The organism is Lysinibacillus sp. NPDC058147, from assembly GCF_042884205.1.
In the GTDB taxonomy this organism is placed as follows: Bacteria; Bacillota; Bacilli; order Bacillales_A; family Planococcaceae; genus Lysinibacillus.
Map to the genome: position 1 here is coordinate 15,656 of NZ_JBHVUJ010000013.1, position 57,671 is coordinate 73,326.

50 protein-coding genes and 3 riboswitches (1 of these 53 cut by a window edge) are annotated in these 57,671 nt (G+C 37.3%); of the genes, 35 read left to right on the forward strand and 15 right to left on the reverse strand.

What is annotated here, in order from left to right; genetic code table 11:
* From ACFVT8_RS22795 to ACFVT8_RS22805, 3 genes are all read right to left on the reverse strand, one after another.
* A partial coding sequence (locus tag ACFVT8_RS22795) for a hypothetical protein (protein ID WP_387224329.1) occupies window positions 1-305 on the reverse strand: 305 nt, incomplete at its 3' end.
* Between the two features lie 290 nt (window positions 306-595).
* Window positions 596-5,689, reverse strand: coding sequence for a DUF4132 domain-containing protein (locus ACFVT8_RS22800; protein WP_387085802.1), 5,094 nt, complete (start codon window positions 5,687-5,689; stop codon window positions 596-598).
* A 10-nt stretch (window positions 5,690-5,699) separates the two neighbouring features.
* Window positions 5,700-6,119, reverse strand: a complete 420-nt coding sequence (locus ACFVT8_RS22805) for a hypothetical protein (RefSeq protein WP_387085805.1) — start codon at window positions 6,117-6,119, stop codon at window positions 5,700-5,702.
* Between the two features lie 634 nt (window positions 6,120-6,753).
* Between ACFVT8_RS22805 and ACFVT8_RS22810 the strand changes: the two genes are divergently transcribed.
* The 6 genes from ACFVT8_RS22810 to ACFVT8_RS22835 all read left to right on the forward strand — a co-directional run bounded on the left by ACFVT8_RS22810 (window position 6,754) and on the right by ACFVT8_RS22835 (window position 13,230).
* Window positions 6,754-7,926: a glycosyl hydrolase family 18 protein gene (locus ACFVT8_RS22810; protein WP_483869510.1), complete on the forward strand. Its 1,173-nt coding sequence runs from the start codon at window positions 6,754-6,756 to the stop codon at window positions 7,924-7,926.
* 133 nt (window positions 7,927-8,059) lie between these two features.
* Window positions 8,060-10,288 carry an S-layer homology domain-containing protein gene (locus ACFVT8_RS22815; RefSeq protein ID WP_387085808.1) on the forward strand — a complete coding sequence of 743 codons (2,229 nt, stop codon included), beginning with the start codon at window positions 8,060-8,062 and terminating at the stop codon, window positions 10,286-10,288.
* Between the two features lie 159 nt (window positions 10,289-10,447).
* Window positions 10,448-10,882, forward strand: coding sequence for a MarR family winged helix-turn-helix transcriptional regulator (locus tag ACFVT8_RS22820; RefSeq protein WP_387085811.1), 435 nt, complete (start codon window positions 10,448-10,450; stop codon window positions 10,880-10,882).
* 50 nt (window positions 10,883-10,932) lie between these two features.
* Window positions 10,933-11,916, forward strand: a complete 984-nt coding sequence (locus ACFVT8_RS22825) for a ring-cleaving dioxygenase (RefSeq protein ID WP_387085814.1) — start codon at window positions 10,933-10,935, stop codon at window positions 11,914-11,916.
* A gap of 91 nt (window positions 11,917-12,007) precedes the next feature.
* Complete coding sequence (locus ACFVT8_RS22830) at window positions 12,008-12,625, forward strand: nitroreductase family protein (RefSeq protein WP_387085817.1); 618 nt, start codon at window positions 12,008-12,010, stop codon at window positions 12,623-12,625.
* A gap of 62 nt (window positions 12,626-12,687) precedes the next feature.
* On the forward strand, window positions 12,688-13,230 hold the full coding sequence (locus ACFVT8_RS22835; RefSeq protein ID WP_387085820.1) for an NADPH-dependent FMN reductase: 543 nt from the start codon (window positions 12,688-12,690) through the stop codon (window positions 13,228-13,230).
* Here the strand turns inward: ACFVT8_RS22835 and ACFVT8_RS22840 are convergent.
* Complete coding sequence (locus ACFVT8_RS22840) at window positions 13,227-13,400, reverse strand: hypothetical protein (RefSeq protein WP_387085823.1); 174 nt, start codon at window positions 13,398-13,400, stop codon at window positions 13,227-13,229. The two genes, ACFVT8_RS22835 and ACFVT8_RS22840, sit on opposite strands and share 4 nt — an antisense overlap.
* Before the next feature lie 284 nt (window positions 13,401-13,684).
* On the reverse strand, window positions 13,685-14,281 hold the full coding sequence (locus tag ACFVT8_RS22845; RefSeq protein WP_387085826.1) for a biotin transporter BioY: 597 nt from the start codon (window positions 14,279-14,281) through the stop codon (window positions 13,685-13,687).
* A gap of 172 nt (window positions 14,282-14,453) precedes the next feature.
* A riboswitch (cobalamin riboswitch) is annotated at window positions 14,454-14,646 on the forward strand.
* A 217-nt stretch (window positions 14,647-14,863) separates the two neighbouring features.
* Here ACFVT8_RS22845 and ACFVT8_RS22850 point away from each other — a divergent pair.
* A complete protein-coding gene (locus ACFVT8_RS22850; protein WP_387085829.1) occupies window positions 14,864-15,910 on the forward strand; it encodes a FecCD family ABC transporter permease in 1,047 nt (348 codons plus the stop codon).
* 5 nt (window positions 15,911-15,915) lie between these two features.
* Window positions 15,916-16,710: a heme ABC transporter ATP-binding protein gene (locus tag ACFVT8_RS22855; protein WP_387085832.1), complete on the forward strand. Its 795-nt coding sequence runs from the start codon at window positions 15,916-15,918 to the stop codon at window positions 16,708-16,710.
* A 422-nt stretch (window positions 16,711-17,132) separates the two neighbouring features.
* Here ACFVT8_RS22855 and ACFVT8_RS22860 read toward each other — a convergent pair whose 3' ends face one another.
* From ACFVT8_RS22860 to ACFVT8_RS22870, 3 genes are all read right to left on the reverse strand, one after another.
* Window positions 17,133-17,447 (reverse strand): DMT family transporter, encoded by a 315-nt coding sequence (locus ACFVT8_RS22860; protein ID WP_387085835.1) that lies wholly within the window; start codon window positions 17,445-17,447, stop codon window positions 17,133-17,135.
* Window positions 17,447-17,800, reverse strand: coding sequence for a DMT family transporter (locus tag ACFVT8_RS22865; protein WP_387085838.1), 354 nt, complete (start codon window positions 17,798-17,800; stop codon window positions 17,447-17,449). The genes ACFVT8_RS22860 and ACFVT8_RS22865 overlap by 1 nt, the downstream gene beginning before the upstream one ends.
* Before the next feature lie 62 nt (window positions 17,801-17,862).
* Complete coding sequence (locus ACFVT8_RS22870; RefSeq protein WP_387085841.1) at window positions 17,863-18,441, reverse strand: TetR/AcrR family transcriptional regulator; 579 nt, start codon at window positions 18,439-18,441, stop codon at window positions 17,863-17,865.
* A 145-nt stretch (window positions 18,442-18,586) separates the two neighbouring features.
* Between ACFVT8_RS22870 and ACFVT8_RS22875 the strand changes: the two genes are divergently transcribed.
* The 4 genes from ACFVT8_RS22875 to ACFVT8_RS22890 all read left to right on the forward strand — a co-directional run bounded on the left by ACFVT8_RS22875 (window position 18,587) and on the right by ACFVT8_RS22890 (window position 22,536).
* A complete protein-coding gene (locus tag ACFVT8_RS22875; protein ID WP_387085844.1) occupies window positions 18,587-18,757 on the forward strand; it encodes a hypothetical protein in 171 nt (56 codons plus the stop codon).
* Between the two features lie 72 nt (window positions 18,758-18,829).
* The gene (locus tag ACFVT8_RS22880; protein ID WP_387085954.1) at window positions 18,830-19,996 is read left to right on the forward strand and encodes an endonuclease Q family protein; all 1,167 of its coding nucleotides are present in this window, start codon (window positions 18,830-18,832) and stop codon (window positions 19,994-19,996) included.
* Between the two features lie 323 nt (window positions 19,997-20,319).
* Window positions 20,320-21,942 (forward strand): S-layer homology domain-containing protein, encoded by a 1,623-nt coding sequence (locus ACFVT8_RS22885; RefSeq protein ID WP_387085847.1) that lies wholly within the window; start codon window positions 20,320-20,322, stop codon window positions 21,940-21,942.
* A gap of 210 nt (window positions 21,943-22,152) precedes the next feature.
* Complete coding sequence (locus tag ACFVT8_RS22890; protein WP_387085849.1) at window positions 22,153-22,536, forward strand: ion channel; 384 nt, start codon at window positions 22,153-22,155, stop codon at window positions 22,534-22,536.
* 29 nt (window positions 22,537-22,565) lie between these two features.
* Here the strand turns inward: ACFVT8_RS22890 and ACFVT8_RS22895 are convergent, their stop codons facing one another.
* Both ACFVT8_RS22895 and ACFVT8_RS22900 read right to left on the reverse strand, forming a co-directional pair.
* Window positions 22,566-22,853, reverse strand: coding sequence for a DUF2653 family protein (locus ACFVT8_RS22895; RefSeq protein ID WP_387085851.1), 288 nt, complete (start codon window positions 22,851-22,853; stop codon window positions 22,566-22,568).
* A complete protein-coding gene (locus ACFVT8_RS22900) occupies window positions 22,841-23,317 on the reverse strand; it encodes a hypothetical protein (protein WP_387085854.1) in 477 nt (158 codons plus the stop codon). The genes ACFVT8_RS22895 and ACFVT8_RS22900 overlap by 13 nt, the downstream gene beginning before the upstream one ends.
* A 283-nt stretch (window positions 23,318-23,600) precedes the next feature.
* On the opposite strand from ACFVT8_RS22900, the gene ACFVT8_RS22905 reads away from it, so the two are divergent.
* From ACFVT8_RS22905 to ACFVT8_RS22950, 10 genes are all read left to right on the forward strand, one after another.
* On the forward strand, window positions 23,601-24,614 hold the full coding sequence (locus ACFVT8_RS22905) for a YdcF family protein (protein WP_387085857.1): 1,014 nt from the start codon (window positions 23,601-23,603) through the stop codon (window positions 24,612-24,614).
* A gap of 68 nt (window positions 24,615-24,682) precedes the next feature.
* On the forward strand, window positions 24,683-25,969 hold the full coding sequence (locus ACFVT8_RS22910; RefSeq protein WP_387085860.1) for an SEL1-like repeat protein: 1,287 nt from the start codon (window positions 24,683-24,685) through the stop codon (window positions 25,967-25,969).
* Between the two features lie 622 nt (window positions 25,970-26,591).
* Window positions 26,592-27,881 carry a protoglobin domain-containing protein gene (locus tag ACFVT8_RS22915; protein WP_387085863.1) on the forward strand — a complete coding sequence of 430 codons (1,290 nt, stop codon included), beginning with the start codon at window positions 26,592-26,594 and terminating at the stop codon, window positions 27,879-27,881.
* 256 nt (window positions 27,882-28,137) lie between these two features.
* Window positions 28,138-29,526 (forward strand): protoporphyrinogen oxidase, encoded by a 1,389-nt coding sequence (locus ACFVT8_RS22920; RefSeq protein ID WP_387085866.1) that lies wholly within the window; start codon window positions 28,138-28,140, stop codon window positions 29,524-29,526.
* A gap of 469 nt (window positions 29,527-29,995) precedes the next feature.
* Window positions 29,996-30,095: riboswitch (SAM riboswitch) on the forward strand.
* Between the two features lie 443 nt (window positions 30,096-30,538).
* Window positions 30,539-32,386 (forward strand): bifunctional homocysteine S-methyltransferase/methylenetetrahydrofolate reductase, encoded by a 1,848-nt coding sequence (locus ACFVT8_RS22925; protein WP_387085869.1) that lies wholly within the window; start codon window positions 30,539-30,541, stop codon window positions 32,384-32,386.
* Window positions 32,379-35,810, forward strand: coding sequence for a methionine synthase (gene metH, locus ACFVT8_RS22930; protein ID WP_387085872.1), 3,432 nt, complete (start codon window positions 32,379-32,381; stop codon window positions 35,808-35,810). The genes ACFVT8_RS22925 and metH overlap by 8 nt, the downstream gene beginning before the upstream one ends.
* A 62-nt stretch (window positions 35,811-35,872) precedes the next feature.
* Window positions 35,873-36,373 (forward strand): GNAT family N-acetyltransferase, encoded by a 501-nt coding sequence (locus tag ACFVT8_RS22935; RefSeq protein WP_387085957.1) that lies wholly within the window; start codon window positions 35,873-35,875, stop codon window positions 36,371-36,373.
* Window positions 36,374-36,892: 519 nt separating this feature from the next.
* Window positions 36,893-37,927, forward strand: a complete 1,035-nt coding sequence (gene desA / locus ACFVT8_RS22940) for a Delta(5) desaturase DesA (RefSeq protein WP_387085875.1) — start codon at window positions 36,893-36,895, stop codon at window positions 37,925-37,927.
* A 162-nt stretch (window positions 37,928-38,089) separates the two neighbouring features.
* Window positions 38,090-39,238: a sensor histidine kinase gene (locus tag ACFVT8_RS22945; protein ID WP_483869509.1), complete on the forward strand. Its 1,149-nt coding sequence runs from the start codon at window positions 38,090-38,092 to the stop codon at window positions 39,236-39,238.
* Between the two features lie 16 nt (window positions 39,239-39,254).
* A complete protein-coding gene (locus ACFVT8_RS22950; RefSeq protein ID WP_387085878.1) occupies window positions 39,255-39,866 on the forward strand; it encodes a response regulator in 612 nt (203 codons plus the stop codon).
* A gap of 110 nt (window positions 39,867-39,976) precedes the next feature.
* On the opposite strand, the gene ACFVT8_RS22955 is transcribed toward ACFVT8_RS22950, so the two are convergent.
* From ACFVT8_RS22955 to ACFVT8_RS22965, 3 genes are all read right to left on the reverse strand, one after another.
* Window positions 39,977-40,951 carry a proline dehydrogenase family protein gene (locus ACFVT8_RS22955; RefSeq protein WP_387085881.1) on the reverse strand — a complete coding sequence of 325 codons (975 nt, stop codon included), beginning with the start codon at window positions 40,949-40,951 and terminating at the stop codon, window positions 39,977-39,979.
* A 78-nt stretch (window positions 40,952-41,029) separates the two neighbouring features.
* Window positions 41,030-41,782, reverse strand: a complete 753-nt coding sequence (locus tag ACFVT8_RS22960) for an ABC transporter permease (RefSeq protein WP_387085883.1) — start codon at window positions 41,780-41,782, stop codon at window positions 41,030-41,032.
* A complete protein-coding gene (locus ACFVT8_RS22965) occupies window positions 41,779-42,510 on the reverse strand; it encodes an ABC transporter ATP-binding protein (RefSeq protein WP_387085886.1) in 732 nt (243 codons plus the stop codon). Before ACFVT8_RS22965 ends, ACFVT8_RS22960 begins: the two co-directional genes overlap by 4 nt.
* A gap of 110 nt (window positions 42,511-42,620) precedes the next feature.
* Between ACFVT8_RS22965 and ACFVT8_RS22970 the strand changes: the two genes are divergently transcribed.
* Window positions 42,621-43,121: a methylated-DNA--[protein]-cysteine S-methyltransferase gene (locus ACFVT8_RS22970; protein WP_387085889.1), complete on the forward strand. Its 501-nt coding sequence runs from the start codon at window positions 42,621-42,623 to the stop codon at window positions 43,119-43,121.
* 92 nt (window positions 43,122-43,213) lie between these two features.
* On the opposite strand, the gene ACFVT8_RS22975 is transcribed toward ACFVT8_RS22970, so the two are convergent.
* Complete coding sequence (locus ACFVT8_RS22975; protein WP_387085892.1) at window positions 43,214-44,509, reverse strand: ammonium transporter; 1,296 nt, start codon at window positions 44,507-44,509, stop codon at window positions 43,214-43,216.
* Window positions 44,510-44,522: 13 nt separating this feature from the next.
* Window positions 44,523-44,864, reverse strand: a complete 342-nt coding sequence (locus ACFVT8_RS22980; protein WP_387085895.1) for a P-II family nitrogen regulator — start codon at window positions 44,862-44,864, stop codon at window positions 44,523-44,525.
* 312 nt (window positions 44,865-45,176) lie between these two features.
* On the opposite strand from ACFVT8_RS22980, the gene ACFVT8_RS22985 reads away from it, so the two are divergent.
* The 12 genes from ACFVT8_RS22985 to guaA all read left to right on the forward strand — a co-directional run.
* Complete coding sequence (locus ACFVT8_RS22985) at window positions 45,177-46,637, forward strand: nicotinate phosphoribosyltransferase (RefSeq protein ID WP_387085897.1); 1,461 nt, start codon at window positions 45,177-45,179, stop codon at window positions 46,635-46,637.
* Window positions 46,638-46,659: 22 nt separating this feature from the next.
* The gene (gene nadE / locus ACFVT8_RS22990) at window positions 46,660-47,484 is read left to right on the forward strand and encodes an ammonia-dependent NAD(+) synthetase (protein WP_387085900.1); all 825 of its coding nucleotides are present in this window, start codon (window positions 46,660-46,662) and stop codon (window positions 47,482-47,484) included.
* 234 nt (window positions 47,485-47,718) lie between these two features.
* On the forward strand, window positions 47,719-48,039 hold the full coding sequence (locus ACFVT8_RS22995) for an NAD synthetase (protein WP_387085903.1): 321 nt from the start codon (window positions 47,719-47,721) through the stop codon (window positions 48,037-48,039).
* A gap of 468 nt (window positions 48,040-48,507) precedes the next feature.
* Window positions 48,508-49,146 carry a nitrous oxide reductase accessory protein NosL gene (locus tag ACFVT8_RS23000; RefSeq protein WP_387085906.1) on the forward strand — a complete coding sequence of 213 codons (639 nt, stop codon included), beginning with the start codon at window positions 48,508-48,510 and terminating at the stop codon, window positions 49,144-49,146.
* A 59-nt stretch (window positions 49,147-49,205) separates the two neighbouring features.
* Complete coding sequence (locus ACFVT8_RS23005) at window positions 49,206-50,477, forward strand: right-handed parallel beta-helix repeat-containing protein (protein WP_387085909.1); 1,272 nt, start codon at window positions 49,206-49,208, stop codon at window positions 50,475-50,477.
* Window positions 50,474-50,926 (forward strand): nitrous oxide reductase accessory protein NosL, encoded by a 453-nt coding sequence (locus ACFVT8_RS23010; protein ID WP_387085912.1) that lies wholly within the window; start codon window positions 50,474-50,476, stop codon window positions 50,924-50,926. The genes ACFVT8_RS23005 and ACFVT8_RS23010 overlap by 4 nt, the downstream gene beginning before the upstream one ends.
* Window positions 50,926-51,738, forward strand: a complete 813-nt coding sequence (locus ACFVT8_RS23015) for an ABC transporter permease (protein ID WP_387085963.1) — start codon at window positions 50,926-50,928, stop codon at window positions 51,736-51,738. The genes ACFVT8_RS23010 and ACFVT8_RS23015 overlap by 1 nt, the downstream gene beginning before the upstream one ends.
* Window positions 51,739-51,910: 172 nt before the next feature.
* The gene (locus tag ACFVT8_RS23020) at window positions 51,911-52,588 is read left to right on the forward strand and encodes an ABC transporter ATP-binding protein (RefSeq protein WP_387085915.1); all 678 of its coding nucleotides are present in this window, start codon (window positions 51,911-51,913) and stop codon (window positions 52,586-52,588) included.
* A gap of 230 nt (window positions 52,589-52,818) precedes the next feature.
* Window positions 52,819-53,763 (forward strand): AAA family ATPase, encoded by a 945-nt coding sequence (locus tag ACFVT8_RS23025; RefSeq protein WP_387085918.1) that lies wholly within the window; start codon window positions 52,819-52,821, stop codon window positions 53,761-53,763.
* Window positions 53,760-54,941: a DUF58 domain-containing protein gene (locus tag ACFVT8_RS23030; RefSeq protein WP_387085921.1), complete on the forward strand. Its 1,182-nt coding sequence runs from the start codon at window positions 53,760-53,762 to the stop codon at window positions 54,939-54,941. Before ACFVT8_RS23025 ends, ACFVT8_RS23030 begins: the two co-directional genes overlap by 4 nt.
* Window positions 54,938-57,124 (forward strand): transglutaminase TgpA family protein, encoded by a 2,187-nt coding sequence (locus tag ACFVT8_RS23035; protein ID WP_387085924.1) that lies wholly within the window; start codon window positions 54,938-54,940, stop codon window positions 57,122-57,124. The genes ACFVT8_RS23030 and ACFVT8_RS23035 overlap by 4 nt, the downstream gene beginning before the upstream one ends.
* Before the next feature lie 35 nt (window positions 57,125-57,159).
* Window positions 57,160-57,261: riboswitch (purine riboswitch) on the forward strand.
* 151 nt (window positions 57,262-57,412) lie between these two features.
* On the forward strand, window positions 57,413-57,671 hold the start of the coding sequence (guaA, locus tag ACFVT8_RS23040; protein WP_387085927.1) for a glutamine-hydrolyzing GMP synthase. 1,295 nt of this gene lie beyond the right edge of the window; the window shows 259 of its 1,554 coding nt (coding positions 1-259); it begins with the start codon at window positions 57,413-57,415; its stop codon lies beyond the right edge, outside the window.

A 57,671-nucleotide genomic window follows, 5' to 3' on the forward strand; every position in this document is an offset into this window, starting at 1 on the left:
CGCTTTCGCGCAGATAAAACAATTGCCGCTGACGCTTCGCTTTCGCGCAGATAAAACAATTGCCGCTGACGCTTCGCTTTCGCGCAGATAAAACAATTGCCGCTGACGCTTCGCTTTCGCGCAGATAAAACAATTGCCGCTGACGCTTCGCTTTCGCGCAGATAAAACAATTGCCGCTGACGCTTCGCTTTCGCACAGAGCAAAGCTTTCTGGGCGCGTCCGATGAGCCGCTTGGGCCAACACGAAGGCGTTATCACAGGACGTGATGCTTTTAGCCTTCGTTCCTCTAAATCGCTGATCCCCAAGGAGTCGCCCAGTCTCCACCGCAATCAACCACTTCACTTAGCATGTCACTCTAATTTATAGGGAACTTCAGCAACAATCTGTGTGAAAGCGTAGTGCTAATAACAACAAATGTGCGAGTAGCCTGGGACGGAAATCACCTTTATTTAAAGAACCACAACATTCACAAAGAATTCTCTGACCATTTTGTTTTCAACACTATTAATGGCCCTCCAAAACGGAGGGCATTGGAAATTTAACAACTGGGGAGGAAAATCAACTAGCCGCTGCTTTCGTTTATGCACAAATGTCTTTAGCGCGTTTGTTCATAGCTGCGAATATGTCCTAAAATAGCAGGATCTTTTATTTTTGTATCTTCGCTTAACAGTAAAAGCTTTGACATGATTTCGGCTGTACGTGGGTCGTCATCTACCATAGGTAAGAAAATACGTCCGCGGTGCTGAGATTGTACGGCGATTATTGGAATCATTGATCCGCCCACTTGATGAACAACACCACTACCTAAGTGTAATGAGTAGCTTGCGAGTTTGCCTTCAATTAGTACATGGTGTTTTTTCACTTCAACATTCGTTAGCTTTAATAACTTCGCTAACTCCTCCACAATGATACTACGCATATCAATTGTAGAATGGCTTGCCTCAGGATCGACACCACCAACATGTGCAACACTTACAACGAGGTCAATATCCCGCATTACTTCAGAGAATATCGTTGCAGGAATATCATCTAATGTTATGTCTTTACCTGTTAAACGATTGTAGAAATAGACGCCCTCAATTGTTGGTGCTTCAATATCTGCTGGCGTAAACCAATCTGCTTGCGTATACAAGGAGGCAACGATGTTTTCCTTGTAATACACTTTTCGTGGCCCTTCATCATGACTAATTTGCCATCCTCGTGTTTTTAGAAGTGCAACCGTTTGAGACGGGTTGACTTGATGTCCCGCATAGCGCAATGATCTTTTTTGTCCTTTTTCATCCGCATTCATAACATACAGCTCGCGGAAAATTTGCTTAAATGGCTGTTTTATTTTCTGTTCAAACATAGAAGCTTGCCATTGACGCCATTGACCGCTTTCGAGTAGATGATATGGATGGGCAATCGTTAATGTTGCTGTCGGAGCAAGTGAAACTATTTCATCTGATAGTAGCTTAAGGCCATCCTCAGTTAGCAATCCGAAATGCCCTTCATTTTTAAAGACGAGCTTTTGAAGAAGCGGAGCCAAAATAGGATGCCCTAATAAATTAATCAGCTCTTCAGCAGAGTATTTAGTTTCAAGCTCCATCGCCTGTTCAAGTGCTGGGCGTGCTCGTTTATATTGCTCCAGCAATTCTTTTCGCGCCTGTTGTAATGCTAAAACTTGCTCCTGCTTTTTCAGAGCAGCAGGGATATTTTTAAGTCGTTTCCCATCTTTTTCAACGATAATCGTAACATTTGCATCTTCTTCAATTTGTAAATGTGCAGTAATATGTTCTATCTGTTGTGCATGGAATAAATGTTTTATATCGGTAAAAGCTGATAGCTCCATACGCCATGTGAAGCGTGTTGTTTCGCCATCTCCTGCATTTCTCGCTAAATTTTCAAGCGCAATGTTAGCTGCACGTGCTTCGCTCGCACGACGCTGTGCTCCAAATTGTTTACTATCCTTTACAAATTGCTGGATAAATTGATAACGAGTTAGTGCATCCTTTTGATCCGAATTTTTCAATGGAATAAGACCGAGCGCACGTAATTTATCTTTATTACGTTTATCACGAATTTCTTCCATTAACGGTTTTGGGCTAAGCTTACCTATAGCTGTATCTGCATAAAGCTGTGCCCGACGGTGGTTAGCTCCCTCCGATGCGTATTTTGCTGCATCATAGACGATTTTGAATTGTTTAGCACCTAGTGTTTGATGGGCACTTTGGAACCAAGCTAAATCAAAGGCACCATCACGGAAATCATCAGCAGTAATACTTGAGAAAAGGGCAACCTGATCTTTAGCAAAATCCGATAAATGGTCGGTCGTATGAGCGATAAAATACCAAGCTGATTCTTTTAATCCTTCCCAGCCAATTACTTCACTAACAAGGTCTATCCAATGCTGGTTATACATCATTGCTTCAATTAGGCGCTCTTTTGAAATATCTGTTTTTTCCCATGCATTTTTTAATTGCTGTGCCGTTTCATCTTTTTTAGGATAGCAGCTTGCAAGGAGACGAGAAAAAACATCCTTCTTCGTTTCAGCCTGCCAAATATAGCCACGAGCAAGCTTTTCACCGTCAAGTGCTTGTAAAATTTTTAAGAAATAATCAATACCCTCGAAATAGGAAATGCTTCTAGTGAGCTCCGTTACTGCTGTGGGAATATCACCGCGCATAAGCTCTATTTCTAAAATTCGATCGATGGCCTGCTCACGAATAGCAAAGAAATTCGATAAGTCTTCAAATGACTCTTTATAATGTTCTATTAATTTGTTTGGAGCAACCAACATCTCAGACGCTAGCGTATCCGTAAAGATGGCTTCAAATAAATGATCCTGAGTGAATAAACCTACATTAAAAGCATCTAGATATTGGGCTAACTTTAGAGAGTAAATACTCGGGCTATATTGTTCTTTCGGCATCCTCTTTGATAACTCTTCATTGATGGCCAGCATTTTGACAAATTCACCGTAAGTCCTATAGGTTAAGAAACATCGATCAACAAAGGTATCAATAACATCTAAATCTACTAATGATGAAGTAGAGCGATAAAAATAGTCCTTATCTTTTACTTCTAGCTTCCACTGCTCAGCAGGTATTTGTGTTAAAAGCTGAAGCATAATACCGATTGCTTGCTCAAAAGCGTTAAATTCTGGCGAATGCTCTTCAAGTAATGCGATAGCCTTTTTATGAAGCGCCTGCTCTCCAACAGTATCATTTAAATCAAGTGAGAGGACAGTGAAAATTTGTTTCATTGTTCGCTGATATTTTAATGCTTGGAACTTAGTAACGAGATTTTTTATTTCTACATAATTAAAGAATGGAGTGATTAAGGTTTGTGCTGCTTCGCTCAGTTCGTGCGCCGCAGGATATTCAGAGAGATTGTTGTAAAAGTTAAAATAAGCTAAATCCTCTGCACTCAATTTTGATGTCTTAATCCACTGAAGAATTTCATCTGGTATCGGATATACATCAAGACTTGCTTTTCGATTATTTTTTGCTTTTGACGCAATGACATTAAATGTTTGTCCTAATGTTGTTGTGATTGGCGTATCATCCCATTGATATTGATATGTCTCATACCCATATTGGGCATTGGCATCTAATAGTTGAATGAGCTGCTCGAGCTTTAATAAAAGCTTCTCTATATCATAATCAAAGAATTTTTTTAGTGGCATTGTTTCTTGTAAATATAAAGGAACTAGTTGCTGCCATGCTCCCATGCCATTCATCTTTATATCTGTTTTTGAAATGCTGTCATATTGAATAGGAGGGTGTGGCGTATATAAACCAAAGCCATTGTCCTCGTTATATTCTGGTACATCACTAGTTAACAATTGATCTAACAACACTTGCTCAGTCTTTGTTATTTTTGGAAGCTGGTCGCATAATGCTGTTATTTGCTCGCTAGTTAGGTGATATTCTTTAGAGGCCTCTAACAACAATTCTAGCCCTCCAAGTCGCTTCAACTGCTTCTTGTCTTTAATAAGGCGCTCAGCACTTTGCAATATTTTCTCTTGCGACTGTAGCTTTAAGAGGGAAATAGCTTCCTTACGAAGAGAACCTGATTTATTCGCTAAAAGGTCCTCAATTTTTAAAATTTCATCGTCTGTAAGTGTTAGTGATTGTATCTTTTTCAATGCCAGGGAACGATTAATGGAGCTTCGATCTCGTAAAGCGCTAAATAGAAAATCACGTTTTCCTTGCGTATTAATTTCAAGACAATAAATATTTAGAAGGCCGATTCTACTTGTAGGAGAGTAAGAATCTGCATTCGCAATAATACGTTGAAATAGCTCTTCATCTTGTAAATGATAGGCCAAAATTATTTGTGTGGAAATTAAATCTTCTAATGACAAGTGTGCATAGACGAATGATAAAGGTTTTCCTGTAATCGTTAAACCATCTTTCGTAAGTTCACCCTTTGCCCATTCAAGTTGTTCAAATAGAAGGTATTCAATGCCTTGCAGCTGGGTATTTTCCTGCAAGAACTTTTGTATATCCGTAGTCCAATCGTTAGCCCAAGCATATTCACTATTAATATAGTTATTTGCGTTTAGGAAATTCCCCCAAGCAAATGTAAATAGCTCAATATCCTTTGTTGTTAAAATGAGACCCTTAACAAACGGAGCAGTGAAGGAAACTTTCCCTAGATTTTTCAAAAATGCGAGTGTTGTCAGCTGGATATGTTTTTCGCGTTGCAACAACTCTGGCAAAATAGTATCGAGTTTCGTATAATCCTTCGTTGAAATTGTCCATAGTGCTACGTAAATATCAATCGTTCGTTCACTTTTTAATAGCTCAAGGGTGAAATGATCATCTTCAATTGCTCGAATTGCTAATGACAATACTTCCTCTGTTACTTTTTGATTATCAAAGCTATTATAGCCAAGCCCCATCCAAGTATCGACTGCGCGAATAACTGAGGAGAAACGAGTTAGCTGATGTTCCTGAATAAGCTTCATAATGGTAAGCTGTGCTTCTAATGTGCCATGATCAATATTTTCAACAATGGCTTGGCGTAGTCCCTCTTGACGTGCAGCAGCAACTAATAGTTTACCGAGTGCCTCGTGTAGACGAGCATTTGTCGATTTGAAAATACCCCTTATTAGTGGATATCCAAAAAAGCTGCCTTGATGCTCGTCAAATAATATATGTTCAACGGCTTCTTCCATAGCAGGGTTTTCTAATGACAGTTCTTCAGCAAGCATTTGTTCAAAAACATTAAAAGGCATTACCTTCATATTCTCATTTTTAACCACAAAGCAGCTGTAGTTAGGGTATGAACCATGCTCATATTGATTGTGATTCATCAATAATTCCTGTAGATTCATTTCTTCAAATGTCAGCATTTCTACAATTAATTGTAAGCATTGAGAAAGGTGGTCCTGTACGGAGTGTGTAGATCGAAATGACCTACGCATAATGTCAGTCTGAAACATTGTTGTATCGTAACGTAATACCAATTTCTTAATAGTTAGTGCTCGTTCTGGAGATGAAAATAGTGTTAGTACATCGAAAAGGGGTCTGGTAAATAGCTCCTCAAGTGTCGTGATCTTCAAATCAGCAATTTGCTGTCTAAAGGAAAAATCGCGATTATCCATATATTGAAGTAATGCTGTAGCCATTGGTTGAATGGCTTTTGGTGCAGTATCTATTTTACTTTGGAATTGGTTTATTTGATCGTTTGATAGTGTCATGGATTCCTCCTTACCAAATTCGTCCTGCTAGCATTGTCAGTTTAATAAATGTAAAAACATCATCTTCTCGTATTGCTAAAGGTTCATTAAGTGAATTTAATTGTTCTTCGTTTTGTAATACTAAAAAAAGTTCGTCTTCAAAGGCTTGAAGAACTGTGGATATTGCTTGATCTACAGACTGCGTAGAGGCGTTTTTTTTCTCACCAAAATGTACTTTGCCATGCAGCGCTGCATCCTCTAACTGCTGAGCAGTTATATAAATATGGAGCGGAGTATCCACCGCCTTTTCGTTATAATTATGAACCTCTTGTGTGACGAGTTGCTTAAGTAAATCTTTTAAAGTATGAACAGGCTCTTCAATAATGAATGGAATCTTTTGAAGCTTACGTGATTTTTTGCCGATCATTTTTTGTTGGTAAAATAAACGCAACCTAACACCTCCTTACAGTAAGTTCATTATACAAGAGAGTAAACGGTGAAAAGAATGAGGCATTTTACGCTAGTTGTGTATAAGAAAAATAGGGAAAAGTGTACAAAAAAATTTGTTTCGACGACTTATTAGGGAGTGTAGAAAGTGGGGTGAAGTTTGCATCATGATATATCAAAAATAGAACATTTGTACGATTGTTATCATCGTGATGTGTATCATTTTGCGCTCTATTAATCAAATAGCTGTTTTAAAGCGTTGAAGAAGTTAGACAATTAAAGGATAAAGATAGAGTAAAAACTTGGATCTTATCATTTGCACGAAATACAGCAGTGGATATACGTAGAAGGCAGAAAATAAAGCGTCTATTTTATAAGAAAATATGGTTCATTCGCTAGCATAAGCGGTGGATCCTTTTTTGTTTTAGGGAATCTGTTCTTACTGAACAATGACATCTTTTCATTTAATAATTCATAAGCTTTATAGGTGTGATTTTATCAAGCTAGAAGGAGGCACTGACATTCAAATACATGTTGTACGGGCAGGGGAGTCCTTATGGAGTATTGCGCAGGCATATGGGACAACAGTTCAAAGTATTGTAGATGCCAATCAAATTCCTGAACCAAACCGATTAGTTATAGGGCAAGCGCTTGTGATACCGATTGTCGGAAATTTCTATTATGTGCAGTCAGGAGATAGTCTATATTCAATTGGCCAACGTTTTGGCATTAATTATTTAACACTTGCTCAGGTGAACAATATTAGTCCGAGTCAACCTTTATCGATTGGTATGCGACTTTATATTCCACCTCAACCAAAAACAAGGGCTGAAACATTGGCATATTTAGAGCCAAAAGGGACATTCGTTAGTGAGGCATTACTGAGTCAAGCAAGAGAAGCAGGCCCATTTTTAACTTATCTTGCTCTATTTAGCTATGAGGCAAAGCGAGATGGGACGCTTAAGGTACCACCGAGTCAAGGTGTGACTCAAATTGCAAACGATACAGGTGCTTCTCTAGCTATGGTTGTCTCAAATTTAGAGAATTTTAGTTTTAGCGGTGATTTGGCGAGAGATATTTTTCAAAGTACAGCAGTACAAGATTTGCTCTTTAATAATATTCTTAAAGAGGCAAAGCGTTTAGGAACCATAAAAGATATTCATTTTGATTTTGAGAATTTACCGGGCGATCAACGAGAAGCGTATAACAACTTTTTAAGAAGAGCTGTGAGTCGATTCCATCCACAGGGATATACCGTATCGACAGCGCTAGCTCCCAAAACAAGTGCTAGTGAGCGAGGTCCGTGGACAGAGGGGCATGATTATAAAGCACATGGGGAAATAGTGGATTTTGTTATGTTAATGACTTATGAATGGGGATATTCTGCAGGTCCACCTATGGCAGTATCGCCACTTCCGGAAGTAGAAGCGGTTGTTAAATATGCAGTAAGTGAGATACCTCGGAACAAAATTATACTTGGTCAGAATTTATATGGGTATAACTGGACACTGCCTTTTGTACAGGGGGGGCCAAATGCAGAAGCAGTTAGTCCACAAAGAGCAATAGAGATTGCTAAGAAATATAATGCTGCTATACAGTTTGATTTGAGATCTCAAGCACCGTTCTTCGAATACTATGATGAGCAAGGAAAAGCACATGTGGTGTGGTTCGAGGATGCAAGATCCATCCAAGCGAAGTTCAATTTAATCAAACGATACAAACTACGAGGGGTGGGCTATTGGAAGTTGGGTCTACCATTCCCTCAAAATTGGTTATTAATCGGGTCAAATTTTGATGTAGTAAAGAAATAAGAATTTTCAGGAGCAACAAAGAAGCTCTATGTCTATTCTATTTTTTCAAAAACATAAATAATCTGAAAACATCATTTCCATTTTTGGTAATCTATATTATAATTATGGCAAATGATATTCTAGGAGGGATATTTTGGTAAATTTTAAAAAATTAGGAGTCATACTAACATCTACTGCATTTTCTGTTAGTGTACTTTCGCCAATGGCACAAGCTTCAGCAAATGTAAAAGAGCCACAAGAGAGAATTGCAATTCAAGTTGCTTCAACAGAAACAAAAGTAACAAAAAGTATGCTTATTAAGCAATTGAATACATTATTCCCAGATAAGTTCAATTTTGTAACAGAGAAAGATTTCTCAATTGGGGAAGCGCATTACTTTAATGACGACAAAACGATACGCTATGATTTAAGTTTCCATAAGGTAATTAATAGCAAAGAAGTTTATGGTAGTTTCACTTTTAAAGGTGATGGTTTAGAATTAGAAAATTTCTACTACCAACCTGCTAATATGGCGGATGCATTGTACCCAATAAAGTATTCAGAGGGGGAGGCAAAGAAAATTGCCCAAGACTTCCTAAAGAAATTGCCGAATACTGCGAATTACAAGCTTCGTGAAGACGGTATTTATGGTGATTTTGGTTCAAGTTTTAGTAGACCTTTATCTGAGCCAATTACGTATTCATTCACTTATTCACCAACACATAATGGTGTACCACTTAGTAATGAGTCTCTCAATATTACAGTTCTAGCGAATGGTGAAGTTACAAGTATGTATCGTTATACTGAGTCAACTAGTAAGGCAACATTTGATAACCTAGAACAGAAAAAGAATGAGTCAGATATACTTGCACAAGTTCGCGAAAATCTGTCATTAGATCTACGATATATGGTTGACTATAACTACCAAACAGGTGAAGCTAATGCTAAGCTTGTGTATATGCCGTCAACAAGCTTCAGTGGTGTACATGCAATAAACGGGCAGTGGCAATCAATGAATGGTTTCACTTCTCAAGTACCAAAGGTAAAAGGTATAGAAAAACTCGCATCGCAACCACTTGCGCCTAGAAAGAAGGATATTACAGTATCAGAAGTAGAAGAGTTAGCTAAATCATTCTTAAAAGTTGATTCAGACAAAGTAAAGTTACAAATTGAATCAGTTAATGAAAGAGAAAATGATAATGGCGAGACAATTTACGAAGTTAATTATATGTATGACTTTGGTAGCCATGGCTCGGGCACATCATTTGAAGTAAACAAGGCAACAGGTGAGATTACAAACTACTGGGATATACGTAGAGATTTCGAGGAGACAGATGATAAAGTAGAACCAATTTCAAAAGATGCTGCATTAACAAAAGCGATAGACTACTTAAAAGAGTGGGCTCCGTCATATATTCATAACTATTCAAAACCAATAGAAGATACACCATTTGATAAATACAGCAAACAGTATTATTTCTCCTTCCCACGTATTGTCAATGGCATTGCCGTAGCAGGGGATGAACTTTCTGTTGGTATTAGTGCAGATGGGAAATTAAGTTTTTTAAATGTTATTAATCATAAGATTGATAATTGGCCGTCTGTAAACAAAGCTATTCCTGCTGATAAAGCAAAAGCAACGTTCAGTGAAGGGTTGAAATTGGAGCTCCAGTATGCAAAACAGGATGGTGAGGATAATCACCACTATAATTTAGTATACTCTCCAGTATATAATGGAAGCTTGTTCAATAGTATTGATGCGACTACTGGTGAATGGCTTCAAAAAATAGATAATGTCAAAGATAAACCAGCCATTTCACATCCAACAGCTGGAGGAGAATTAACTTATTTACTGCGCCAAAACGTGTTAGAGGTTAAAGATCCAGCAAACTTTAATGCTGATACAGGTGTAACAAAGGGAGAAGCTTTGAAAATTTTAGTTAAATCATTATCATACGGATATGAATTCAGCCCGTATGGGAGAGACGACGAGAAGCAATCCTTTAATAATATTGACAAAAAGCATCCATTATACAAAGTCGTTGAACAAGCTGTAAGCATGGGTATTTTACAACCGGCAGATCAATTTGCAGTAGATACAACATTAACTCGTCAAGAGCTTGCAGAATGGTTAGTACGCATACTGAATTTAGAGAGTGCTGCAAAGCATAGTGACATTTACAAATTAAACTTTACTGATGCAAGCTCTATTGATCCAGCGTACGCAGGTTATGTTGCTTTAGCGAGCGCAATGGGACTAATTGATGGACAGCAAAATAAATTCAATGCTACTGAGAAAGTGACGTATGCAGATTTGGCTATATCTACAGTTCGTCTAGCAAAGGCTGTTTATGAGGATAACAACGGCCGCAATTACTATTAGTAATCGATAATTTATAAATGAAAGGGTATCTCCTATTTTAGGGGATACCTTTTTTATGATTTAAGTAAAACAAAAGGATTGCTGTTTAGAAGCTTATATGTTATTATTATCTCGAATTAAAGATAATTGAATTCGAAGTAATTGGAAAGAGGGAGTCGTATGAAGGAAGACAATCGTAATTTAAAAGCTTTTACGGTAATGTTCCGGGCGTATCAAACGATTCAGGATGCAACAAAGAGAGATTTACTTCAATACGAATTAAATCAAACCGAATTTTCGGTACTTGAGTTTTTATATCACCATGGTGAGCAGCCAATTCAAGTGATTGGAAAGAAAATTTTAATCGCAAGTAGTAGCATCACGTATGTTATTGATAAGCTCGAACAAAAAAGTTTTGTGTATCGACGTGCTTGCCCTAAGGATCGTCGTGTCACATATGTTTTATTAACATATGAAGGACAAACATTGATGGAAGAAATATTTCCAAAGCATGAACAAAAAATTAACGAGATTTTTGAAGTATTAGATCAACAGGAGAAGGACACAATGATTTTGTCTCTGAAAAAGGTTGGTTTGAATGCAGTTAATAAATAAAAAATTTTACGTAAATATCTCGAAATCGAGATAAGTAGGAGGAACAGAAAATGAATCATTTAAAAGGAATTCACCACGTTACTGCCATTACAAGTAGTGCTGAAGAGAATTATAAATTTTTTACTTATGTGTTAGGGATGCGATTAGTGAAAAAAACGGTTAATCAGGATGATATCCAAACATACCATCTATTCTTTGCAGATGATAAAGGTAGCGCTGGTACTGATATGACATTTTTCGATTTCCCAAACATTCCAAAAGGTGTGCATGGAACAAATGAAATTTCAAAAACTTCATTCCGCGTGCCAACAGATGTGGCATTGGACTATTGGGTAAAACGTTTCGATAAATTAAATGTAAAACATACAGGTATTAAAGAGCAGTTCGGCAAAAAAACTTTATCTTTCGTCGATTTTGACGATCAGCAATATCAACTTATTTCTGATGAAAACAATACAGGTGTGGCATCAGGCACTCCGTGGCAAGATGGACCGATTCCTCTTGAACATGCAATTACAGGCTTAGGTCCGGTTTTTGTCAGAGTTGCTGATTTTAAATATTTCAAAGAGATGCTAGAAAAAGTGATGCTCTTTACTGAAATTGCGGAAGAAGGGGATTTCCACCTATTTGAGGTTGGCGAAGGTGGAAACGGTGCACAAATCGTTGTAGAACTTAACACAGTGTTACCAGTAGCTCGTCAAGGCTTTGGTACAGTACATCATGCTGCATTCCGCGTAGAGGATCGAGCTGTACTAAATGAATGGACTGAACGATTTGAAAGCTTTGGCTTCCATACTTCTGGTTATGTAAATCGTCATTTCTTCGAATCACTTTATGCACGAGTAGCACCACAAATTTTATTTGAGCTAGCTACTGATGGCCCAGGATTTATGGGAGATGAGCCTTATGAAACTTTAGGTGAAAAATTATCGTTACCACCATTTTTAGAGCCAAAGCGTGCACAAATTGAAAAGCTTGTTCGTCCTATTGACACTGTAAGAAGTACGATTACGTTCGATAAAGAATATGAGTAATACTTTTTATTCCATTCAGCAGAGATACAAAAGCCTCTGCTCGAATGGAAGTTACATACTCTTAACAGAAAAATGATTGGAGGTCAATTAGATGGAATTTTCAAAACTAATAGATAAGCGACGTTCTGCGAATAATTTTATTGAGGGCATCAAGATGAGCGAAGAAGATATACGTCCCATTTTAGAGGATGTTAAGCTTGCTCCATCAGCCTTTAACTTACAACATGCCAATTACATCGTAGTATTAGATGAAGAAAAAAAAGAACAAGTAAGAGAAGCGGCATACGGACAGTATAAAGTGCACTCTGCCTCAGCAGTTATACTTGTTTTAGGAGATAAAGAAGCCTATAAAAACACTGCTAACCTTAATCAAGGGATGGTAGACTTAGGCATTATTAATGCTTGTGAGTTAGAAAATCTTGTCGATGAAAATACTAAATTTTATGAAGAACGTGGCGAGGAATTTAAGAAAGAGGAAGCTGTTCGTAACGCTTCACTTTCAGCTATGTTATTTATGTTGGCAGCCAAAAATCGTGGATGGGATACATGTCCAATGATCGGTTTTGATCAACAACAAATGAGAGCACTTTTTAACGTGCCAGAAACACATGAAATTGCACTAATGCTTACTATAGGTAAAGAAAAAGAAACTAGTCGCCGCTTACGTGGTTACCGTAAACCAGTTGAGGAATTTGCAACCTACTATTAGGGCGGTATAAAATAAAACTGTTTACAAATAATAAAATTAATGCACATTTAGGAGGAAATATTGTGAAAGTAGTAGCGATCGTAGGTAGTATCCGTAAAGAATCTTACAATATGCAATTAGCGAAATTTATTCAAAAGCGTTATACAGAGAAAATTGATCTTGAAATATTAAGCTTAAATGATTTACCAATGTATAATCAAGATATCGAAAATGAAGCACCACAACCTGTACTTGATTTTAAAGCAAAAGTAAAAGCGGCAGATGCAGTTCTTTGGTTGACACCAGAATATAATGGTACAGTACCAGGTGTTATGGTAAACGCCATCGATTGGTTATCTCGCGTGGATAAAGTAATGATTGGCAAACCATCATTCATGATGGGGGCATCAATGGGTAACTTAGGTACTGTTAAAGCACAATTACATTTACGAGATATTTTATTCTCACCTGGAGTAAACTCACCATTACTTAGTGGTAATGACGTTTATATTGGAGCAGTACACACTAAATTTGATACAGAAGGCAATTTAACAGATGAAGGTACTATCAAATTCTTAGATGTAGTTATTGATAACTTCTTAAACTGGATGAAAAAATACGTTTAAAAATAAAAAACTGGGATCATCACACCAAAACGTGTGGTTGATTTCCGTTCCGACTGGGCGCTTTGTAGCTGTCGCTTTGCTTTCGCTACAGAAAACATTTGTAGCTGTCGCTTTGCTTTCGCTACAGAAAACATTTGTAGCTGTCGCTTTGCTTTTGCTACAGAAAACATTTGTTGCTGACGCTACGCTTTCGCACAGAGCAAAGCTTCCTGGGGGCGTTCGATGAGCCGCTTCGCTGCAGGGTCTCGGGCCAACACGATGTTGGTCACGAAGGCGTTATCACAGGACGTGATGGTTTTAGCTTTCGTTCCTCTATTGCTAATCCCCGAGAAGTCGCCCAGTCTCCACTACAATCAACTATTTGCATAGCAAAAGTTATCAACAAATTTTGGTGATGAATCAAAAACTGTCCAATTAAGTATGCTATATACTTTTGGACAGTTTTTGTATCTCTTTATTTAATTGGAATTATTTTTAACACTTTTTGAAGGCGGTATGCAAAAATACCTGCAAATACAGCTAAAATAATATCTTTTGGTAAAGGGGGCATCATCCAAAGCCATGCTACCTTATAAGTGAAAGCATCAGTAGCACTAGCCCATAGCTTATAGGCAAAGTACATCCAATTTGTTCCTAGTAAATAATTAATAGCTGTAGCAACTAATGCTGCAACTACATAGCTTTTCTTCGTCCCACTGCGTTCTACAATAAGCCCCGCGACAAATGCAGCTACTATAAAAGAGACAATAAAACCAAATGTAGGACTTATTATTTGTCCAAAGCCTCCGTTGAATCGAGCAAATACAGGTGCACCTGCTAAACCGATACACATATAAACAGTACAAGCGAGTGCCCCTTTTCTACTACCAAGAATAAGCCCTGCTAAAATAGCAAAAAATGTTTGCAATGTGATAGGTACTCCACCAACCATCATGAAAGGTACAATGGACGTAATATTAGCTCCGATCATCATCAATGTTGAAAATAGTCCAATATAGGCAATATCGACTGTTCTTAATTTGTGATGAGTATGTTCTGCAATTGTTGTCATTATTTCACCCCTAAAAAGTAATGTTGATAATAGTAGTGTAAAAAAATAATGATTTTGTGTCAACTTGATAATTATATATAGTTAACACAAAGTGATTTTCCCTACTTAACTTGATAAATCATTGTTAGTTATAGACTAACTATTAAAATATATGATAGAATCGTCATAATTTTAAATATTCGATGCTAATGGTGTGACATCTTGTACAATGTGTCACTTAAAAGGGAAGTCGGTGCAAATCCGACGCTGTCCCGCAACTGTAAAGAGGAGTTCTATGATGATTTAGCCACTGTTCTAGGATGGGAAGGCAATCATAGTAACATTGATTCGAAGCCAGGAGACCTGCCAATTAGTAATTCCTGTAATGCCCACGTGGATGAAAGCAATTACGGACAATAGTAGAAGGAAATCTTTCTGATGTTGTTTTATCAAGGGTATTTCTATGCGTGTTTGCATAGAATACCCTTTTTTGTTTCATTTATCTTCATTCAATGCTTCTTTTTGTCCCGAAAGTAAACGACAGCAGCAACAACAATTACGCCAAGGAAAAATTGATCTTTAATAATAGGAGTTAATAAACATATGAATAAAAAATTTATGCTACTCTCAATGACTCTTTTTCTAGTACTTATCATTTCAATGACAATTGCGATAATGGTTGGATCGGTTTCTGTTACCCCATTTTATGTATGGAAAGTGATCCTTTCTAAAATCCCAATAATACAAAATTCAATAGAAGAAGATTGGAGTCGCTCACAGGAAATTATCATTTGGCAAATACGAGCTCCGCGAGTATTACTCGCTGCTATTGTAGGAGCAGGTTTAGCAATTGCTGGAGCAGCCATTCAAGCACTTGTTCGTAATTCAATTGCAGAACCATATATTTTGGGGATTTCTTCTGGAGCGACGGTTGGTGCTACATCCGTCATCATTTTAGGTGCTTTTTCATTTTTAGGAGCTTATGCACTTTCTGTATCTGCATTTTTAGGTTCTCTTACGGCAATGGGGTTAGTTTTCTTCTTATCACGCGTTGGAGGTAGAATTTCTGTCTTTCGACTTTTACTTTCAGGGATGGCAGTGTCTTTTATTTTATCTGCTATTTCAAACTTTATTTTAATGATGTCAAAACAAGAGGGCGGAATGAAGGCGGTCATGTTTTGGATGCTAGGAAGCTTAGCTGGTGCTAAATGGGGTAATCTTTTAATCCCAACTATTATTTTTATTGTAGTATTTGCCTTGTTATGGCTCCACTATCGAAGCTTAAATTTATTACTGCTGGGGGAAGAAGCAGCAGTCACATTAGGAGTTAACTTACAACAATTTCGTATACAGCTTATTTTAGTAGTTTCATTATTAACGGGTGTGATTGTTGCTGTAAGTGGCTCAATCGGATTTGTCGGCTTAATCATTCCACATATTGTAAGGCTAATTGTAGGTTCAAACCATAAATATGTCATACCGATTAGTGCATTATTAGGGGGGATTTTCTTAGTTTGGGCAGATGCAATTGCTCGAATTTTAATTGCTCCTGAGGAAATGCCAATTGGAATTATCACGGCTTTTTGCGGTGGTCCATTTTTTATTTGGTTGCTACGTAGTAACAATTATTCATTCGGTGAAGGAGATTAAAGCATATGACATTAGAAGCGAAACAAGTATCATTCTCCATTTCTGATGCACGTATATTACATGAAGTAAGTATTCAAATAAAAGACAAGCAATTTGTTGGGCTAATTGGTCCTAATGGTAGTGGGAAGTCAACGCTATTAAAGAATATGTATCGTTTATTAAAGCCAGAAAGTGGAACAGTATTACTAAATGAACAGGATATTTTAAAGCAATCGAGTAAAAGCATTGCTCGAAATTTAGCAGTTGTGAGTCAAGAAACACCAGTTTTATTCGATTTTACAGTGCATGATTTAGTGAGTATGGGGAGAACACCTCATAAAAAACTATTGGAGCTTGATCAAGAACGAGATTTTCAAATTGTAAAAAATGCACTGAAACAAACAGGCATCGCTCATTTAGAGAAACGTAGCTTTAGCTCTCTTTCGGGTGGAGAAAAAAAGCGTGTGATGGTTGCTCGTGCTCTCGCCCAGCAAGCGCAGGTGCTTATTTTAGATGAGCCAACGAATCATCTAGATATTCAGCATCAATTACAGCTTATGGATTTAATCCAAACCTTACATTTAACAGTTGTTGCTGCAATACATGATTTAAACATTGCAGCTATGTATTGCGATCAAATTTATGTTTTACAGCAAGGTCGAATTGTTTGTTTTGGAACGCCAGAAGAAGTACTTACACCGGCATTATTACAAGATGTATTTGGTGTTTATGCCGATATACAAACACATCCACTTACAGGTAAACCGTATTTAATGTATATCCCAGAGCAATTCACGGAGCAAGCTTTAGAAACTACATGATTGATACATATTGAAATAAGTTTTTAAATAAATGCATCTAGAGGATTGTTTATCACTATAAATTATAGTGATATGCCAGAAGATGCACGCTAAGCGAAGTGGTTGATTGGAGTGGTCACTGGGCGACCCCCTGGGGATCAGCGATAGAGGAACGAAGGCTAAAAGCATCACATTCTGTGATAACGCCTTCGTGACCGTCGCTACGTTGCACTACGCTTTAGCTCAAAAAACATCTGTTGGCCCGAGACCCTGCAGCGTAGCGACAGCTACAAAGCGCCCAGTCGGAACGGAAATCACCCCCTCGTTATGCCGAAGAGCTGTACTTTATTTAATAGACACCTATAGTTATAAAATAAAGTTTCAACGAAAAAATTAATTTCAAAAGGTATATCCACAATATAAAGAAATAAAATCAAACCGAATCAAGATATTGCTTTTAAGCCTGCAACACCAATGATAATGGCGATGATACTAATAATTCGAGTCAGGTTTTTAGATTCACCGAAGAATATAATATTCACGAGAACAGCACCAACTGTACCAATACCAATCCAAACTACATAGGCGATGCTTAACTGTAAATAGTTAAAGGATGCATATAAAAGTACAAAGGACATTCCGAAGCCGCCTACATATATTAATAAATTGCGTAAAGTTTTGTTCTGACTATAAAAGCGTAAACCTATAACACCGATAATTTCTGAAATTGCAGCTAATAAAACAAGTAACCAACCCATTATGCATTAACTCCTTTCTTTTCATCATGATCTCTTGAAGGGTTATCTGCTAAATTAAGACCAATAACACCAAGTACTAAAATAAACATGAAAATGCCTTTAATAGCATTAAACTCTCCGTCAAAAATAAAAATGTCCATTAATGTAGTACCAATTGTACCGACCCCAGCAAAAGTCGCATAAACTGTGCCTGTTGGTAGATTTTCACAAGCCTTCGATAAGAAATGAAAATCCAACGCAATTAAGGACACAATAATAATCCAATGCCACCAAGAAGAGGCAACATTAAAGCCAAATATCCAAAACAATTCAAACAAACTAGTTAATCCAACATAAATCCAATCTTTTTGCATAGTTAATTTCCTTTCTATTATGACTGACATTCAGTCATTTTTAGCGTAAAAGAGAACGTCACTTAGGTGTGACGTAAACCGAGTGCGTGATGTAAAAAGTCGATCAGCTCAAGCTTTTGAAGTCTAATTGATTCTTCCTCACTGTCGTCATACAAATAAATTTGTTCAGCGGCAGATTCTACTAGACCGATAATAAGTTTTGAAGAACGTGTAGTATTTAGAGAAGTGCGTATCGTTCCTTGTTGTTGAGCTTCAAATAAGAAATTATTCATCCATTCGTAATAGGGAGCATATATATTTTCCCATTCTTTCATATGCTCAGTTTGTGTAATACCGGCATAGATAAGTGCAAATACATCTCGATATTCCTCTGTTAGGGAAAAAATTATATCTACTACTTTTTCAAGTTGCTTTGCAAAAGATTCCTGTTTTGAAATACCATCGTTAATAGCAGTAATAATTTTTTCCACCATAACTTTCGCAATGGCTGGCATAACGGAAAGTCTTGATGGGAAGTAAAGGTAAAATGTCCCTTGCGCAATACCTGCAGCTTTTACGATATCAGAAACCTTTGTCTTTTCAATTCCTTTTTCACGGAAAACTTCAATTGCAGCTTGAATAATTTTCTCTTCCTTTGACATGAAATCCCTCGCTTTTAGCCTGCTTATTTAATATGTTACAAAATAGCAGAAACAAAGTCAAAGGAAATGACTGACAGTCAGTCATTGTTTTTGTGTATATATGTTCTTATTTAGGGAACTTTATTCGTGAAAGGATTTGATGAAAATGGAAGAGATAAAGATTGCACAATTAGATCAACAACAGCTTGAAAAACTTAATGAGCTAGAAAAGAACATGGGAGTGACATTAGTGGCATATGATTCTTCAACAGTGCCATCACAGGGCTCGGGTGCTTTCGAGTCAAACAATAGTACTAATAGCAATCATCCATCATAATTAAGAATAAAATGCCTTGCAGCAATGTGAGGCTTTTTATTTTATCTAAAAAAATAATAGGGGGTTACAATGATGCAGGATTTCTATGCAGATTTACATATTCATATTGGACGTACTTCAAGTGGACGTGCTGTGAAAATTACCGGCAGTAAAACGTTAACGTTAGCAAGAATTTTAGAGACTGCCAGTACAAGAAAGGGACTTGATATTATCGGGATTATTGATTGCCATTCACCAGAAGTGCTGGATGACATGGCAGAGATGATAAAGCAGGGCGAACTGAAGGAGCTAGAACAAGGTGGGCTTCGTTTTCAAGAAACAACACTTATTCCAGGTACTGAAATTGAGATTTATGATCATCATTGCCGTGGACCAATTCATGTACTGGCCTATTTTCCAACACTTTTGCTTATGAAGGCATTTTCAAATTGGATGTCTAATCATATGAAAAATATTCATTTAAGCTCTCAGCGAATTTATTGTGATGGTCGAACATTGCAGCAAAAGGTTCATGAATTAGGTGGACTTTTTATCCCTGCTCATGTTTTTACACCATTTAAAAGTTTGTTCGGTAAAGGTGTACATCGTAGTTTAACAGAAGTATTTGACCCTCAGCTTATAGATGCAATAGAGCTTGGTTTAAGCTCTGATACGGAAATGGTGAGTAACATTAGAGAGCTGCAAGCATATACATTTGTCAGCAACTCCGATGCACATTCACTTGGTAAAATTGCACGTGAGTATCAAAAATTAAGGCTATCTGATGCAAATTTTACAGAATTTAAGATGGCGCTTCATGAGCAACAAGGGAGAGCAGTAATAGCTAATTATGGCTTAAATCCTTTGCTTGGTAAATATCATCAAACTGTCTGTGCAAAATGTGGAGAGCTGCTTGATAATTCGGCAACAATCTGTACAAACTGTCAAAGCACGCAAATTATAAAAGGTGTTGCAACACGTATTAAGGAGCTTTCAGAACAAATTACAGATAAACGGGTACGACCGCCATATATTCACCAAGTACCATTAGACTTTATCCCAGGATTAGGGCCAAAAATGATGGAACGATTAGTACAAGCATTTGGTACAGAGATGAACATCTTGCATCGAGTTACTCTAGAGCAACTCGAACAACTCGTGCCATATAAAATTGCCAAGATGATCGATTTAGCAAGAACGGGGCAATTGGCAATCGAAGTTGGTGGTGGTGGCATTTATGGGAAGATACAACTGGAATAAAAAAGGCTCATCACCAAAAGTTTTGGAGGACATTAACGTATGCCATTTATAAGTGGATCTTCGTTCCGACTAGGCGGCTCTTTGGGATCAGCGGCACAGATGAGACCCTGCTGCTATCGCTCCGCTTTCGCGCAAAAAATACTCTGCTGCTGTCGCTCCGCTTTCGCGCAAAAAACACTTTTTTCCCCGACGCCTCAAGAAAGCACCCGTCGGAAAGAAAATCAAAAAAACACTATGGATAAAATACCGATTTTTATTATTTAACCCATTCTCACCCTGTTTATATTAAACTAGTTATTAGTGAAAATTGGAGGAGTGAGTGTATGCGATTATCAAAGAAATTTCGATTTTTAGCGGCTAGCGTTCTGGCAATACAACTAGTAGTACCAATAGGTGTAAATGCTGAGGAACAAAGAGACTACATAGCGCCAAGCTGGATAGTTCAAGCAGATTATGTAGCGCTTGGCGATTCCTTGGCACTTGGTATCAATGAGGTTGGATTAATTGGGTTAGGTTATACGGATTTCGTTGCACAAACTTTACAGCAAGATGGTTTAATTACTTCTTACAATAAGGGGTTTACTTATTCAGGCTATACAACGAAAGATGTATTAGAAGATATACAAAATAATGTGGAAAAGCCAGCGGTAGGATTCGGTTATCAAAGTGAAAAGGTAAAGCTTCGCACATCTATTAAAGAGGCTGAAATTATCACTTTAACTGCCGGTGCCAATGATTTAATACCTATTTTAAAAGAGTCTCAGACAACTGGTATTAATGCAGTAGCGATGTTAAAAGCTTCTCAAGAGGCAATAAAAAATATTGCTGCTATTTTAGAAGAAATTAATAAACTTAATCCGAACGCTCAAATTTATGTGATGGGCTATTATAATTCATTTCCGTATTATAGTGAGGATTTACAGCAACAATTTATAATGCTATTAAAAGTTATGAATGCAACGATTAAAACAACAGTTGAAAAAGCGGGTGCCGTCTTTGTACCGACGTACGATATTGTATCAAAAGATGTTCCAAGCTATTTACCAAATCCCGAAAATATTCATTTAAGCGAAGCTGGCTATCTAGCAGTAGCGAACGATGGGTTTTTACCATTGATTAAAGCAAGTACGTTATGGGATGTATCTAAAACTATTCAAGCAAATATGAAAGATAGTACAACTGTAAAAATAAGCTGGCAGGAAGCGACAGATAATGTAGGTGTCAATAGTTACAATATATATGTAAATGGTAAGTTAACATTCACACAAAATGCAAAGACCACTGCGATAACTTTAGATAATTTAACAGAGAATACAGCATACACGGTAGCTGTTAAAGCGGTTGATTTAGCTGGTCATGAAAGTGTTCAAAGTCCAACAGTTACTTTTACTACAGGAAGTACTTTAAGCTTTACTGATATAGAGAGTCATTGGGCAAAGGAGTTTATTCTGAAGGCAGCTGAAGAAGGCATTATGAAAGGTTACGCAGATGGTACGTTTAGACCTGAGCAAAATATTACTCGTGCACAGGCCGCTACAATGCTTGTTAGAAGTCTAGGCTTAACAACGCAGGAACAGGCACCATTTACTGACATAGCAAGCTATGATGTTGAAACTCAGTCGGAAATTGCAGCAGCTTATGTGCATGGGCTAATTAAGGGAACGAATGGGAAGTTTAATCCGGGACTACCAGTTACTCGCGCTCAATTAGCATTAATGATTAATCGTGCTTATGAGCTTCAGCAAAAGCAACCTTATGCTGTAAAAGGAAATGCACCATTTTCTGATATCGCCTCTTACAATGAAGAAACAAGACATGCAATAACAATGTTATATGAGCTTGATATTGTTAGAGGTAACGAGGGGGAATTTTCACCCGAAGCTCCTACAAAACGTAGCCATGCAGCGAAAATATTTGAGAATTTTAACAGTTTATTAAAGAAGTAAAATAATTTAAGGTAGAGATGTAAATAGAAATCTCTACCTTTTGACGTGTACATATGTTATTTTTATTGCGATGAATATCTAGTACAATTTAAGGGTTCATCATCAAAACTTGGAAATGGAAATTATTAAACGTGTACCATGTGGATATTTTGATGAACCCATTTAGATTTGAAAATAACGCTGAAGTGAAAATTTCAAAAGGAGAATGCGATGCTATCATTTATTTTATCTGCGAAAAGATTGTTAGTAGGCATGTGGAAGTCATTCAAGCGTCCGCAGTTTCTATCTTTGTTTACAACATTATTTTTTATCATTTTTTCAGGAACTATGTTTTATAAAGGGGCGGAAGGTTGGCATTGGCTTGATGCCATGTATTTTTCAGTAGTTAGTTTAATTCCAACTGGTGTTGAGACGGGACTGTATCCAACTAGTGATTTTTCAAAGATATTTACGATGATTTATTTAATTATTGGAACAGGCGTCATGTTTATTACGCTAATAATGCTCGGTCGATCAATTGTCGACTTTTCAATTGAGGAAGAAAAGAAAGAACAAGCAAAAAACGTCTTGAAAATTAAGAAAGCAGATCAATAAATCTTTAAGATTTATTGATCTGCTATTCTTTACGATAGTTTAGCAATAATGCCTTCCTCATCGTCTAGTACGAGTTCGATGCCTGTTGAAAAAGGGTCACCATGTAGGACATCTTTAATCCATACACGTAGTGCGCCAATCATTGCTGAGGTATCGAACATCTCGATTTGACCATTAACTTCAACTTCTGCACCAAAGCCTGTATCATCATCGTATGTTAGTTCTACAAGTACATCCTCAGGGCGAATGTTTTTATAGTAGGCTTGTGATAAGCAAATTGCATTTATAATATCTTGCTCATTAATTATTTGTGCCATTGTGCTTCCTCTTTACGCTTTTTATCTTTAAACATATTAACAATTTTTACAACTAGCATTACGATCACCATGATAGCTGCAACATTAATCAATAAGCCTAAAATATTACCAAGCATACCCATACCGCTGAAAAGACTTCCGAATAATAAGCCAGCTAAGCCACCAAGCATTAAGCCTTTCATAAGGCCACCTGAGAAGAAGCCACCTTTCTTAGCTGTAGAATCCGTTTTGTTTGTAGAAGTTGTATTGTTTTTATTTGTTGTTGCATTATTTTGGTCTTTGGTTGTTTTATCCTGAGATTTTTGGAAATTTGAGTTATTGTTTTGATTATTGTTTGAGAAACCTCTTTTACCTGACTTATAGGATTTAGCTTCTGCAGTTGGTGTATCTGAGATGAATAAAGTTGCACCAACAGACGCAAACATAAGTGTCGCTGCAAAAATAGCGGCAAGGATTTTTTTCATTACTGACATTCCTCCAATATAATTTTTAGTTTTTATCATAAACTAGTTCTTAATAGTAATTTTACATGAACCATCTCGAAAAATAAAATAAACGCTTCCATCAATTCGGCAAATTTGGACAAGTAGTGTCAGAACTCATCACTGTGCATTAATTGTAACGTATGTTTCATGTATATAATTGATTGTAGTGGAGATTGGACAAACGCAAAGTCAGGACGGAAATCAATCCCACGTTATGATGATAAGCCCTAAAAATGGTATATAAAAAGAAAGGAGTGAGACGATGATTTCAACATTTTTACTATTAATTTTAATTTTTTTAATGTTATATATAACGGAAAGAAGGCGTTTTTTTAATGCAGTAGTTCTTGGTTTTTTAGGGTTGTATATTTTAAGCACAATATTTACTCACCCTTTATTTCTCCCAAATGAGCAGGGGATTATGCCGAAGATGGGTATTGTTATTATACTTGGAGGTTTCCCGAGTATGATGTTTATTTTATCGATAGCTACGTTTTTTAATAGTAAGGTTTTACTTGAAAAAGAAGGACGTAAAGTCCGTAATCTATTGTTAGCTGTTTTTGGCTTGAGCTTTTTTATCATGATGAGTTGGTATGTATTTGTGTTTTTTGCGAATATCGAACATGAAATTTGGAATATTCTTTTCTTCTATGCGTTTTTAGTTTTTGGCTATACAATGTTTATATATACAAGCATAATGGCCTATGCCACTCTATATCATTTTACGCCGATCCTTTACGAGCCTAACTATATTATTGTGCTAGGGTCAGGACTAATTGGAGATAAGGTGCCACCACTTTTAGCTAGCCGTTTAGATGAGGCAGTAAAGCAATTTCTAAAATATGGAGAACGACCTTACATTATTGTCTCAGGTGGACAGGGACATGATGAAAAGGTATCAGAAGCATATGCCATGAAAAAATATATAGTTGACGAACATCAAATACCAGGTCAAAAAGTATTAATGGAAGATCAATCGATAAATACTGAACAAAATATGGAATTTTCTAAAAAAATTATGGATAAGCATGCTCAAGGCAAAAAATATCGATCTTTATTCGTAACGAATAATTTTCATGTTTTTCGTGCAAGTATTTATGCAAAAAAGGCAAAGCTTGATGCACAAGGTGTTGGTTCGAAGACTGCCTTTTATTATGTACCTAATGCATTTACACGTGAATTTATTGGCTTATTAGAAATGTATAAATGGATACATATCACTGCCTTTTTGTTCATTACATTGTTCATTGGACTAATCTTGAGAGCATATGTGTAACCAAATTCAAACTGTCTTCCATATAATAGTGGCAAGGCGCCTTTTTTAGTGTGCAAGGGGGGAAATGAATGTATGGGCAAATTTTAGCAAAGCAAAATAAAGAGCGAATTGTATCCTTACAAAAGCTCACGCAAACACAAGATACATGGTTTGCGCAAAACATAAATTTAATAACTGTCGAACAAGTACAATTAACAACCTTGCACAAAATACTATATCAAGTTGTGCAAGGACTCTTGAAAAAGAATCAACAACGACACTTACAAATTATACATCCAGAACAGACGAAGTCAGTACAGGAGAATGTGCTAACGCTTTTAGCTGAATATGATGATTTACTGCGTGAAGCAATTCCACTCCCTATCTATATTTTCATTTGGCAAATTTCTTCACTGGAGAAGTTATCTAATTGCAATGAAGTTGTTGATGATGTACTTGATATATTGGAATGGTATTTTGTTCACCAAAATGAACAGGTTGAGGCCTTTGACGAAGAAGATCTAGATCATGAGGAAATCATCGACTTATACAAAGATGCCATCGAGGATCAGGATGCCGATGCGCAATTTCAGCTTGGAGAGTATTATAGTGTAATTGACGGCGAATATTTCCAACCAGAAAAGTCAGTAAAGTGGTTTGAGTTAGCAGCATCCCAAGGCAATGCCGATGCACAATATGCACTTGGTAATTTTTGTTTTGAAGGTATAGGTGTTCAAGAAAACTATAATAGGGCTTTTTTATTGTATGAAGCTGCCGCGAAGCAAGGGCATCCGGATGCTGCAAATAATTTAGCAGATATGTATTTTAATGGTGAAGGGGTACTAGAAAATTTGGTACTTGCGAAGAAATGGTTCGACTTCGCCGCTCAAAAAGGTGTGGCAGAGGCCATGTTTACGCTCGGAATTATTTACGAGCAGGGATTAGGAATCGACAAAGACGATGAGCAATCATTTAGCTACTATAAAAAATCTGCAGAAGCTGGCTATGTTGAGGCACAATACCGGCTTGGGGGAATTTATTTAGAGGGACACCTAGGGCGACCTAAAGATGTGAACCGTGGATTATATTGGTATGAAAGGGCTGCAGAGCAATATCATATCGATGCCTTTTATGATTTGGGCTTTATTTGGAGCCAAGGGTTAACAGGTATACGAAATATTGAAAAGGGTATTCATTGGTTTAAACAGGCTGCTCTTCAAGGTGATTTGGAGGCTAAATTACAACTAGGGCACATATACAATAAAGGGGAAGGAATAGCTAGGAATATTAAAGAGGCTATAAAATGGTATGGACTTGCGGCAAATGCAGGAAGTGAGGAAGCTGCAGATTTACTGCAAGAATTAAAAGGAATGTAAGTGTTTTTAATTAAAAAATAATAGGCATTTAGATTCGATTATAAACTATTTATATGTGAGTATTAAGTGCTTATTTCGAAACAGTATATAGGTTTATATCACTATGATTTACTGATTGTAAAAATAGTAGAATAATAAAGCGATAGTACTGCAAACTAAAACAAGGGAAAAGTAAGCATAAAAAAACAAAGATGATGTAAATTGGCTACCCAAAAGTATTGTGGTAGCTTTTTTTTTGCTTTGGACAATAAATAAGATAATAGGTACTTTTGTACATTATATGGAAAAATGTGTATATTTTAAAATTGACAGCTATTTATAAAATGTATAAGGTATATGAGGGATTTTGAAAGAGTAGTTAGTAACAGTATCTATTAAATTGAAGCCTGAAACAGAAATCAGCGTCATAAATAATGTAAGTAGATAATGATGGCTAACTAACATCCTGGGCTTATCACTAAAAGTTAGGGATGACATTATAAGTTGATTGGAGTGAAGGATGGGTGACTACTTGGGGAGTAATGTCACAGATGGAGCCTTCCTGACCTCTTATATTTTTGGTAGACGGAATTAGATTTTTCTCAGCTTTTTAAAAGTACACGGTATGAAAGAGGGGAAATGTGTGATCTTTCAAAGACAGAGAAAGACCACGGCGTTAGATTTAGAGCAATACATTGTAACAATGGATATAGCTCATCGCCATTCAATAAAAAGGCAAATTGATTTGATCAAATTGACAAAGCAGGATTTACAATATTTAAAAGCGTTTCAACCTTTTGTAGAAGGCAATATTGATAACATTGTTAATCGATTTTATGAAATGATTGGAACTGAACGTAGTCTAGTAGATATTATTAATAGACATAGTTCTGTGGAGAAGCTGAAAATTACATTACGACGTCATATTATTGAAATGTTTAATGGTACGATTGATGATGATTTTTATCAAAGACGAGTTAAAATTGCCAAGGTACACGTCCATATCGGACTTAAAACACAATGGTATATTTGTGCTTTTCAAGATTTGACGGCTTCATTTATTGACTTAGTTGAAGAACATGTTAGTCATCCTATGGATCAACTGAATACAATTCGTGCTATCTCAAAAATTTCTAATTTTGAGCAACAGTTAGTTTTAGAGGCGTTTGAGCACACAATTGAGCAACTTCATGAAAAAATGGAACGTAGGAAAGAAGCAATAGAGCAAGAAATTGTAGAGTCTTCGGAAGGTCTTGCCACAATATCTCAGGAAACGAACAATTCATTTCATCTCTTAAGTGGACAATCAGATGAGATTAAACAACTAGCGAAAAAATCACTTCAAGTTTCGACTATGGCTGAGAGTCAGGCATTAGAAGGTCGTGAACGACTAAAGAGTCAATCGCAAAATATGAGTAATATTATTTATTCGCTTGATGATATAGCGGAAAATATTGCACAGTTGACAGATATGTCGAAGGAAATGGAATCGATTATGAATGTTGTAACAAATATTGCCAACCAAACAAACTTGTTGGCTTTAAATGCGGCAATAGAAGCGGCTCGTGCTGGAGAAGCGGGTAAAGGCTTTAGTGTTGTTGCAGATGAAGTACGGAAACTGTCGATTCAAACAAAGGAATCTGTCACATCGGTAGCGACGTTACTGCATAAAACAAATGAGCGGACAGATAAACTTGTTCATTCGCTTAGTAATATTCAAGAAGAGGTAGCCTCTGGTGAGGAAAATATGGTTCAAACGGAAGGACAATTTAATAACATATTAGAAGCTATGACCGAGGCTAAAGATCAAAATGGTCGGATGGAAAAAGAAGTACAAGCAATAGTGGAAGTACTAAGTGAATTAGGTATGGCCTTTAACGAGGTGAAAAATTCAGCTGGAAAATTAGCTAGCTTTGCACAAAATTTAAATTAATGAAGAGATAAGCAAAAGGCGAAGAAAATTGTTGATTCCTATTTTTTTAGATGCTACTCACTTTAGGGCACAAATAGTACTATATCAACTGTTAATATATAGTATCCTTTAGGTAGAAACACGAATATATAGAAAGAAATGGAGCTATCCAATGCGCTGGATAGCTCCATTTTTGCTAAATTTGTAAAGGGTTTAACGTAATTTTTGATAAAAAAAGTTTATACTGAATAAAGAACTAAAAATAGGGGCGGTTAATATGAAAACAGTTGTAGTATTAGGTGGCGGAATTACGGGATTGTGCACGATGCATTATTTACAACGCCAAGTTCAGGAGAAAAACTTAGATGTAAAACTTGTGCTTGTTGAAAAAAATACATACCTTGGTGGCAAGCTTCACTCTGCATATGAACAAGGCTTCATCATGGAAACAGGAGCAGATTCCATTGTGGCGCGTCATAAAGGTGTCATAGAGTTAGTAAAGGAACTTGATTTTGAACAAAATCTTACGTACAACGAAACAGGTATTTCGTATATTTACACAAATAATGAGCTACATGCCATCCCAGCAGACTCAACGTTCGGTATTCCTATGAGCATACAATCACTTGAGGAAAGTACGCTTGTATCGGAGGAAGGTAAAAAAGAAGCATTAAAGGATTTAACAATGCCAAATGAAGAGTTTACAAAGGAAAGTTCAATTGGAGAATTTTTAACGTATTATTTAGGTGAGGAACTTGTTCAAAACCAAATAGCGCCCGTACTTGCAGGTGTATATTCTGGAGATCTAAACCAACTTTCAATTGCTTCTACTTTACCGTATTTAATCGATTATAAAAACGATTACGGTAGTATTATTAAAGGTTTCGATGCAAACAGAGAACAATTTTTGAAAGCTGCAAATAAAAAATTTATATCATTTAAAAATGGTTTATCATCACTAATAGATCGACTTGAAGAAACACTAACGGATGTAGAAATTATAAAAGGGATTGCCACTATTAGTGTTAAAAAGCAGGAGAATCAATACTCTGTTACATTAGAAAGCGGTAAAATAATTGAAGCAAATCATGTAGTAATGGCATTGCCAAATGAATCAGTACAAAGCTTGTTGAAGGATGAATCTTTGAATGGTTATTTTGAACAATTCAATACTGCATCCGCAATTACGATTTATTTAGGATTCGATATACCTGATAATAGATTACCAGCAGATGGAACAGGCTATATTGTGTCACATAATTCGGATGTTGTATGTAATGCAGCAACGTGGACAAGTCGCAAGTGGAAACACACCTCAGCAGAAGGAAAATTACTTGTGCGACTTTTTTATAAGAGCATTAACCCTGAGTATGAGCGATTGCGTATGATGACAGATGAAGAGTTAGCAACTGTTGCTCTAGAGGATGTAAGAAAAAGCTTAGGGATTGAGGAAAAACCAACTGTTGTTGACGTAACAAAATGGATCGACCAGATGCCGAAGTACGACTTGGTACATCGTGAAGCGTTGCAAGGGCTCTTACAAGAACTTGAGAAAAACTATCCAAATTTATCAATAGCGGGCTGCTCTTATTTTGGAGTAGGCATAGGTGCGTGTATTCAAAATGGTAAAAAAATTGGTGAGGAAATTTCTGGAAAACTCTCGTGATTGTTTGAATTAAATCAACCATGCTTTAGCATAATTGCCGCTATCGTGCAGATAAACAATACGTCTGAAATCGGCTTTGTGCTTACGCCTATACGATGCAGGTCAGTTAGCCGTTATCGCATGGATACGATAACGGCTAACATCCTTTTAGAACTCTTTCCCGATTTTGTGACATCCGCCCGAGGCTTTGGGCCAACAAATGTTTTCTGTGCGAAAGCGTAGTGCAACGTAGCAACAGCAACAACATGATGTTGGTCACTCAGTCGTGTGTTGTGGTTGCTGTCGCTTCGCTTACGCTACATAAAACATTTGTACCTGTCGCTACGCTTTCGGTACAAAAAGACATCTGCTGAATGAAGTTAAAATATAATATTTTTCGTAAAATTATCCTTAGTTATGTGAAATAGTCTTGACTCAATCGTTCGTAAAGGATATGATTCTTTTAATTATTTAAAAAATTCATACTAAATTCTTATCAAGAGAAGCTGAGGGACTGGCCCTATGAAGCTTCAGCAACCAACTTATTGTCAGGTGCTAAATCCAGAAGACCGTTGTGTCGAAGATGAGAAGGAAAAACAATTACGAAACGACGTAAAAGCCTTCTTTTTTTATAAAAGAAGGCTTTTTTATTTAACTTCTTTCAGCGAATGTTTTATGTAGCGAAAGCGAAGCGCCAGCTACAGAAGTCTCCCACCTATATAGGTGGTGAGATGAATGCGGATTTAAGTTGCTTTTCAGCGGGTATCCATATATCTGCTGAATAGAGGAACTCAGTCTAAGATCGCCACGTCCTGAGGCTACGACCGAGTGACCAACTTCGTGTTGGCCTAAAGCCTCCGGCGGATGTCACGTAATCGGAAAGGAGTGCTTAGAGGATGTTAGCTTAAAATCATCGCATCCATGCGATAACGGCTAACTGACCTGCATCACGCAGGCCTAAGCACAAAGCCGATTCCGGACGCAATTATGCCGAGGCATAATTGATAAAGATAAAGGAAGAGAGGCTAGTTTTATGGGATTGCTTGAAAGGTTAAAAACGCATGTTCTTACAGCAGATGGTGCAATAGGTACGGTTTTATACGGCTATGGCTTGGAGTACTGCCATGAGGAAATGAATGTACAAAGACCGGAATTAATTGAAAAGATTCATAGAGAATATATAGCAGCTGGTGCCGATATTATTCAGACGAATACTTACGGAGCTAATGCCATAAAATTAGCTCGCTATGGATTAGAATCTCGTGTACAGCAGTTTAATGAAGCCGCTATAACGATTGCAAAACGAGCAGCAGCAGATGGCGGACAATTTGTCTTAGGTACTATTGGGGGAATCCGTGGTATTCGTAAAAGTGACGCAACGTTAGAGGAAATTTTAGCAACAGTTGATGAACAGGCAACAGTTTTACTTGCAGGAAATCCAGATGGCCTTTTACTTGAAACTTATTATGATTTTGAAGAGCTAACAGCGACTTTAACAATGTTACGAGGTAAAACGAAATTACCGATTATTGCTCAAGTTTCTATGCACGAACCTGGAATTTTGCAAAATGGAATGAGTTTAAATAACGCCTTACATAAACTTGAATCGCTAGGCGCTGATATCGTAGGTGTTAACTGTCGCTTAGGTCCTCACCATACTATACAAGCATTCGAAGGAGTAGAGCTTCCTAATAAGGCATTTATGTCAGCATATCCGAACGCATCTCTCCTTGATTTGGAGGATGGCCGTGTCGTTTATGAGTCGGAGGCAGATTATTTTGGTCGAGCAGCTGTAGAGCTGCGTGATCAGGGGGTACGTTTAATTGGTGGCTGCTGTGGTACGACACCAAAGCATATTGCTGCGGCGAAAAAGTACTTAGAGGAGCTATCCCCAGTCGAGGAAAAGTATGCAAAACCAGAAAAAGTAGAGATTGTCCGTGAGGCAGAGCCAGCAAATTATGAGCCATTACATGAAAAAGTAAAACGTGAACGCTCCGTAATAGTGGAGTTAGATACACCAAGACATTTAGAAATTGAAAACTTTATTGAAGGTGCAAAAAAAATATATGAGGCTGGCGCGGATGTAGTCATGATGGCAGATAATTCACTCGCTTCTCCAAGGATTAGTAATGTCGCAATGGGTGCCTTACTGAAAGAAACGCACGGGGTACGCCCGTTGACACATATAACATGCCGAGATCGTAATTTAATTGGTCTTCAATCACATTTAATGGGATTAAATGCACTAGGGATTCATGATATTTTAGCAGTTACTGGAGATCCGACAAAGGTAGGCGATTTCCCGGGGGCTACTAGCGTTTATGACGTCTCTTCGATGGAGTTAATCCAATTAATAAAACAGTTAAATGAAGGTGTATCGTTTTCAGGGAAACCACTTCGCAAAAAGGCGAATTTCTCTGTAGCGGCTGCATTTAACCCTAATGTACGTGTACTAGATCGAGCTGTCTCTCGATTAGAAAAGAAAATTGAACATGGGGCAGATTATTTTATTTCACAGCCTGTTTATACAAAGGAAAAAATCGTGGAAATTTACGAGGCGACAAAGCATTTAGAAACACCAATTTATATAGGTATTATGCCAGTAACGAGCTATAAAAGTGCGGAGTTCTTACATCATGAAGTACCAGGTATCAAACTATCGGATGAAGCGTTAGTCCGTATGAAGGCTTGTGGTGATGATAAGGAACGCGCAACACTAGAAGGAATTGCAATTGCCAAGGAATTAGTAGAAGTAGCAGCGGAATATTTCAATGGAATTTACCTCATCACACCATTTTTACGCTACGATATGACACTAGAATTAATGAAATATATTGGGCAATTGGATGAACAGAAAAAAGGGGTAAGTATAAATGGCTAAGCATTTGATTGAAGAGCAACTAGAGAAACGAATTTTAATTCTTGATGGCGCAATGGGTACAATGCTACAAAATGAAAATTTATCGGCAGAGGATTTTGGCGGCGAGGAATATGATGGCTGTAATGAAAATCTCGTGCTAACTAGACCAGATGTGCTTGAAAAGGTTCATAGAAAATATTTAGAGGCTGGAGCAGATATTATTTGTACAAATACATTTGGAGGTACACCACTTGTATTAAATGAATATGATCTTGGTACGAAGGCAGAAGAAATCAATAAACGTGCTGTAGAAATTGCACGAAAAGCAGTAGATGAGTTTTCAACATCCGATTGGCCTCGTTTTGTAGCGGGGGCTATGGGACCAACTACGAAAACCTTGTCGGTTACAGGTGGTATTACATTTGATGAGTTAGAGGAAAACTTTTATGTTCAGGCAAAGGCATTAATCGAAGCTGGATCGGACGTCCTATTGTTAGAAACTAGTCAGGATATGCTCAATGTTAAGGCAGGGACATTGGGTGTATCTCGTGCATTTGAGGCAACTGGAAAAGTGCTACCGGTGATGATATCGGGAACAATTGAACCGATGGGAACAACATTGGCCGGCCAAACAATTGATGCTTTTTACATTTCTATCGAGCATATTAAGCCATTGTCAGTGGGCTTAAACTGTGCGACTGGACCAGAGTTTATGACTGATCATATTCGTTCACTAGCAGAGCTTTCAACAGGCTATATTAGCTGTTATCCGAATGCAGGCTTGCCTGACGAGGAAGGTTGCTATCATGAGTCACCTGAATCACTGTCACAGAAGCTAAAAGGCTTTGCAGAGAAGGGCTGGCTAAATATTGTCGGAGGTTGCTGTGGTACTACTCCAGCACATATCGAGGCTATTCGGGAGGTGCTAAAGGACGAAAAGCCTCGGCAATTACCAGATGCGACACATGGTCATGTAGTATCTGGTATAGAGCCCTTAGTGTATGACGATTCTATGCGTCCATTATTTATTGGAGAACGGACAAATGTTATCGGCTCTCGTAAGTTTAAAAATTTAATTATTGATGGGAAGTTTGAGGAAGCAGCAGAAATAGCCCGTGCCCAGGTAAAAAATGGAGCACATGTTATCGATATTTGTTTGGCAAATCCAGACCGCGATGAACTGGCGGATATGCGTGGCTTTATGCAGGAGGTTGTAAAAAAAGTAAAAGTACCTCTTGTTATTGACTCGACAGATGAAAAAGTAATTGAGGAAGCACTTAAGTTTTCTCAAGGGAAAGCCATCATTAATTCTATTAACTTAGAAGATGGAGAGGAGCGTTTTGACGCTGTTTTACCACTAGTAAAAAAATATGGAGCTTCTTTAGTTGTTGGTACAATCGATGAGCAGGGCATGGCGGTTGATCGACAACGCAAGCTAGAGATTGCTGAGCGTTCATATAAATTGTTAACAGAAAAATGGGGTATTGCACCTGAAGATATTATTTTTGACCCTTTAATGTTCCCAGTAGGTACAGGAGATGAGCAATATATTGGTTCGGCACTTGAAACGGTGGAAGGAATTCGCCTTATTAAAGAAAAAATGCCACGTACATTAACGGTGCTTGGTGTAAGTAATATTTCATTCGGATTACCACCGGTAGGTCGTGAAGTATTGAATGCCGTATATTTATATCACTGTACACAAGCTGGTTTAGATTATGCAATTGTTAATACAGAGAAGTTAGAACGTTATGCATCCATTCCTGAGGAGGAAATTAAGCTAGCGAATGATTTACTCTTTAATACAAATGATGAAACATTAGCTGTCTTCACGGATTTCTATCGTGATAAAAAGAAGGAAAAAACAGAGGCAGATATTCCGAAAACAGTAGAAGGTCGCTTAGCTTACTATATTTTAGAAGGTACGAAGGAAGGGCTTATTGAAGATCTAGATGCTGCTCGTGAAATTTTCGAAACACCGCTTGATATTATTAATGGACCTTTAATGGATGGAATGGCAGAGGTTGGCCGCTTATTTAACGATAATCAGCTGATCGTAGCAGAAGTATTACAATCAGCAGGGGTTATGAAAGCAGCAGTAGCACATTTAGAGCAATTTATGGAGAAAGATGAAGAGAGTGCTGGCAAGGGGAAAATGGTACTTGCTACTGTAAAAGGCGATGTGCATGATATTGGGAAAAACCTTGTTGATATTATTTTAAGTAATAATGGCTATAAAGTGATTGATCTGGGTATTAAAGTAACACCTGCCCAATTAATAGAAGCGATTCGCAAGGAGAAGCCAGATTTCATTGGGCTTTCAGGCTTACTTGTAAAATCAGCACAGCAAATGGTTATTACAGCTCAGGATTTCAAGGAAGCGGGTATTGACGTACCTATTTTAGTAGGGGGGGCGGCATTATCTCGTCGCTTTACTGAAACAAAAATCGCCAGCGAGTATAATGGGCCTGTCATTTATTCAAAGGATGCGATGCAAGGATTAGAGCAGGTAAATCGGTTAATGGGGACAGATACACGTGCGGATTTCTTAATTGAAATTGAGGAATCTCGCAAAAAACGCTTAGAGGCAGACGAAAAAAGAGCGGCCCGCCCTGTAATAGAAGTAACTGTAAAGCCTGCACGCACGGTAAAGGAAGCATCTGTCTTTCTTCCAGCTGATTTGCGACGCCATGTAAAGAGAGAATATGCTGTTTCGCATTTATATCCATATGTTAATATGCGGACATTACTGGGACATCACCTAGGTTTAAAGGGTCAAGTACAGCAATTACTTGATGCTGGCAATGCAAGAGCAACGGAGTTAAAAGATTTAGTCGACGATTATTTACAAAGTGACTTATTGAAACCATCAGGTATGTATCAGTTTTTCCCTGCACAAGCAGATGGGGATGATGTAGTCGTTTATGATCCAACAGATAGCAAAACAGAAATTGAACGATTTACCTTCCCGCGTCAGCAAGTTGAACCGTTTTTATGTCTTGCAGATTTCCTAAAAACAGTTGAAAGCGGTGAAATGGACTATATTGCCTTAATGGTGGTAACGGCAGGACAAGGAGTTATGGCGAAGTCTCGTCAGCTAAAAGAGGATGGGAAATTCCTTGAAAGTCATACATTACAATCTACAGCCCTTGAGCTTGCGGAAGGCTTTGCGGAACGTATGCACCAAGAAATTCGTGACCAGTGGGGCTTCCCAGATGCTACAGAATTTACGATGCGTGATCGTTTCGCGGCAAAATATCAAGGACAGCGCTTTTCATTCGGCTATCCAGCATGTCCGAACTTAGAGGATCAAGAGAAATTGTTTGGCTTATTAAAACCAGAGGACATTGGTGTGCATTTAACGGAAGGCTTTATGATGGAACCAGAAGCTTCTGTTTCAGCAATCGTCTTTGCACACCCGGATGCTCGATATTTTAATGTGTAGTGCTTGAAAAAGTAGTGAAATTTTATGTAATAGTAGCAATTATGCGTTAGGACGTGAGCATGATGATTCGATTCATGGAAGAAAAAGATTTACCTGAGGTTTTAGATATTTACAATGATATTATTTTAACGAGCAAAGCCGTTTATCGATATGAAACACAATCGTTAGAAGAAAAAAGACAATGGTTCAAGGAACAACAAACGATCGGTAATCCACTGCTAGTCTTTGATGAAAATGGCAATGTAGCCGGCTTTGCAACATATAGTCAGTTCCGTCCATATCCAGGTTATAAGTACACAATGGAGCACTCTGTATATGTGCATAAGGATCATTATCAAAAGGGGATAGCGTCACAATTAATGCATGAGCTTATTAGAATTGCTAAAGAGCAAGGTGTGAAGACACTCGTAGCGGGCATTGATGGTGAAAACATCGGAAGCATTAAAGTACATGAAAAACTAGGCTTTGAATATGCAGGTACAATTAAAAATGCAGGCTATAAATTTGAACAATGGCTAGATCTTGTATTTTATCAGCTACAGCTAGCTGGACCAAAAGCATAGAAAAGGCATGAAATGTCATATCTTTTCAGGCTGAAGAAAAACTCTATTTTGTTTGCATAAAGCTGTAAAGTAAGTTTAATTGTGAGACTCAATCAGCATTTTGTGAGGTCCATAGTGAGGCTTTCCTTGGATAAAAATTATCAAATATATCTATTATGCTGGATCTTTATGATATTTTAATTATAGCTATATTCTTTTGATTTAGCGTTTCTACTTTTACTAATGTTGAGGAGATGCTGATTTTCACGTAGAGTGGCGACTCCTGCGGGATGAGCTTGCGCTGAAAGCCCCGCAGGAACGCAGTGACGAGGAGATTGAAGCCAAGCCCGCGGAAAGCGCCAACTCGGAGTGAAAATCAACCTTTGTTTATTGATACACATTTTTTATATGTATTCTTTTGAACACAATCTGAAAGGATATGACAAATGTCATATCCTTTTTGTGATGTTTGCTTCTGTTGCTTGATTATACTCTTGTTTTATGATGAGGTCATAAGGAAAAGGAAACGAGGGAGTAAAAATGAAGGCAACAGATAAAGAAAAAACAAAAAGACTGCGCCAGGATGTAGCACCATTTGCGAAATCTGATACAGCTAAAAGTATTTTTCAAATGGTGAATACGATTGTACCTTTAATCGCTCTATGGGTAGCGGGTTATATGTTACTGGATATTTCACCATGGTTAACAGTTGGCTTAAGTGTAATTTCTGCTGGCTTTGTCGTACGAACATTTATTATTTTCCATGATTGTACACACGGTTCATTTTTCAAAAGTAAAAAAGCAAACGACTGGGTTGGTTTTGTAACTGGGGTGTTAACATCATTCCCATATGAAAAATGGAAGCGTGAACATACAATTCACCACGCAACTAGCTCGAACTTAGACAAGCGTGGTATCGGTGATATTGATATGATGACAGTAGAAGAATTTTTACAAGCATCTAAAGGACAACGTTTATGGTATCGTTTTTACCGTAATCCGTTTGTGATGTTCGGTTTAGGACCATTATTTATGGTGTTAATATTAAACCGTTTTAATCGTAAGGACGCAAAACAAAAGGAACGCTTTAACACATATTTAACGAATGTCGTTATTGCTGGAATTTGTATATCTTTAGTTTACTTTATGGGTTGGCAAGCATTTTTATTAGTACAGGGTGTAACATTATTTATTGCTGGTTCTCTTGGTATTTGGTTATTCTATATCCAACATACGTACGAGGATTCTTATTTTGAGCATGATAAAGAATGGGATTATGTAAAGGCTGCTGTCGAAGGTAGCTCATATTATAAATTACCAAAGTTATTACAATGGGCTACAGGCAATATCGGCTTCCACCATGTACATCATTTAGCTCCACGTGTACCAAACTATAATCTTGAAAAGGCGCATAATGAAATACCGCCATTACACAATGCAACGACGATTACGTTACGTACAAGCTTAGAATCATTACGCTATAAGTTATATGATGAAGATCAAGGTAAGTTTGTCACTTTTAAAGACGTTTATGAAATAATTAAACGAAAAGCAAAAGGCAGTTTAGCTGCTTAGTAAAAAATTTTTTCAGCCATCTCTTCTATGAGATGGCTGTTTTCCGTCAATCATATATTGTGGATGAGGCAATTGTACAGCAGTTCACGGTAAAAACTGTGTGCAGGCATAAAATTAATTTTCTTGTTATAATAAGGGAAAAGTAGGAAAGAGCGTGAGATTATGTTGAGGAAATGGCACAGTATTATTCCGAATAGTCCAATGCTCAGTGTATATTTATGGATTATTTTCTGTTTTCTACCGTTTTTCTTCATTTTTAGAAAATCATCTTATATAGAAATATCAATAGGTATTACATTTTTAATGCTATATTTTATTTTCTATCGGTTTTCCATGAATTCGAAAAACGGTCTTGTATATATGTGGATTAGTTTTGAAATGGTTATTAATATCGTTATGACCATATTGTATGGCTATGTGTATTTATCAATTTTCACAGCTTTCTTCATTGGAAATATTCGTAAACCTGTTGGCTTCTACATTATGTATGGATTACATATTGGATTTACGGTTATTTCTACAGGTGTTGGTTTCTTCGTTGAGCTACAATTATTTTTATCACAATTACCATTTGTTGTTTTAACGATTCTAGCAGTTGTGCTTCTACCGCTAACGATTTATTCAAAAACTAAACGCGAAAATTTAGAGGGACAGCTTGAAACTGCTAATGAACGAATAGCTGAGCTAATTGTTTTTGAGGAACGCCAACGTATTGCTCGGGATTTACATGATACACTCGGTCAAAAGTTATCGATGATAGGCTTAAAAAGTGACTTAGCTTCAAGATTAATTGAACGTGATCCACAGCAAGCTCTAACAGAGATTAAGGATATTCGTCAAACGGCGAGTATCGCATTAAAAGAGGTACGTGAATTAGTATCGGATATGCGAACAGCTAGGTTTGAAGACGAACTTATGCGTATTTCTCAAATATTAAAGGCCGCTGAAATGGAGTTTGTATTTGATGGTGATAAAGATACATTACAAGTTCCACCACTTGTAGAAAATGTATTATCTATGTGCTTAAAAGAGGCAGTTAATAATGTCGTTAAGCATAGTGGTGCTACAAAATGTGAAATTGCCTTTCATCAAAATTTTAAGGAAGTATATTTAGTTGTTCGTGATAATGGGCAAGGAATCACCAAAAAGCAAGCTTGGAAAACGGGTAATGGATTAAAGGGAATGCGAGAACGATTAGAATTTATAAACGGTTCTTTTAAAATCGAAAGTGAAGAGGGCACTACATTAACAGTGTCTATTCCAGTGGCGATTACGCATCAGAAGGTCAAAGAAAATCTGAAGAACATTTAGAAAAGAGGATTGTGACATGATACGAATTGTAATTGCTGAAGATCAGGGTATGCTATTAGGCGCACTTCGCTCATTACTTAGTATGGAGGATGATATGGAGGTCGTCGGCTTAGCGAAAAATGGTGAGGAAGCATTGGCGCTTGTTGAAGAGCATCAGCCTGACATTTGTGTTATGGATATTGAAATGCCAGTGAAAACTGGATTGGATGCTGCCGAGGAACTGCATGGCATAGATTCGGATTGTAAAGTGATTATATTAACGACATTTGCAAGGCCGGGTTATTTTGAGCGTGCAAGAAAGGCTAGTGTTCGTGGCTATCTCCTAAAGGATAGTCCGATAGAAGAATTAGTCAGTGCCATTCGCACGATTATGGATGGCAAAAGAATATATGCGCCTGAACTCGTTGATTTTGTCTATGAGGACGATAGCGAAAATCCTTTAACTGACCGTGAGAGCCAAGTCCTGACACTTGTTGCAGAGGGGAAGACGACAAAAGAAATTGCTGCAGAATTGTTTTTATCGGCAGGGACTGTTCGCAACTATATCTCAACTATTTTAGAAAAATTAAATGTTGGGAATCGTATTGAAGCTATTGCACGCTTTAAGGAAAAAGGGTGGAATAAATAAGTAGCTTAGTAACATATCATGTGTTTGAAAAAACAGAGTTTGAAAATCTACAACTAAAGCCAGAAGCTTATTCAACTAAGCTTCTGGCTTCTTTGTGTTAGATAATGACCTTATTTTTTACGTTTTGTTAAACGTCCAAGAACGAATGCACCTGCTGCTACTGCAAGGACTGTGTTCGTTTTTTTCGTAAATACTTGCTTTGTAACAAGATTAAGATTTTGAGGACGCTCCGCTAAACGGCGCATAAAGTAGCCGTACCAATCTTCGCCGAATGGTACATATACACAGAAGTTATAGCCTTCTTTTGCAAGCTCTTTTTGCATATCTGTACGGAAGCCGTAAAGCATTTGGAATTCGAATTTATCAAGTGGAATATTATTGTCAGCTACAAAACGTTTTACGTGTGCAATAACATTATGGTCATGTGTTGCGATGGACGTAAATTTACCATGTAGTAAATGATATTCGATTAACTCGATGAAATTTAAATCAATATCTAATTTATCTTGGAAAGCAACCTCTACAGGCTCTTTATAAGCACCTTTTACGATACGAAGGCGATAGTCCTTGAATTTTTCGATATCGTCCTTAGCACGGTAAAAATAAGACTGGATAACAGTACCAACATTATTAAACGTTTTGGATAGCTCTTCCACCATATCGAATGATGTTTGTAAACGACCATAGTCTTCCATATCAAAGTTAACGAATATATCATATGCGGCTGCTTTTTCTACAATTTCATATAAATTATCGTAGCAAAAATCAACATCAATATCTAAACCTAATTGCGATGGCTTTAGAGAAATATGTGAATCAACGCCGTTTTCATGAATAGCCTCAATAACAGCAAGGATTTGTTCTTTAGCTTTTGTTGCTTCTTCTTCAGTTGAAACAAATTCCCCTAAATTATCTACTGTGCAAGAGATTTTATGTGCGTTAAGCTCTTTAATGCTCGCAATTGTTTCTTCAATATTTGTACCAGCTACTACACTTTGTGCTCCTAATTTTAGTCCGTATTTTTTTGCAGTACTATTTAATAGTTGGTTTTCAGATAAATGGATGAAAAAATCGCGTAATAACATGGTCATTCTCCTCGCTGCATTTCTTTTTTCTTTATTATAACATAATTTAGAAAATAAATATTGTTTTTACTATAACAATTATTTCACTTCAAGTAGTTGCATGCGTTCATTAAAAAGTGCAGGATAGCTTAAAAAACCTATCATTATGCTCGATAATGTCGCTGCTGTGAGCAGGGCGAAAATAATTAAAAGCTGGAATTGAACCGCTTGAATAGGGTCTGCTCCGCCGATTATCTGGCCACTCATCATACCGGGTAATTGAACGAGACCAATTGTTTTTTGGCTTTCGATTGTAGGAATCATACTTGCTTTTATCGCATTCATTAGTTGTCGATGAATGGCCTGTTTTGGTGTGCCGCCAAGCGATAAGATTAACTCAATGTTGTTCTGATGACTTGCAATTTCCGATGTAAAACGATTTAAAAATAGAACCGATAATACCATTGAATTACCAATCATCATGCCGCTAATTGGTATAATATACTGCGCTGTTGCGGGGACAATACGAAAACCAAGTAATACGCCTTGCGTAACAAATTCTACTACAGTGAGAGTTAGCGCTATTTTCCATGTAATACCTTTAATACCTTTTCCTTTTTTACGAGCATTTAGTGTTGCTACTATAATCATTAAAGCAATCATAAGGAAAATATAACTATAGCTTTGAGCATCAAAGACAAACTTCAAAATGTAACCGACGGCAAGTAGTTGAATAATAGAACGAATAGTAGCGATGAGTGTATCTTTTTCAAGTCCTAGCTTTAAGGTTTTTGACAATAGAAGAGGAATTAAAACAAAAATTAACGTTAAGGAAAGCGAAGTATACGTCATGCATTCACCCCCTGTACAAATTCAGCGACACGCGGATTTTTAGGTGCGTTAAGTAAGGAGCTTTTTCCTGTTTCAATTAGTTCTCCGTCCATCATGACCCAAGTGTAGTGTCCGATTGTCAGCGCTTGCTGTAAATTATGAGTGATCCAAATGATTGTGACATTGAACTTTTTATTGATTGTAGCAATAAGTGTCTCAATTTCCTGCACAGATTGACGGTCTAGTGCAGATGTGATTTCATCTAGCAATAAAATGGAGGATTGATTAATAAGTGTTCTTGCTATAGAAACTTTTTGTCGTTGTCCACCAGATAATTTATGCGTTGGGCGTTGTAAAAAGCTTTGATCGAGACCGACATCTCGTAAATATTGGATAGCTTCTTGCTCTGTAAGTTGTTCTCCTTGTAACGAACGAGGAAGTGCAAGATTGTCAAATACAGTTCCTTCTATCATAGGAGCCGCTTGAAGAGCCATGCTCACATGCCTTCTTAAAGCGGTTGGCTCGTATGTAGAAATGTCTTGATTATCAATTAATATTAGACCGTCTGTAGGGGATAATAGTCCATTGCACAATTTAAGTAGTGTTGTTTTGCCAGCACCTGAAGGGCCAACTAATGTGGTGATTTTTCCTTTTGGGAATGAACCAGTAACCGATTTTATTATCATCTTGTCATTCGATGCAAAGGTGACCTGTTGAAAGTGAATAGCAGGCTCATATGAAGTATTCATAAAGTTAAAACTCCTTTATACTAATAGGTAAAATAACTGTAGCATGAAACAAAGGGAAGCTAAAGTTATTTACAAGCAGTGGGTAACAATTAAGTTAAGGGGGATAGATAATGGATGTATTATATGTAGATACATTAACATATGCACAAGGTAGTATGTATATCGTTGCTTCAGATGAAGGTCTTGTATATATCGGAACACCGAATGCACCATTTGAAGAGGTAGAAGTGTGGGCAAAAAAGCGATTTAAAGGCTATCACTTTGAAGAGAATAAAGAAAAGTTACAGAAATATGTTAAGCAATTAACGGCTTATTTTAATAAAGAGCTTATTGAATTTGATGTGCCAGTACATGTCAAAGGGACACCGTTTCAACTAGCGGTATGGGACGCGTTGAAGGAGCTACCATATGGTACAACGACAACGTACTCAGATATTGCACACCGCATTGGTAATCCGAAAGCGGTAAGAGCTGTAGGTAGTGCAATTGGTGCCAATCCAATATTGGCGATTATTCCTTGCCATCGTGTTATTGGAAAAGATGGTAAGCTAACGGGCTTTCGTAGTGGACTAGCTATGAAAGAATTTTTACTGGAACTAGAGAGAGCATAAAAAGAATCTGCAAAACCTTTGGTGAAACAGCTCGCCAAAAAGATTGCAGATTCTTGTTTTTTTGTATTAAGGAAGACGAAATTTATTAAACACTATACATGTTCCTCGTGGACATTGTTAGTTGTTTTACCGAAATGAGTTAAACGATGGGCAAATGTTTCTCCTCGTACTGCAGAGCCTTTGAAGATATCCTGAAACTCATAAGCTGGAGCACCATGTTCGATGACATCTAGGCCAGTGACTTCTTCTTCAGCAGAAACACGTAACGGCACAAATGCTTTTATAATAAGTAAACCAGCTGCTACTGAAATGCTAACCCAGGCAATTGTAGCGATAACCCCTATGGCTTGCACTCCTAATAGTCCAAAACCTCCTCCATAAAATAATCCTTGACCATCAATATCAAACAAACCAACTGCTAGAGTACCCCAAATACCACAGATACCATGGACAGCGATTGCGCCAACAGGATCATCGACTTTTAATTTCCATTCAATGAAGCGGACGCCCTCGACCAATAATGGAGCAGCCATTAATCCGATTATGATTGAACCGGCAATACTAACATTAGCGGCACCAGCGGTAATACTTACAAGCCCTGCTAAAGCACCGTTTAATGTTAGTGAGCCATCGATATGGCCATATCGAAAATTCGTATAAAGGGCAGTAACCACAACTCCTGCAGCAGCTGCGAAAAATGTATTTGCGATTACGCTAGGAACAAGTTTAGGGTCAGCAGCTAATGTTGAAGCGCCATTGAAGCCAAACCAACCAAACCAAAGTAAAAATACGCCTAACGCTCCTAATGGAATACTATGTCCTGTAATAATGTTAACACGACCATTTTCATATTTACCGAGACGTGGACCGACCATTACCGCAGCTATAAATGCCGCAACTGCACCTGTTAAATGAACAACGGTAGATCCAGCAAAATCGATAAAACCAAGATTTGTTAACCACCCTTGGTCACTCCAAACCCAATGACCAACAATAGGATAAACAAGTGACGACATGAGAATAATAACGCCGATATAAGCAAAAATATTAGTACGTTCTGCTACTGCTCCTGATAAAATTGTTGCTCCGGTTGCTGCAAACATCGTTTGGAAAATAAAGAAGGAAAAATCGTCTACACCATTTAAGGCAAAGCCACTCGTACCGAAGATACCGCCAGCTGTATCACCAAACATAATAGCGTAACCACAAAGAAAATAGACAATACCGCCAAGTGAGATAGTTAGGAAGTTTTTCATTATAATATTGACTGCGTTTTTTGAGCGTGTAAAACCAGCTTCAACCATCGCAAATCCTGCATGCATAAAGAAGACTAAAATTGTACCGAGCATTACCCAAACCAAATTTATAGATAATGTTATTTCATCCATATATATCGCCCCCTTATTCTACTGCAATTGATCCGACTTCTTTTGTGCGGATACGAATCGCTTGTTCTACTGGGTAAATGAAAATTTTACCATCACCGACCTTACCGGTTGCTGCCTTACATAACAAAACTTCAACAATAGGATCTACTTTTTCATCATCAACAATCATTTCTAATTTCAACTTCGGTAAAAATTCAACTTCGTAGGTATTTCCACGAAATAAACCTGTACGCCCTAATTGACGACCGCAGCCAGCGATTTCTGTAACACTGAGCCCTGCGATACCTTCCTGTGCAAGTCCGTCTCTGACAGCGCCGAAAACTTCGGGACGGATGATTGCTTCTATTTTTTTCATCAATATCAGCTCCTTGAGTAAATTTAATTTACATGTTAAAACGCTATGAAAAGTAGTGCAATAATTTTTTGAATATTCATGTTATGTTTTATTACATGATATATTTCGGCTTTCGTAATAGTTTGCTGAAAAGGTTTTTAAAAAGGGAATGAAAGCGGTACTAAAAAATGTGTCTAAAATGTGAATGATTTGAAATTTTCTGACTACTCATGTGAGGAAATCTAACATTAAAGTAGGAGGATGTAATACGCAAGATTTTGGGTATATAGTGTATACTAGGACTAATTATCAAAGCGGAAGAAGGGGTTTCTTGTGAGATCAAACTATGCAGATGATAGCTTAGCGCTACACACGGACTTGTACCAAATCAATATGGCAGAATCGTATTGGGCTGATGGTATACATAATAGAAAAGCAGTTTTCGAACTATATTTTAGAAAATTACCTTTTGGCAATGGTTATGCAATTTTTGCGGGGTTAGAGAGAATTCTTGAGTATTTACGTGATTTTCGTTTCTCTGATTCGGATATAACGTATTTACGTGAAGAGGTTGGCTATAAAGAGGATTTTATCGAGTATTTAAAAAATATTCGTTTTACAGGGGATATGTATTCTATGGTGGAAGGAGAAACTGTTTTCGCTAATGAACCAATTATCCGCATTGAAGCTCCATTAGTGGAAGCACAACTCATTGAAACTGCATTACTTAACATTGTGAATTACCAAACCTTAATTGCAACAAAGGCTAGTCGTATTAAACAAATTATAAAAAATGAAGTGGCGATGGAGTTCGGTACACGACGCGCTCAGGAGATGGACGCGGCAATTTGGGGAACGCGTGCAGCGTTTATTGGTGGTTTTGCTTCAACTAGTAATGTGCGAGCAGGTAAACTTTTTAATATACCAGTATCAGGTACACATGCTCATGCACTGGTTCAGGCCTATAAAAATGACTATGATGCATTTCACTCCTATGCAAAACGTCATCGAGATTGCGTATTCCTTGTAGATACTTACAATACGTTAAAATCGGGTGTGCCAACAGCAATTCAAGTTGCTAAAGAACTTGGTGACAAAATTAATTTTATTGGAATTCGTTTAGATAGTGGGGATATAGCGTTCTTGTCAAAAGAAGCACGTCGCATGTTAGATGAGGCAGGTTTCAAGGACGCTAAAATTATCGTATCAAATGACTTAGATGAATACACGATCTTAAACTTAAAGGCTCAAGGTGCAAAAGTAGACGTGTGGGGAATTGGTACAAAGCTTATTACAGCTTATGACCAACCTGCTTTAGGGGCTGTTTATAAAATGGTCGCTATTGAAAATAACAATGGGGATTTAGAAGATACGATTAAAATTTCAGCGAATGCTGAAAAGGTAACGACGCCAGGTCTTAAACATGTATATCGCATTATTGATAGAAAGAATGGCAAGGCAGAGGGAGATTACATTACGATGCAAGATGAAAATCCTCAATCAGAGGAACGAATTAAAATGTTCCACCCTGTTCATACTTTCGTATCAAAATTTGTAACGAACTTTGAAGCTAAAAATTTACATCTTCATGTGATTAAAAATGGTGAAATAATTTATCAAAATCCTACTTTGGAAGAAATGCGCGATTATGCAGCAAATAATTTAGAGTTGTTATGGGATGAATATAAACGTGCCATGAACCCTGAGGAATACCCGGTGGATTTAAGCCAAAAATGCTGGAATAATAAAATGCGCAATATTGAAGAAGTAAGTGAAATGGTCAATCGATTGTAAAACGTAAGGAGTGAAGGACAAAATGACATTACAGCAAGAAATCATTAAGGAATTACGTGTATTACCTACAATTGATGCGCAGGAAGAGATTCGCAAATCCATTGATTTTTTAAAGGAATATGCTCGTCGCTATAGCTTCGTAAAGGGATTTGTTCTCGGGATATCAGGTGGGCAAGACTCCACGTTAACTGGAAAATTAACGCAGCTTGCGATTAACGAGTTAAATGCCGAGGTGGGAGAAGAGAAGTACTCATTTTGGGCTGTTCGTTTACCATATGGTGTCCAAGCAGATGAAAAGGACTGCCAGGATGCAATTGACTATATAAAACCTACGAAAACGTATACGGTCAATATTAAAGATGCAGTCGATGCAAGTGTTAAAGCATTAACGAATGCGGGTATTGAACTAAGCGATTTTGTAAAAGGCAATGAAAAGGCACGTGAGCGAATGAAGGTGCAGTATTCTATTGCTGCCATGAATAATGCTGTTGTGCTAGGGACAGATCATGCTGCGGAGGCAATTACAGGTTTTTACACAAAATTTGGGGATGGTGGTGCAGATTTAATGCCTATCTACCGTCTTAACAAGCGTCAGGGTAAGCAGTTGTTAGCTGTGCTTGATTGCCCGGAGCACTTATATTTAAAGATACCAACTGCAGATTTAGAGGAAGATCGTCCTTCATTACCAGATGAAGTAGCACTTGGTTTAACGTATGACCAAATTGATGATTATTTGGAGGGAAAGGAAATTCCTGAAGAAGCTCGAAAAACATTAGAAGGGCACTATTTACGTTCTCAGCACAAACGTCATATGCCAATTACAATCTTTGATGATTTTTGGAAATAATGTATAAAGTTCATTACTGAAGATGTTATTTGAAAAATATTCCATTATAAGTCAATCCTAGCGTTTGTGATGAATATTTGGGGAAAGAGTGGTAAGAAAAAGTGAAAAATACTTTTTCTTATAGTTCTTTTCTCTTTTTTTTAAGCATTTTGGTTCTGTATTATTAAGTTCAAGCATATAATGTCGATATATATACCTACAAAGTAGATAAAAAGTAAAGGAGGGTAATTATTTATGAGGACTTCTAGAGTAAGTGCGACGACTAGTAGTATATTTCGTAACGAACAACAGTATCTACATGCCGGGGATTTAAGCCATAATTTCGGACAAAATCCGAAACAACAGTTTAAAAATAGTCTGCAAAAGAATAAAGATAAAAAGCATTTAAGTAAAACTAAACAAATTCAGCAGCAACGTCCTAATAATATAGCGGCTAGTTATGTGGACAGTGCTTACGATTTACAAATACGCAATGAATTAAATGAAACTGCCGTTAAGCTAAGTCTTGTCAGCAAGCAAAAGAGGCTTCTCAATAGTTACCGCTCGTCAATATAACATCAAAAATCGAACTCTCTACGTTATTCTGGATGTAGAGAGTTTTTTTATTGGAAAAATGTTGTGGACTTTATATGAGGATAATTTTCGTTCAAACTACTCGGCTTTCCTTTAGACCAAAAATCATTTGTTGCTGTCGCTACGCTTTCGCACAGATAAAACCTGTTGTTGCTGTCGCTACGCTTTCGCACAAAAACATCTGTTTCCCTAACACCCCCCAGTCGGAGCGGAAATCAACTCCTCGTTTTGCCGAAGAGCCATAAATAGGACTTCAATTTCATTGACCTTGAATGTAAGGTGTGAAAATGGAAATTATATATTTTTTATTCAAAATATTTGAAGTCGAGATGTTCAATGAATATTCAAGGTAATTTTTCCGATATTTCACAGCTATTTTCATCTTATTTCACAACTTGCCTGTAAAGTATTTAGTAGCAATAGAAAAAAGAAATATTGGGGGAAACAATTGTGAAAAAAATATGGTTACCTGCACTTGCAGCATTACTTTTACTCGCGGCGTGTGGCGCAGAAAAAGATCAAGTTAAGAAAGAAGAGTCTAAGCAAGATGTTACAACAAGTGAAGCAGAAGCAAAGGATAAAACTACGCAAGTCGCTTCTTTAGTGGATCCACGTTTACAAGAACCAAAAGAAGGCACAATGTGTGAAATGTGTAATATGAAAGTATATTTGAAGGACGAAGATATGGGTGAATTCTCTACTCAAGCTATAAAAGAGGATGGAACAATTGCCTTTTATGATGACATAGGCTGTTTAGTAAATGCCGAGGTTGCAAATAATGAAACGAACGAAAAATTTGTACGTGATTTTATTACAAAAGATTGGGTAAAGGTTGATGATGCAACGATCGTCAAAACAGACCTAAAATCTCCGATGAACTGGGGATATATTTATTTCAACGATAAAGCTGATGCGGACAAATATATCGCTGACAATCCAACTGCACATGTAGAGGAATTACAAAAAATTAAAGACGATGCATTAGAGCGTCGTAATAAGAAAATGAAAGAAAAAGCTGAAAAAGAAGCTAAAGGTGAATCTGATTCTATGCAAATGGAAGAAAAGAAACCTGATGGTCATGGTCATTAATCGAATGGACTAGGGGGAATCCTCTAGTCTTTTCGTGCTTAACTAGGAGGTAAGGCTTGGTGAAAAAAATAGGGTTTGCCTTATTATTTTTTCTATTCATGAGTCAGACAGTATACGCAGATTTCGATGTACAGAAGGCAATCAATGGAGCAAAGCCAGGGGAGGTCGTTCATATTCCTGCTGGTCGTTACCAAGGTAATTTTATTGTGACAAAACCGATAACGCTACAAGGTGAAGAAGGAACCGAACTTATCGGTGAAAGGGATAAACCTGCACTCCGAATTGAAAATACTGCGAATGTCACTGTGGAAAATATAACGTTATCAGGGAAAAATAAAGTGATTGTTGCTAATACTGTAGATGGACTGGAGCTACGAAAATTACAAATTAAAGATGTTCATACAGGTGTCCATATACAACGTTCTAAAAATATACACGTACATGATATCAATGTGACTGGTATCGAAGGTCATTATTCGAAAAAAGGTAATGGGGTGGCTGTTTTCAAGAGTGAAGACATCACCATCGAAGGGAATACTATTGAGCAAGTGCAGGACGGAATTTATATAGAAGAGGTCAAGCATATTGTTGTTCAACGTAATAAGGTGACAAGCAGTCGTTACGGTACGCATTTTATGTATACAAGTAACGCTAAAGCACTTTTTAATACATATGATCAAAATGTGACTGGCTTTATGATTATGATGACAACAGACATATTCCTTGAAAATAATATAGTAGCTAATCATTTTGATTTTAATGGCTACGGTATGCTGCTGTATGATGTACAGCAAGCAAAAATTAAACATAACACATTCAAAAATAATCGAACTGGTGTTGCGATGCAGAAAAGTTCTAATATCCGAATTAAAATAAATGATTTTCAGATGAACCAAACAGCCCTTGAAGGTACAAATATAAGTGGCGATACAATGGCTAGTAGTAATAACTTTACAGGTAATATTTTAACGGCGCGCTCCGATAAACAAGGCTTTCAACTAGTAAGTAATTATTATGATGATTATTCAGGGATTGACTTAAAAGACAATGGTATCGGTGATATTCCGTATGTGGCTGTGTCAAGCTTTGGACAATGGATGGTACGCCAACCTGTTTATCAATATTTCGTGGAATCTCCGAGCGTCATTTTACTAACATCGCTGGATCAGCAAATAAATAAAACTGAAAAGAACATGCTTGTTGATAATACTCCACAATTGGCGGTAAAGCATGTGAACGAGAAGAATAAGATAAATGTGGTGCAAATGCTAATAGGCTTATTCTTGACATTAAGTAGTTTATGGCTATGGAAAAGAGGAATAACAGAATGAAAAAACGGATGATGATTGTCATGCTATGTTTTGGTGTTTTGATGGGGTGTAGTGAAAAAACATATGAGCCTCGTGAAATAGTTAGTGAAACCGATGTTTGTAAAATTTGCAATATGAGTATAGTTCACAATGCATATGCTGGTCAGATTGCGTTGAAGAATGGTGATTATGAGATGTTTGATGACATTGGCTGTCTGATGGAATATATAGAAGCGAATGGAGAAGGTGATATTGGAGCAGCCTTTATTAAAGATGCAGTAAAAAATGAATGGATTGACGTTTTTAACGCTGTTTATGTATACAACAAGGATTATTGGACTCCGATGAACTATGGGGTAGTGGCGCTCGATTCGAAGGAAGCAGCACAGGAGTGGATGACTACAGAGGGACAAGGTCAGCTGCTAGCCTATAAGGATTTACACGATTTTAAATGGGGGATCCATGAGTGATGTATAGCATGCTTATTAAACTAGAATTAAAGCAAATGCTCAGAAGTCGTTGGATGCAACTTGTTGGCATACTGTTCACATTCGTTTTTACAGCTATCATTGTCATTCAGCAAATGGCATTACCAGATGTAGAGGGTTTTACTCGACAAACAGCCTCGTTTTTAAATGTATTGTTGTTTTTATTGCCTCTGTTTATATTAACGATCGGCAGTATGAGTGTCGCTGGTGATGTGGAATCAGGATGGTTTTCATTATTAAAGACATATCCGATGACACGGACGCAATATATTGCAGGAAAGTATATTGCCTCTGTGCTTGCCTTTTTATTAGTCGTTGTCGTGGCGTTTGGCGTGATTTTAGCGCTTGGTGGATTTCTTGGCGGAGTGCGTTTGCCATTTGTTTTCATTATTCTAACTTTGCTATGTATCTTCATTTTTGTGTCATTGGCCATTGCTGTGGGAGCTTTTGCAAAAACAAGATTATTTGCACTGTCGTTATCACTTGTTTTTTGGTCCATTTTTTTATTGCTAATCTCTTACTCTTTAATGGCTATTGGAACTGTCGTGGCAGGACATATTCTTCAAAAATTGACGATTATAGCAATACATATTAATCCTGTGGAGTGGCTGCGCTTTGGTTATTTTATTTTTACAGATCAGGCTAGTGTGCTTGGACCAGCATTTTATAAAGTAACGCAGTTCTATTCGTCACCACTAGGTTACGCTGTATACGTAGCTGTGACAATGCTTTGGATAGTTTGTCCGTTAGCTTACACTAGCTTTCTTTTATCTTTTTTCAGTGAAAGAAGATAAGCCTCCGGCGGATGTCACAGAATCGGAAAGGAGTGCTTAGAGGATGTTAGCCTTAAATCATCGCATCCATACGATAACGGCTAACTGACCTGCATCACGCAGGCCAAAGCACAAAGCTGATTCTGGACGCAATTATGCCGAGGCATAATTGATAGAAAGGGGACAGAAGATAATGCTATTAGAAACAAAGAAATTATCAAATATCTATGATAATAATAGAGGTCTTCATGAAGCCTCCTTTTCTTTACAGGCGGGGCGTATTTTAGCGCTTGTAGGAGGAAATGGTGCTGGAAAGAGTACTTTAATTCGCCTGCTAACTGGACAGGAGAAGCAAAAATCAGGAGAAATAATATGGCATAAACCACAAGCTATTCGATACATGCCTGACGATGTGGACTTTCCCTCTATGTTAACAGCTGCAGAAATTTTGCAGCTACTTGCCTCTTTAAAGAAAATTGGAAACAAAGGACAGGAAGATGTACTGAGACGTGTTGCTTTATGGGATGTTCGTAAACAAAAAGTGAAGCATTTCTCAAAGGGGATGCGTCAACGGCTAAATCTCGCTCAAAGTTTACTTGGCGAGGGCTCTCTGCTTATTTTAGATGAGCCCACAAATGGTCTTGATCCTTATTGGATTGCAGAGCTGAAAAAAATGATGCTAGAGGAAAAAACAAGGGGCTGTACTGTAATATTTTCTACGCATTTGCTTGCTTTTGCGGAGGAAGTAGCAGACGATGTATTAGTTTTACATGAAGGAAACATACTTTTTTCTGGTGAATTAAAGGAAATACTTTTACAAGAAAATTCATCTTCGTTAGAGAATTTATGGTTAAAAAAATTAAATTTGTAACATTTTGATAGGTAATGACGTTATACTAAAAGATAGGTTTGTTTGAATTATATTCAGACAAGCCTTCTTTTTCATGCTGAAGCAGTATTACTTTTCTCGATAAGTGCTTAAACTAGCAATAAAGGAACGTCTCATATAATTGTGTTACTAAACATATTTCGTTATTCTTGAAGAAGTTATCATGCAATTCGAACAATTGTTAAGAATGAAATAGGAGGTTTTTTTGATTTATGAATTCACAAATACAAGATGTATTAGAAAATATAGAAAAAGTAATGATAGGCAAAAGAGAAGTTGCAGAACTCAGTATAGTAGCTTTGCTAGCAAGAGGACATGTCTTGCTTGAGGACGTACCAGGTGTCGGTAAAACAATGATGGTGCGAGCACTGGCTAAATCCTTTGATGCACAGTTTAAAAGGATTCAATTTACACCTGATTTATTACCATCAGATGTTGTAGGGGTATCCATCTATAATCCGAAAACGTTGGAATTCGAGTTTCGACCTGGTCCGATTATGGGTGACGTAATTTTAGCTGATGAAATTAACCGTACATCTCCAAAAACACAATCTGCTTTACTTGAGGCGATGGAGGAAGCATCTGTCACTATTGATGGTAAAACCTTAATAATTAATCAACCATTTTTCGTTATGGCCACTCAAAACCCAATTGAGCATGAGGGAACATATCCGTTACCAGAAGCACAGCTTGATCGTTTCTTACTAAAAATAAAAATGGGCTATCCTTCAAGAGGTCAAGAAGTGGAGATTCTTCGCCGTGCTGAACATGGTAAACCGATTGAGAAAATTGAAGCAGTGCTAACGGTTGCGCAATTAAATGAATTACAGGAGCTTGTACAGGGTGTGTATGTTGAGGATTCAGTCAAAAACTATATGGTCGAACTAGCAGCTCAAACAAGGGAAAATAGCTATGTATATTTAGGCGTAAGTCCTCGCGCAACGATTGCTTTAATGAAGGCTTCACAAGCTTATGCATTTATAAAAGGGCGTAGTTATGTTACTCCTGATGATGTTCAATATTTAGTACCGTTTGTTTTTAGTCATCGTCTAGTATTAAAACCAGATGCTCGTTATGATAACGTAACGGCAGAGGAAATTATTGAGCGAATTATTGCAAAAACACCCGTGCCGACTAAGAGGTTTGCAGAGCAATGAAGAAATGGCAAGCTTTAATAGAGAAAAGTAAACATTTCTTATTAGTATCTTTGTTAATAATCATAACGTTTTGTTATGCCATGTTCCAAGGTGGGTTTGTCAGCTGGTTTGTATTTTTTACAGTTAGTCCGTTTTTGCTATACGCATTTATTTTTTTACTGGTGAAAGAAGATATTTTGCTAGTGGAACGCAAAATTGAGCCCTCTCATGTTGAGAGTGGACAATCTACTAAGGTTACCATTACGGTAGAACGAAAAACACGCTTTCCGTTTGCTTATATGATGATGGAGGAACTTGTGAACAGTGAAGCCCTTGTTCAATCGAGGGTTCAAGGAACGAATACCATTAAGTTCGTTGGCTTCAAGAAAAAATTTAGCTGGGATTACATGTTGGAAAATATGTCCCGTGGCGAGCATCGTTACTTAGGTGTTAATATTGTTTTCTGTGATTTTTTTGGCTGGGCAAAAAAGCGAGTTGTGGCAGAAAAGGAACAAGTCATTTTAGTTTACCCGAGAGTACGCGAGATGAAGTATGCCGCGCTTCAAACAAAATTTGATGTTGGTACAATGATGTCTCCTTATTCGATTGTGAAGGATACATCCATGGCTGTTGGCTTACGTGAGTATGTTCCAGGTGACCGTTTTTCATGGATTCACTGGAAATCATTTGCGAAAACACAAACGTTGCAATCTAAGGAATTTGAAGATCGTCAATCACAGGAGTTAATGTTAGTACTCCATGCCGGAAAGTCTCCGTTATTTGAAGAAAAAATTGAGCTTGTGGCATCGATGCTACAAACAATTGTCGGAGAACGTGGAGATATTTCATTTACTTCAGCTGGTTCTAAAACGAAGGTGTTTCCGATTATCCAAGGTAATAAACAGCTAGATCAAGTAATGCATCATTTAGCTGCTATAAAACCTGCTGAAACTGTCAAATTTCAATTACGAAATCAGCAAGTGTTTAAGCATATTGCAACATTACTGTATGTGACGAGTGAAGTATCAGATGAATTACTTCATTCTCTTGCAACTATGGTGAAAAGCTGTATTTGTTTTGTAGTGGCGGAGCAGCCACCTATGCAAACAGAGCTGGCGAAACGTTATAAGCAAATTCAAGTTGTACATGTAAATCCAACAGATTATTACCATTTGTTCACGGAGGTGATGAAGCCGTGAAAAAATCACTAGGAGATTTTATAGAATTAGCAATAGCTTACGTAATTATTTTCCTAATTTTACGTGAATGGCTTATTCCTGTAATGGAGCTAACAAATACAGGTTTGTTTCATTTATTTTTAGTTTTTATCGGTCTATCATTGATACTCAGCTTATTTCAAGTACATCCATTGTTGTCGGGGTTAGTGAAATTTGGTTATATTACTTGGTTTATAGTGTTTGTTTATAGTGAAAGTCCCTTTATATCAGGACAGACATTACCATTTCTAATGCATGAATGGAAATGGAATATGACGACTATTCTTTCGGGCGATTTTGGACAAGTATCAGATTCATTTAGAACGGTGCTATTCCTTGCGCTTGTTTGGATGTTAATTTACCTAATTCATCATTGGATTACTGTGCGGAAAAATATATTCTATTTCTTCGCGTTAACGGTATTCTTTATTGCCACTCTAGATACGTTTAGTGATTATGATGGAAAGGTAGCAATTGTTAAAGTTACAGTGCTTGGATTAATCATGACTGGCTTGCTTTTTGTTAAGCGCTTATGGCTTCAAACAGATGCGCCGAGCAATGTAATAGGAAAGTGGAAACTGGTTATTCCAATGATCGTTTCGGTAATGCTTGTAAGTTCAGTGGCCATCTTTTTACCTAAGACAGGACCGACCTGGGCTGATCCAGTGCCTTTTATTAAAGGGGTTGCAGGGCAAGGGAATTTTGGAACAGGTGCAAAAACGGTTGGTTACAGCGAGGATGATAGTCGATTAGGAGGACCGTTTCAAGGTGATAATACACTAATTTTTACTGCAGCTTCCCGTGATCGCCATTATTGGCGTATAGATACAAAGGATACTTATACTTCGAAGGGTTGGATTCTTTCGGAGGGGAACTTTGGCAAAAATGTCTATCAAACCAATAGCCCTATCCAAACTTCGTTACAAGTGGGATCTCCTGAAAAAGAAAGTCAAATTCAAATAGACATTGCTTCTCCAATGCCATTCTTATTGCAAACGTATGGCATGATATCTGTTTCTGCCCAAGATTCACCGCTGTTTATTCAGGATGAACACACTGAAAAAATAGCAATAGAACAACAGAATGGCGAGTCGAAATTATTAACTAACTATACGATCTCTTATAGTGAACCAGAATATAGCATGAAGCAGCTTCAAATGTCTAAAACATCCACGTTAGAAACATTAGATTCGTCTTTTGATCGTTTTTTACAATTACCAAACACACTTCCACAACGTGTAGTGAATTTATCGAAAGAAATCACGCAAGATAAGGCTTCGGTATATGATCAAATAAAGGCAGTTGAAAGATATTTTTCATCTCATGGCTTTAGATACGATAAAAAAGAAGTAGCAATTCCAGCTGAGGGTCAAGATTATGTTGATCAGTTTTTATTTGATACTAAAGTTGGCTACTGTGATAATTTCTCAACATCAATGGTTGTTCTCTTACGTTCGGTGGGAATACCCGCACGTTGGGTGAAAGGCTTTGCACCTGGTAAGCCTGGTCGAATAACAGATGGTTTACAAGAGTATCAAATTACAAATGATAATGCACACTCATGGGTCGAAGCATATGTACCCGGGACAGGCTGGATGGAGTTTGAACCGACAATTGGATTCACGGGGAATGTGAATATTGATTATGATATTGAACAAGAAACTCCTCAGCAGGAGCAAGTACTGCAGCCAGAAAAAAAACAAGAGCAACCGAAGAAGAAAGAACAAGCGCCGAAGAAAGAAACTTCTAGCTCAACGTCGTTTAGTTTTGATGCTATATGGACATGGGTGAAAAAGCTTACTTATGTATGGATTGCGCTAGGCGTTTTAATAATCATCGCTAGTATAGCTTTGTTTATGCAACGCAAAACGTGGATACCTAAAATGCAAGTACGAGCATTTCGTAAAAAAGAAGCGGACTGGACAAATTTTGATGCTTCATATCATGCTTTAACGAAGCAATTATCTCGTATTGGATTACGCCGGAAAGATGGCGAAACATTACGTGCATTTGCTACAAGAGTAGATGAATCGCTAGAGACTGATGAGATGCAAAAACTGACTGCTGTATATGAGCAACATATTTATGGCAAAGATAAACAAGAGGTTGATTTTATGAAACTGAAAGAAAGTTGGGAAAATTTAATCAATCGCACTATCAGTTGATTTTGATGGGTACAAAGAGTAAAATGAAAAAAATTATATATGATGAGGATTGCTTTCATATAAGTTCGATAATAAGGTTCGGATGTTTCTACGAGATCACCGTAAATGATTTCTCTATGAAGGTGAATGTTTTGGTTAGGTGAGAAGGTTAGAAATCACTTTTCTTTGTTACGCATTCGCCTTTATAAATCAAGAGCTTATGAACGCGTAGGAAGTTTTTACTTTCATACGCGTTTTTCTTTGAACGTATGAAAAGCTCCTTTAAAAATAGTAGAAGAGGTGGAAATTTTGTCAGCAAGCCCTTTATTAAAAGAGCAAGAAAAAGTCGTTGTTCTTGATTTCGGTAGCCAATTTAACCAATTGATTACGCGTCGTATCCGTGAATTTGGTGTTTTCAGTGAGTTACATCCTCATACGATTACAGCAGAAGAAATTAAAGGTATGAACGCAGCAGGTATTATCTTTTCGGGTGGTCCAAACTCAGTTTATGACGAAAATGCCTTTCATGTAGACCCAGCTATTTTCGAATTAGGTTTACCTATCCTAG

Bases quoted from the DNA above. Each gene is read 5' to 3' on its own strand.
- ACFVT8_RS22980 (WP_387085895.1), bottom strand. From the start codon at position 44,864: ATGAAAAAAATAGAAGCAATCATCCGTCCCGAAGTTTTCGGCGCTGTC.
- ACFVT8_RS22880 (WP_387085954.1), top strand. From the start codon at position 18,830: ATGCAGGATTTCTATGCAGATTTACATATTCATATTGGACGTACTTCA.
- ACFVT8_RS22860 (WP_387085835.1), bottom strand. From the start codon at position 17,447: ATGGGTTGGTTACTTGTTTTATTAGCTGCAATTTCAGAAATTATCGGT.
- ACFVT8_RS22825 (WP_387085814.1), top strand. From the start codon at position 10,933: ATGAATCATTTAAAAGGAATTCACCACGTTACTGCCATTACAAGTAGT.
- ACFVT8_RS23010 (WP_387085912.1), top strand. From the start codon at position 50,474: ATGAAAAAACGGATGATGATTGTCATGCTATGTTTTGGTGTTTTGATG.
- ACFVT8_RS22920 (WP_387085866.1), top strand. From the start codon at position 28,138: ATGAAAACAGTTGTAGTATTAGGTGGCGGAATTACGGGATTGTGCACG.
- nadE (WP_387085900.1), top strand. From the start codon at position 46,660: ATGACATTACAGCAAGAAATCATTAAGGAATTACGTGTATTACCTACA.
- ACFVT8_RS22855 (WP_387085832.1), top strand. From the start codon at position 15,916: ATGACATTAGAAGCGAAACAAGTATCATTCTCCATTTCTGATGCACGT.
- ACFVT8_RS22995 (WP_387085903.1), top strand. From the start codon at position 47,719: ATGAGGACTTCTAGAGTAAGTGCGACGACTAGTAGTATATTTCGTAAC.
- ACFVT8_RS22870 (WP_387085841.1), bottom strand. From the start codon at position 18,441: ATGTCAAAGGAAGAGAAAATTATTCAAGCTGCAATTGAAGTTTTCCGT.
- ACFVT8_RS23015 (WP_387085963.1), top strand. From the start codon at position 50,926: ATGTATAGCATGCTTATTAAACTAGAATTAAAGCAAATGCTCAGAAGT.
- ACFVT8_RS22950 (WP_387085878.1), top strand. From the start codon at position 39,255: ATGATACGAATTGTAATTGCTGAAGATCAGGGTATGCTATTAGGCGCA.
- ACFVT8_RS22960 (WP_387085883.1), bottom strand. From the start codon at position 41,782: ATGACGTATACTTCGCTTTCCTTAACGTTAATTTTTGTTTTAATTCCT.
- ACFVT8_RS22905 (WP_387085857.1), top strand. From the start codon at position 23,601: ATGATTTCAACATTTTTACTATTAATTTTAATTTTTTTAATGTTATAT.
- ACFVT8_RS23030 (WP_387085921.1), top strand. From the start codon at position 53,760: ATGAAGAAATGGCAAGCTTTAATAGAGAAAAGTAAACATTTCTTATTA.
- ACFVT8_RS22885 (WP_387085847.1), top strand. From the start codon at position 20,320: ATGCGATTATCAAAGAAATTTCGATTTTTAGCGGCTAGCGTTCTGGCA.
- ACFVT8_RS22850 (WP_387085829.1), top strand. From the start codon at position 14,864: ATGAATAAAAAATTTATGCTACTCTCAATGACTCTTTTTCTAGTACTT.
- ACFVT8_RS22935 (WP_387085957.1), top strand. From the start codon at position 35,873: ATGATTCGATTCATGGAAGAAAAAGATTTACCTGAGGTTTTAGATATT.
- ACFVT8_RS22800 (WP_387085802.1), bottom strand. From the start codon at position 5,689: ATGACACTATCAAACGATCAAATAAACCAATTCCAAAGTAAAATAGAT.
- ACFVT8_RS22975 (WP_387085892.1), bottom strand. From the start codon at position 44,509: ATGGATGAAATAACATTATCTATAAATTTGGTTTGGGTAATGCTCGGT.
- ACFVT8_RS22875 (WP_387085844.1), top strand. From the start codon at position 18,587: ATGGAAGAGATAAAGATTGCACAATTAGATCAACAACAGCTTGAAAAA.
- ACFVT8_RS22845 (WP_387085826.1), bottom strand. From the start codon at position 14,281: ATGACAACAATTGCAGAACATACTCATCACAAATTAAGAACAGTCGAT.
- ACFVT8_RS22910 (WP_387085860.1), top strand. From the start codon at position 24,683: ATGTATGGGCAAATTTTAGCAAAGCAAAATAAAGAGCGAATTGTATCC.
- ACFVT8_RS22900 (WP_387085854.1), bottom strand. From the start codon at position 23,317: ATGAAAAAAATCCTTGCCGCTATTTTTGCAGCGACACTTATGTTTGCG.
- ACFVT8_RS22925 (WP_387085869.1), top strand. From the start codon at position 30,539: ATGGGATTGCTTGAAAGGTTAAAAACGCATGTTCTTACAGCAGATGGT.
- ACFVT8_RS22890 (WP_387085849.1), top strand. From the start codon at position 22,153: ATGCTATCATTTATTTTATCTGCGAAAAGATTGTTAGTAGGCATGTGG.
- ACFVT8_RS22955 (WP_387085881.1), bottom strand. From the start codon at position 40,951: ATGTTATTACGCGATTTTTTCATCCATTTATCTGAAAACCAACTATTA.
- ACFVT8_RS22965 (WP_387085886.1), bottom strand. From the start codon at position 42,510: ATGAATACTTCATATGAGCCTGCTATTCACTTTCAACAGGTCACCTTT.
- ACFVT8_RS23020 (WP_387085915.1), top strand. From the start codon at position 51,911: ATGCTATTAGAAACAAAGAAATTATCAAATATCTATGATAATAATAGA.
- desA (WP_387085875.1), top strand. From the start codon at position 36,893: ATGAAGGCAACAGATAAAGAAAAAACAAAAAGACTGCGCCAGGATGTA.
- ACFVT8_RS22820 (WP_387085811.1), top strand. From the start codon at position 10,448: ATGAAGGAAGACAATCGTAATTTAAAAGCTTTTACGGTAATGTTCCGG.
- ACFVT8_RS22830 (WP_387085817.1), top strand. From the start codon at position 12,008: ATGGAATTTTCAAAACTAATAGATAAGCGACGTTCTGCGAATAATTTT.
- metH (WP_387085872.1), top strand. From the start codon at position 32,379: ATGGCTAAGCATTTGATTGAAGAGCAACTAGAGAAACGAATTTTAATT.
- ACFVT8_RS22970 (WP_387085889.1), top strand. From the start codon at position 42,621: ATGGATGTATTATATGTAGATACATTAACATATGCACAAGGTAGTATG.
- ACFVT8_RS23025 (WP_387085918.1), top strand. From the start codon at position 52,819: ATGAATTCACAAATACAAGATGTATTAGAAAATATAGAAAAAGTAATG.
- ACFVT8_RS22945 (WP_483869509.1), top strand. From the start codon at position 38,090: ATGTTGAGGAAATGGCACAGTATTATTCCGAATAGTCCAATGCTCAGT.
- ACFVT8_RS22865 (WP_387085838.1), bottom strand. From the start codon at position 17,800: ATGCAAAAAGATTGGATTTATGTTGGATTAACTAGTTTGTTTGAATTG.
- ACFVT8_RS22895 (WP_387085851.1), bottom strand. From the start codon at position 22,853: ATGGCACAAATAATTAATGAGCAAGATATTATAAATGCAATTTGCTTA.
- ACFVT8_RS22840 (WP_387085823.1), bottom strand. From the start codon at position 13,400: ATGTTTTCTGTAGCAAAAGCAAAGCGACAGCTACAAATGTTTTCTGTA.